49 protein-coding genes (1 of these 49 running past the window's edge) are annotated in these 57002 nt (G+C 73.1%); 23 read left to right on the top strand and 26 right to left on the bottom strand.

Annotation, left to right across the window (positions count from 1 at the left end; translation table 11 throughout):
- From ACFWP2_RS24045 to ACFWP2_RS24025, 5 genes are all read right to left on the bottom strand, one after another.
- A protein-coding gene (locus ACFWP2_RS24045) for a proline hydroxylase (RefSeq protein WP_380454730.1) crosses the window boundary here: on the bottom strand, positions 1-58 show its beginning. It extends 749 nt beyond the left edge of the window; 58 of the gene's 807 nt are visible here — the first part of the coding sequence; it begins with the start codon at positions 56-58; the stop codon falls past the left edge of the window.
- A 130-nt stretch (positions 59-188) separates the two neighbouring features.
- Positions 189-1745, bottom strand: coding sequence for a transglycosylase family protein (locus ACFWP2_RS24040; RefSeq protein ID WP_380454728.1), 1557 nt, complete (start codon positions 1743-1745; stop codon positions 189-191).
- A gap of 32 nt (positions 1746-1777) precedes the next feature.
- Complete coding sequence (locus ACFWP2_RS24035; protein WP_380454726.1) at positions 1778-3595, bottom strand: FG-GAP repeat domain-containing protein; 1818 nt, start codon at positions 3593-3595, stop codon at positions 1778-1780.
- Between the two features lie 164 nt (positions 3596-3759).
- Positions 3760-4416: a hypothetical protein gene (locus tag ACFWP2_RS24030; protein WP_380454724.1), complete on the bottom strand. Its 657-nt coding sequence runs from the start codon at positions 4414-4416 to the stop codon at positions 3760-3762.
- Entirely contained in the window at positions 4413-5288 is an 876-nt protein-coding gene (locus tag ACFWP2_RS24025) for an NAD(P)-dependent oxidoreductase (protein WP_380454722.1), read from the bottom strand. The genes ACFWP2_RS24030 and ACFWP2_RS24025 overlap by 4 nt, the downstream gene beginning before the upstream one ends.
- 191 nt (positions 5289-5479) lie before the next feature.
- On the opposite strand from ACFWP2_RS24025, the gene ACFWP2_RS24020 reads away from it, so the two are divergent.
- Positions 5480-6457 carry a GlxA family transcriptional regulator gene (locus ACFWP2_RS24020; protein ID WP_380454862.1) on the top strand — a complete coding sequence of 326 codons (978 nt, stop codon included), beginning with the start codon at positions 5480-5482 and terminating at the stop codon, positions 6455-6457.
- 39 nt (positions 6458-6496) lie between these two features.
- Here ACFWP2_RS24020 and ACFWP2_RS24015 read toward each other — a convergent pair whose 3' ends face one another.
- From ACFWP2_RS24015 to ACFWP2_RS23980, 8 genes are all read right to left on the bottom strand, one after another.
- Entirely contained in the window at positions 6497-8062 is a 1566-nt protein-coding gene (locus ACFWP2_RS24015) for an IPT/TIG domain-containing protein (RefSeq protein ID WP_380454720.1), read from the bottom strand.
- A 111-nt stretch (positions 8063-8173) separates the two neighbouring features.
- The gene (locus ACFWP2_RS24010) at positions 8174-8971 is read right to left on the bottom strand and encodes a thioesterase II family protein (protein WP_380454718.1); all 798 of its coding nucleotides are present in this window, start codon (positions 8969-8971) and stop codon (positions 8174-8176) included.
- 92 nt (positions 8972-9063) lie between these two features.
- Positions 9064-10299 carry a cytochrome P450 gene (locus tag ACFWP2_RS24005; RefSeq protein WP_380454715.1) on the bottom strand — a complete coding sequence of 412 codons (1236 nt, stop codon included), beginning with the start codon at positions 10297-10299 and terminating at the stop codon, positions 9064-9066.
- Positions 10296-12251 carry an amino acid adenylation domain-containing protein gene (locus ACFWP2_RS24000; protein ID WP_380454713.1) on the bottom strand — a complete coding sequence of 652 codons (1956 nt, stop codon included), beginning with the start codon at positions 12249-12251 and terminating at the stop codon, positions 10296-10298. The genes ACFWP2_RS24005 and ACFWP2_RS24000 overlap by 4 nt, the downstream gene beginning before the upstream one ends.
- Before the next feature lie 100 nt (positions 12252-12351).
- Positions 12352-12798, bottom strand: coding sequence for a nuclear transport factor 2 family protein (locus ACFWP2_RS23995; protein WP_380454711.1), 447 nt, complete (start codon positions 12796-12798; stop codon positions 12352-12354).
- A gap of 39 nt (positions 12799-12837) precedes the next feature.
- Positions 12838-15996 (bottom strand): amino acid adenylation domain-containing protein, encoded by a 3159-nt coding sequence (locus ACFWP2_RS23990; RefSeq protein ID WP_380454709.1) that lies wholly within the window; start codon positions 15994-15996, stop codon positions 12838-12840.
- Positions 15993-20171 (bottom strand): amino acid adenylation domain-containing protein, encoded by a 4179-nt coding sequence (locus ACFWP2_RS23985; RefSeq protein WP_380454707.1) that lies wholly within the window; start codon positions 20169-20171, stop codon positions 15993-15995. Before ACFWP2_RS23985 ends, ACFWP2_RS23990 begins: the two co-directional genes overlap by 4 nt.
- A complete protein-coding gene (locus ACFWP2_RS23980) occupies positions 20168-21913 on the bottom strand; it encodes a condensation domain-containing protein (protein ID WP_380454704.1) in 1746 nt (581 codons plus the stop codon). The genes ACFWP2_RS23985 and ACFWP2_RS23980 overlap by 4 nt, the downstream gene beginning before the upstream one ends.
- A 438-nt stretch (positions 21914-22351) precedes the next feature.
- Between ACFWP2_RS23980 and ACFWP2_RS23975 the strand changes: the two genes are divergently transcribed.
- Genes ACFWP2_RS23975 through ACFWP2_RS23930 form a run of 10 tightly spaced genes read left to right on the top strand, consistent with a single transcriptional unit; the run spans position 22352 to position 30382 of the window.
- Positions 22352-23908, top strand: coding sequence for an AMP-binding protein (locus ACFWP2_RS23975; protein ID WP_380454702.1), 1557 nt, complete (start codon positions 22352-22354; stop codon positions 23906-23908).
- On the top strand, positions 23905-24168 hold the full coding sequence (locus ACFWP2_RS23970) for a phosphopantetheine-binding protein (RefSeq protein WP_380454700.1): 264 nt from the start codon (positions 23905-23907) through the stop codon (positions 24166-24168). The genes ACFWP2_RS23975 and ACFWP2_RS23970 overlap by 4 nt, the downstream gene beginning before the upstream one ends.
- A gap of 2 nt (positions 24169-24170) precedes the next feature.
- Positions 24171-25214, top strand: coding sequence for an anthranilate phosphoribosyltransferase (locus ACFWP2_RS23965; protein WP_380454697.1), 1044 nt, complete (start codon positions 24171-24173; stop codon positions 25212-25214).
- Positions 25211-26014, top strand: coding sequence for a tryptophan synthase subunit alpha (trpA, locus tag ACFWP2_RS23960; RefSeq protein ID WP_380454695.1), 804 nt, complete (start codon positions 25211-25213; stop codon positions 26012-26014). The genes ACFWP2_RS23965 and trpA overlap by 4 nt, the downstream gene beginning before the upstream one ends.
- 12 nt (positions 26015-26026) lie before the next feature.
- Positions 26027-26401: an ectoine synthase gene (locus ACFWP2_RS23955; protein WP_380454693.1), complete on the top strand. Its 375-nt coding sequence runs from the start codon at positions 26027-26029 to the stop codon at positions 26399-26401.
- Positions 26402-26414: 13 nt separating this feature from the next.
- Positions 26415-27554, top strand: a complete 1140-nt coding sequence (locus ACFWP2_RS23950; protein WP_380454690.1) for an acyl-CoA dehydrogenase family protein — start codon at positions 26415-26417, stop codon at positions 27552-27554.
- Positions 27555-27560: 6 nt separating this feature from the next.
- Positions 27561-28244 (top strand): N-(5'-phosphoribosyl)anthranilate isomerase, encoded by a 684-nt coding sequence (locus ACFWP2_RS23945; RefSeq protein ID WP_380454688.1) that lies wholly within the window; start codon positions 27561-27563, stop codon positions 28242-28244.
- The gene (locus ACFWP2_RS23940; protein ID WP_380454686.1) at positions 28241-29032 is read left to right on the top strand and encodes an indole-3-glycerol-phosphate synthase; all 792 of its coding nucleotides are present in this window, start codon (positions 28241-28243) and stop codon (positions 29030-29032) included. Before ACFWP2_RS23945 ends, ACFWP2_RS23940 begins: the two co-directional genes overlap by 4 nt.
- Positions 29033-29036: 4 nt before the next feature.
- Complete coding sequence (locus ACFWP2_RS23935; protein ID WP_380454683.1) at positions 29037-29252, top strand: MbtH family protein; 216 nt, start codon at positions 29037-29039, stop codon at positions 29250-29252.
- Positions 29249-30382, top strand: a complete 1134-nt coding sequence (locus ACFWP2_RS23930) for a Glu/Leu/Phe/Val dehydrogenase dimerization domain-containing protein (RefSeq protein WP_380454681.1) — start codon at positions 29249-29251, stop codon at positions 30380-30382. The genes ACFWP2_RS23935 and ACFWP2_RS23930 overlap by 4 nt, the downstream gene beginning before the upstream one ends.
- A gap of 76 nt (positions 30383-30458) precedes the next feature.
- Here ACFWP2_RS23930 and ACFWP2_RS23925 read toward each other — a convergent pair whose 3' ends face one another.
- Positions 30459-32021, bottom strand: a complete 1563-nt coding sequence (locus ACFWP2_RS23925; RefSeq protein WP_380454678.1) for an alkyl sulfatase dimerization domain-containing protein — start codon at positions 32019-32021, stop codon at positions 30459-30461.
- Positions 32022-32394: 373 nt separating this feature from the next.
- On the opposite strand from ACFWP2_RS23925, the gene ACFWP2_RS23920 reads away from it, so the two are divergent.
- Positions 32395-32838 carry a hypothetical protein gene (locus tag ACFWP2_RS23920; RefSeq protein WP_380454675.1) on the top strand — a complete coding sequence of 148 codons (444 nt, stop codon included), beginning with the start codon at positions 32395-32397 and terminating at the stop codon, positions 32836-32838.
- 90 nt (positions 32839-32928) lie between these two features.
- Here the strand turns inward: ACFWP2_RS23920 and ACFWP2_RS23915 are convergent, their stop codons facing one another.
- Positions 32929-33975, bottom strand: a complete 1047-nt coding sequence (locus ACFWP2_RS23915; protein ID WP_380454672.1) for a DMT family transporter — start codon at positions 33973-33975, stop codon at positions 32929-32931.
- 21 nt (positions 33976-33996) lie between these two features.
- On the opposite strand from ACFWP2_RS23915, the gene ACFWP2_RS23910 reads away from it, so the two are divergent.
- Positions 33997-34560 carry a helix-turn-helix domain-containing protein gene (locus ACFWP2_RS23910; RefSeq protein ID WP_380454669.1) on the top strand — a complete coding sequence of 188 codons (564 nt, stop codon included), beginning with the start codon at positions 33997-33999 and terminating at the stop codon, positions 34558-34560.
- A gap of 51 nt (positions 34561-34611) precedes the next feature.
- Here ACFWP2_RS23910 and ACFWP2_RS23905 read toward each other — a convergent pair whose 3' ends face one another.
- The 4 genes from ACFWP2_RS23905 to ACFWP2_RS23890 all read right to left on the bottom strand — a co-directional run bounded on the left by ACFWP2_RS23905 (position 34612) and on the right by ACFWP2_RS23890 (position 38470).
- Complete coding sequence (locus ACFWP2_RS23905; RefSeq protein ID WP_380454665.1) at positions 34612-35571, bottom strand: ornithine cyclodeaminase family protein; 960 nt, start codon at positions 35569-35571, stop codon at positions 34612-34614.
- Complete coding sequence (locus ACFWP2_RS23900) at positions 35550-36683, bottom strand: aminotransferase class I/II-fold pyridoxal phosphate-dependent enzyme (RefSeq protein ID WP_380454663.1); 1134 nt, start codon at positions 36681-36683, stop codon at positions 35550-35552. Before ACFWP2_RS23900 ends, ACFWP2_RS23905 begins: the two co-directional genes overlap by 22 nt.
- Positions 36680-37333 carry a transcriptional regulator gene (locus tag ACFWP2_RS23895; RefSeq protein WP_380454660.1) on the bottom strand — a complete coding sequence of 218 codons (654 nt, stop codon included), beginning with the start codon at positions 37331-37333 and terminating at the stop codon, positions 36680-36682. Before ACFWP2_RS23895 ends, ACFWP2_RS23900 begins: the two co-directional genes overlap by 4 nt.
- Before the next feature lie 87 nt (positions 37334-37420).
- Complete coding sequence (locus ACFWP2_RS23890) at positions 37421-38470, bottom strand: methyltransferase (protein WP_380454657.1); 1050 nt, start codon at positions 38468-38470, stop codon at positions 37421-37423.
- A gap of 455 nt (positions 38471-38925) precedes the next feature.
- Here ACFWP2_RS23890 and ACFWP2_RS23885 point away from each other — a divergent pair, with 455 nt between their 5' ends.
- Complete coding sequence (locus ACFWP2_RS23885) at positions 38926-39726, top strand: phytanoyl-CoA dioxygenase family protein (RefSeq protein WP_380454654.1); 801 nt, start codon at positions 38926-38928, stop codon at positions 39724-39726.
- Between the two features lie 33 nt (positions 39727-39759).
- On the opposite strand, the gene ACFWP2_RS23880 is transcribed toward ACFWP2_RS23885, so the two are convergent.
- Positions 39760-40509 carry an SDR family oxidoreductase gene (locus ACFWP2_RS23880; RefSeq protein ID WP_380454651.1) on the bottom strand — a complete coding sequence of 250 codons (750 nt, stop codon included), beginning with the start codon at positions 40507-40509 and terminating at the stop codon, positions 39760-39762.
- A gap of 93 nt (positions 40510-40602) precedes the next feature.
- Between ACFWP2_RS23880 and ACFWP2_RS23875 the strand changes: the two genes are divergently transcribed.
- The 4 genes from ACFWP2_RS23875 (at position 40603) to ACFWP2_RS23860 (ending at position 44068) form a co-directional block, all read left to right on the top strand.
- Positions 40603-41946, top strand: a complete 1344-nt coding sequence (locus ACFWP2_RS23875) for an aspartate aminotransferase family protein (RefSeq protein WP_380454648.1) — start codon at positions 40603-40605, stop codon at positions 41944-41946.
- An 87-nt stretch (positions 41947-42033) separates the two neighbouring features.
- Positions 42034-43161 carry an RICIN domain-containing protein gene (locus tag ACFWP2_RS23870; RefSeq protein WP_380454646.1) on the top strand — a complete coding sequence of 376 codons (1128 nt, stop codon included), beginning with the start codon at positions 42034-42036 and terminating at the stop codon, positions 43159-43161.
- Between the two features lie 146 nt (positions 43162-43307).
- Positions 43308-43697: a DUF488 domain-containing protein gene (locus tag ACFWP2_RS23865; RefSeq protein WP_380454643.1), complete on the top strand. Its 390-nt coding sequence runs from the start codon at positions 43308-43310 to the stop codon at positions 43695-43697.
- Between the two features lie 14 nt (positions 43698-43711).
- Entirely contained in the window at positions 43712-44068 is a 357-nt protein-coding gene (locus tag ACFWP2_RS23860; protein WP_380454640.1) for a hypothetical protein, read from the top strand.
- A gap of 93 nt (positions 44069-44161) precedes the next feature.
- Here ACFWP2_RS23860 and ACFWP2_RS23855 read toward each other — a convergent pair whose 3' ends face one another.
- From ACFWP2_RS23855 to ACFWP2_RS23840, 4 genes are all read right to left on the bottom strand, one after another.
- Positions 44162-45856, bottom strand: a complete 1695-nt coding sequence (locus ACFWP2_RS23855) for a DUF885 domain-containing protein (RefSeq protein WP_380454637.1) — start codon at positions 45854-45856, stop codon at positions 44162-44164.
- A 205-nt stretch (positions 45857-46061) separates the two neighbouring features.
- Positions 46062-46910, bottom strand: a complete 849-nt coding sequence (locus ACFWP2_RS23850) for a carbohydrate ABC transporter permease (RefSeq protein ID WP_380454635.1) — start codon at positions 46908-46910, stop codon at positions 46062-46064.
- The gene (locus ACFWP2_RS23845; protein ID WP_380454632.1) at positions 46910-47863 is read right to left on the bottom strand and encodes a carbohydrate ABC transporter permease; all 954 of its coding nucleotides are present in this window, start codon (positions 47861-47863) and stop codon (positions 46910-46912) included. Before ACFWP2_RS23845 ends, ACFWP2_RS23850 begins: the two co-directional genes overlap by 1 nt.
- Before the next feature lie 29 nt (positions 47864-47892).
- On the bottom strand, positions 47893-49152 hold the full coding sequence (locus tag ACFWP2_RS23840) for an extracellular solute-binding protein (RefSeq protein WP_380454629.1): 1260 nt from the start codon (positions 49150-49152) through the stop codon (positions 47893-47895).
- 322 nt (positions 49153-49474) lie between these two features.
- Here ACFWP2_RS23840 and ACFWP2_RS23835 point away from each other — a divergent pair, with 322 nt between their 5' ends.
- Positions 49475-51475: a ricin-type beta-trefoil lectin domain protein gene (locus ACFWP2_RS23835; RefSeq protein WP_380454626.1), complete on the top strand. Its 2001-nt coding sequence runs from the start codon at positions 49475-49477 to the stop codon at positions 51473-51475.
- Positions 51476-51553: 78 nt separating this feature from the next.
- Here ACFWP2_RS23835 and ACFWP2_RS23830 read toward each other — a convergent pair whose 3' ends face one another.
- Complete coding sequence (locus tag ACFWP2_RS23830) at positions 51554-52339, bottom strand: DeoR/GlpR family DNA-binding transcription regulator (RefSeq protein WP_380454623.1); 786 nt, start codon at positions 52337-52339, stop codon at positions 51554-51556.
- Positions 52340-52554: 215 nt separating this feature from the next.
- Here ACFWP2_RS23830 and ACFWP2_RS23825 point away from each other — a divergent pair, with 215 nt between their 5' ends.
- The 4 genes from ACFWP2_RS23825 to ACFWP2_RS23810 are packed head-to-tail and all read left to right on the top strand — an operon-like array spanning position 52555 to position 56133.
- Complete coding sequence (locus ACFWP2_RS23825; protein ID WP_380454620.1) at positions 52555-53427, top strand: SIS domain-containing protein; 873 nt, start codon at positions 52555-52557, stop codon at positions 53425-53427.
- Entirely contained in the window at positions 53424-54338 is a 915-nt protein-coding gene (locus ACFWP2_RS23820) for an ROK family protein (RefSeq protein ID WP_380454617.1), read from the top strand. Before ACFWP2_RS23825 ends, ACFWP2_RS23820 begins: the two co-directional genes overlap by 4 nt.
- Entirely contained in the window at positions 54335-55294 is a 960-nt protein-coding gene (locus tag ACFWP2_RS23815) for a 1-phosphofructokinase family hexose kinase (RefSeq protein WP_380454614.1), read from the top strand. Before ACFWP2_RS23820 ends, ACFWP2_RS23815 begins: the two co-directional genes overlap by 4 nt.
- A complete protein-coding gene (locus ACFWP2_RS23810; protein WP_380454611.1) occupies positions 55285-56133 on the top strand; it encodes a ketose-bisphosphate aldolase in 849 nt (282 codons plus the stop codon). The genes ACFWP2_RS23815 and ACFWP2_RS23810 overlap by 10 nt, the downstream gene beginning before the upstream one ends.
- A 147-nt stretch (positions 56134-56280) precedes the next feature.
- Here ACFWP2_RS23810 and ACFWP2_RS23805 read toward each other — a convergent pair.
- Positions 56281-57002: N-acetylglucosamine-6-phosphate deacetylase (locus tag ACFWP2_RS23805; RefSeq protein WP_380454608.1), on the bottom strand; the 722-nt coding region annotated here is incomplete at its 5' end.

The following is a 57002-nucleotide window of genomic DNA, read 5'->3' as shown; positions in this document are numbered from 1 at the left end:
CCGTCTCCACGGCGAACATCGCCTCGTCGTGGAGCCGGTCCGGCGTCATGTCAGCCATGGGTTCCCCTTGCTGAGAGGTCGGGCGGAGGGGCGGGAGGCCGCCGCACCCTCCGCGACGCGATGCGCTACGCAAGGGAAGCATTCCCTCAGCACAGGTGACGCAGGGGCTCGCCGGACGAGGGGGAACCTCAGCCGATCTTGCTGTTGGTCCAGTTCCAGCTCTTGACGGCGTCGGTGGCGCTGTCCCAGGCCTTCTTGGGGCCGGCGAAGCTGCTGCCGGTGCTGGTGAGGGTCCAGAGCCCGGTACGACTGAGGTCGCCGCTCTGGCCGTAGTCGTAGAGGACGCCGAGGTCGGTCCTGCCGTCGCCGCTGAAGTCACCGGCGACGGGCTTACTGGCGGCCCAGCTCCAGCTCTTGACCAGGTCGGTGGCACTGTCCCAAGCCCTGTTGGGGCCGGCGAACCCGGTGCCGGTGCTGGTGAAGGTCCAGACGGCGGTGCGGTTGACGCTGTCGGTCCGGCCGTAGTCGTAGAAGACACCGACGTCGGTCCTGCCGTCGCCGCTGAAGTCACCGGCGACGGGCTTGCTCGTGGTCCAGTTCCAGCTGTCCGAACCGCTGTCCCACACCTGCCGCGGGGAGTTGAACCCAGTGCCGGTGCTGGTGAGAGTCCACAGACCGGACCGGTTGCGGTCGCCCTCCTTGCCGTAGTCGTAGAGGACACCGATGTCCGTCTTGCCGTCGCCGTCGAAGTCCCCGGCGACGGGCTTGCTCGCCGCCCAGCTCCAGCTCTTGACCGGGTCGGTGCTGCTGTCCCAGGCCTTCCTGGGGCTCGCGAACCCGGTGCCGGTACTGGCGAAGGCCCAGACGGCGGTGCGGTTGACGTCGCCGTTCTTGCCGTAGTCGTAGGCGATGGCGAGGTCGGTCCTGCCGTCGCCGTCGAAGTCCCCGGAGACCGGCTTGCTCGCGGCCCAGTTCCAGCTCTTCACCGGGTCCGTGGCACTGTCCCACACCAGCTTGGGGCTCGTGAACCCCGCGCCGGTGCTGGTGAAGGTGTAGAGCTTGGTGCGGTTGCGGTCACCGTCCTTGCCGTCGTCGTACAGCACGCCGATGTCGGCCTTGCCGTCCCCGTTGAAGTCACCGACCGCCACCTTGCTGGCCGCCCAGTTCCAACTGTCCGAACCGCTGTCCCACACCTGGCGCGGGGAGTTGAACCCGGCCCCGTTGCTGGTGAAGGTCCACAAGCCGCTTCGGTTGCGCTCGCCGTCCTTGCCATAGTCGTACAGCACCGCGAGGTCGTCCCGGCCGTCACCGTCGAAATCACCCCTGGTCCGGTCGGCGCCCTCGTTCTGCTCCGGGGCGGCGGGAACATCGGGAAAGGGCTGTTCGCCGTCGGTGGTCAGGCCTGCCTGCTGCCAGCAGTTCGGCCAGGCGACCACACCCTGAACAGCGAGCACCTTCTCCCCGATCCTGATCTGCTGCTCCTTGGTGGCCTGGTAGGGGAACGGCGCGTACTCCGTCCCGCCGAATTCCTCCCAGGTACTCGGCATGAACTGCAGACCCCCGCCCAGGTTCGTTCCCTGGTGGTAGCTCCAGTCGCCCTCGCTCTCGCACCGCGCGAGCTTCTCCCAGGTGGCGACCGAGGCGGCACCGGCTGGGACGGAAGGCGCGAGGGAGAGTCCGGCTGCGGTCAGCGCCACGGCCGCGGTGCCGATGAGCGTGCGCTTCCTGTTTGTCGTGGAACGCATTGTCCTGAAGACCTCGATCGGTCGATGGGTGGTCAGCTGACGGTGCTGTTGGTCCAGTTCCAGCTCTTGACGGCATCGGTGGCGCTGTCCCAGGCCTTCCTGGGGCTGCTGAAGCCGCTGCCGGTGCTGGCGAAGGTCCAGACGGCGGTGCGGTTGACGGTGTCGGTCCGGCCGTAGTCGTAGAGGACGCCCACGTCGGTCTTGCCGTCACCGTTGAAGTCACCGGCCACGGGCTTGCTCGCCGCCCAGTTCCAGCTCTTGACGGCATCGGTGGCGCTGTCCCAGGCCTTGCTGGGGCCGGTGAACCCCGTGCCGGTGCTGGTGAACGTCCAGACGGCCGTGCGGTAGACGGTGTCGGTCCGGCCGTAGTCGTAGAGGACACCCACATCGGTCTTGCCGTCACCGTTGAAGTCACCGGCCGTCACCTTGCTGCCGGCCCAGTTCCAGCTGTCCGAACCGCTGTCCCACACCTGCTGCGGGGAGTTCAGCCCGGCGCCGGTGCTGGTGAAGGTCCACAGGCCGGTGCGGCTGCGCTCGCCGTCCCTGCCGTAGTCGTAGAGGACGCCCATGTCCGCCTTGCCGTCGCCGTTGAAGTCGCCGGCGACGACCTTGCTGTTGTTCCACTTCCAGCTCTTGACGGCATCGGTGGCGCTGTCCCACACCTGCTTGGGGCCGGTGAACCCGGTGCCGGTGCTGGTGAGGGTCCAGAGCCCGGTACGGCTGACGTCCCCGCTCTGGCCGTAGTCGTAGGCGATGGCGATGTCCGTCCTGCCGTCGCCGTCGAAGTCCCCGGAGACCGGCTTGCTGGCCGCCCAGTTCCAGCTCTTCACCGGGTCCGTGGCACTGTCCCACACCAGCTTCGGGCCCGTGAACCCCGTACCGGTGCTGGTGAAGGTCCACAGCCCGGTGCGGTTGCGCTCCCCGTCCCTGCCGTAGTCGTACAGCACGCCGATGTCGGCCTTGCCGTCACCGTTGAAGTCGCCGACCGTCACCTTGCTGCCGGCCCAGTTCCAGCTGTCCGAACCGCTGTCCCACACCTGCCGCGGGGAGTTGAACCCGGACCCGTTACTGGTGAAGGTCCACAGCCCGCTGTGATTCCGCTCGCCGTCCCTGCCGTAGTCGTACAGCACCGCGAGGTCCTCCCGGCCGTCACCGTCGAAGTCACCCTTGATCCTGCTGGTGTCGTCGGTGGAAGCGGGCGTCACCTCGTCGTCCACGATGGAGTTGAGCCGGATCGGCTGGTACTGCTCCGAAAGGGAGAAGTAGGCGTACGGGATCACCCGGTGGTGAACGCCGGTGCTGCTGAACTCGTAGCCCCAGTAGGACGTCCTGGCGGAGTCGGCCCACTTCTCGAAGAGGACGATGTGCCCGTACCTGCCCGGGTTGTCGTTGTTGAGGGCGTCGCCGGGCTTGAGCTCGTCCTTGGTGATGGCGTGGGCGACGCCGGCGGGGATGAAGGTGGGAGTGGCCTCGCCGGGACCGGGCAGGCCCCATGCCATCGAGACGTAGCCGGAGCAGTCGGTGCGCCAGCCCTGGTACGTCGCCTCCATGCTGTAGTCGAGGCCCTGGTCCACCCAGGTGGCGGCGCGCTTGAGGACCTCGCTGCGGGTGATGGGCCGGGCGTCTTCGTCGGCGGCGAGCGGTGCGGCCAGGCTCTTGGCGCGGAGTTGGGAGGTGGGGGTGCCCTGGCCCGCGTTGGGGTGGTCGTCCGCTGACGGACGCGCCGGATCGGCGGCAGCGGCGCGGGGCTCGGCGGCGACCGCGGGGCCGGCGGCGACCGCGCCGAAGGCGAGGGCGGTCGTCACCAGGGCGGCGACGGACGACGTACGGGCTATGAGGGAGAGTTTCATGGCGGCTTTCTGTTTTCGGGCAGCCTTCGGCGTCCCGAGGTGGGTGGTGAGTTCGGAGGAGTCGTTCGGAGCGATGGCACCGGACGGGCCCGCGTCGGGCGGATGTCCGTCGGACCGGTGTCCGGGGCCCGGAAGCCCGGTTGGCCTCGGCGTCGCGCCCGGTCTCAGCGGACGCGGCCGTCCCAGCTCCAGCCGTCGGCCGGGCGGCGCGGGTGTCCGGGGAGCGCGGTCCGGCCGGTGCACCAGAGCAGGGTGTCGGTGGGGCGGTGGCCGTGCGGCGCGTCCGGGAACAGCCGGGCCAGGGCGGGGGCCGCGAGGTGGTCCGGCGGCTGCCAGGGAAGGTCGTAGGCCTCCGCCAAGTCCCGGCCGTGGACAAGGAGTTCGACGATTCCCATGGCGGCGAAGCCGGGGCCGTCCGAGTGGCCCCAGGGGTGCCAGGCCCGGGCGTCCGCCGGGGTGTCGCGCACGGTGGTGGCGAGCAGGCCGGCGGCGATGCGCAGGCCCTCCAGGCAGTGCGGGATCGGGGCGGCCGGGTCGAGCGAGCCGAAGAGGGTGATGTAGCGGTCGGTGGGGCGGGCGGTGAGCAGGCCCGCGTAGCCGAGCAGGCCGAGGGCGAGGTGGTCCAGGGTGGCGCGGGCGGTCCAGTCGCTACCCGCGGGGACACGGGACCAGTCGGCGGACGCCGCCTGCTCCAGGGCGCCGGTGGTCTCCGCGGCGGCCTCGACGACCAGCTCGGGCCAGTCGGTGGCCGCGGCGGTTTCGGGAGCGGCTGCGGCGATCGAGGCGGAGACGGTCCTGGTGGCCGGGTACAGCGTGGTCACTTGGCGATGACCTCGATCAGCCGCGCGTAGCTGTCGCCGCCGTGCCCGTCGGTGACGGCCCGGCGGACCTGGGCGGCGAGCAGCTCCGGCAGGGCGGTGTCGACGCCCCGCGCCTCGCTCGCGTGCAGCAGGTGGTCCATCGCGGCCAGGTGGACGTTCAGGCTGGCGTCGTCGCCCGGGTAGGTACGGGCGTCGAGCTGCGGGGCGTAGCGGCCGATGAAGCCGGCGACGGCTCCGGACAGCCAGCGGGTGGCCACGGCCGTGAACTCCTCGGCCCGGACGCCGTCCGCGCCGACCAGTGCGGCGCCGTGCAGCCAGCCGCTCAGCGCGGACCACATCAGGCCGAGCAGCGCCGTGTCGTACAGTCCGGCGACGCCGGCGTCCGGGCCGAGGTCGACGGGCTCGCCGAGCGCGGCGAGGGTCGGGCGGTGGCGGGCCAGGACGTCCGAAGCGCCGCTGTAGAGCAGCGTCGCGTCCGGGCCGCCGATCCCGGGCGGGGTGATCATGATCGCGCCGTCCAGGTAGTCCAGGCCGAGCCCGGCGGCCCAGGCGGCCGTCTCCCGGGCCTGCTCGGGCGATCCGGAGGTCAGGTTCACCAGCGTCCGCCCGGCCAGCGCCGCCTCCTGGCCGGCGAGGACGGCGCGCACCGCGTCGTAGTCGAGCAGGCAGGCGACGATGAGCCGGTTCGCCGTGACGGCCGCCCCGGGGAGGTCGGCCGCGACGGCTCCGCGGGCGACCAGTGGCTCGGCCCGGCCCGGCGTACGGTTCCAGACGGTGGTCGGGTGGCCGGCGGTGCGGAAGGCGTGCGCCAGCGCGGTGCCCATCGCGCCCAGGCCGAGGACGGTGACGGATTCGGGCAGGTCGTGGGTCATGGAGGTCTCTCCCGTTGGTGTGCTTCTCCGCCCCGGTGAGTCCCGGGGCTTGATCGACATCACTCACCCTCGCAGCAGTCGGAGACCCCTGACAGTGGCAAGATTGACTGCTCCCGAACGATTCCTGCCAGAAGGGTTTCGCCGCCTTGTCAGCTCCCGTCAGCACCCCCGGCACCGTCGCCGTCGCCGTCATGGACCACACCGAGCTGGCGCTCTGGGACATGTACGAACTCGGCATGGCCTGCGCCGTGTTCGGCATCCCGCAGCCCGAGATCGCCGACCGCTGGTACGAGCTCCGCCTGTGCGCCGAGACGCCGGACGACCCGGCACCGCCGCGCGCGCCCGGAGGCTTCGGCTTCAACCTGCGCGCCGAGTACGGCTGGGAGGCCCTCGCCGAGGCCGACACCGTGATCGTCACCTCCGTCCCGGACGCCTGCGTGACCGGCGAACGCGAGGTGCCGCCCGCCCTGGTGGCCGAGCTGCGGCGGGCCGCCCGGGCCGGGGCGCGGATGGTGTCGCTGTGCACCGGCGCCTTCGCGCTCGCCGCCGCCGGCCTGCTGGACGGGCGCCGGGCCACCGCCCACTGGGCGCACACCGCCGACCTGGCCCGCCGGTACCCCACCGTCGCCGTGGACGACGGCGTGCTCTACGTCGACGACGGCGACGTCCTCACCAGCGCGGGCGTCGCCGCCGGACTGGACCTGTGCCTGCACATCGTCCGCCGCGACCTCGGCGCCCACGTGGCCAACCAGCTGGCCCGCAAGCTCGTCGTCCCCGCCCACCGCCCGGGCGGACAGGCGCAGTTCGTCGACCTCGCGGTGCCCGCCGCCGACGACGACAGCCTCGCCCCGGTCCTCGCCTGGGCCACGGAGAACCTCGAACGCCCGCTCACCACCGACGAGTTGGCCAGTCGCGCCCGGATGAGCCCGCGCACCTTCTTCCGCCGCCTCCAGGCCGCCACCGGCACCACCCCGCTCCAGTGGCTCCTCGCCCAGCGCCTCGCCCGCGCCCAGTCCCTCCTGGAGAAGACCGACCTGCCCGTCGAGCAGATCGGCGAGCGCAGCGGCCTCGGCAGCGCCACCAACCTCCGCCGCCACTTCACCGCCCGCGTCGGCGTCACCCCCACCGACTACCGCCGGGCCTTCCGCTCACCCGCCGCGCCCGCCTGAAGCGGCCGACCACACCGGCCGGCCGATCCCGGCCCCGGCTCAGAGGCCCGTGTAGGTGAACTCGTCGGCCGGGCCGGTGGCGGAGGCGATGTCGCCGACCGTCACGGTGATGTCCACCGTCTGCCTGTCGTCGACCTGCAGGGGCGCGGTGGCCGTGAGCTCGGTGGCCGAGACCCAGGTGACCGTCTTCGACGCCTGGTCCTTGAACTTCACGCCGGCCCCCTTGGGGAAGCCCGTGCCGGTGATGGTGACCGTGGTCTTCGCCGCCGGACCGCTGGTCGGGCTGATGCCGGTGACCACCACGGGTGCCGGTCCGTCATAGGCGAACTGCCCCAGCGGCACGACGGGCGTCGTGCCGAGCACACTGGTGACGCGGACGTCCACGATGCCGACGCCGTCCGGCACCGTGGCGGTGATCGTGTCGCCGCCCGGGCTGACGACGGCGTCGGGGCACGGGATGGGACCGAAGTCGAGGACGCTGCCCGGGAGGAAGCCGCTGCCCTCGATGACGACCGTGGACCCGCTCGCGCCGAAGGCGGGACTGACGCCGGTCACCACCGGGCCGGGAGAGAGCATGGAGGTCCCGAGCAGGCTGAGGTAGACGTTGTTGGAGTGCTGGTAGGCGACCTGCCCCATGAAGTCCGCCACCGTGCTGTTGACCAGGGCCGGATCGTGCGTCGAGTAGTCCCCGTCCGGCGGCAGCTCCTGCTGCGCACCGGGCTGCACGTAGACCTTGCCCTTCGGGAGCCCGTTGAGTACGTCGAACAGGTGGTGCACGGTGAGGTTGCCCGCCGGGCCGGGTGACGGGTACCAGCTGTCCTTGTTCACCGTCTTCAGGTCGTTCCAGGCCAGCGGTACGGCGTCCCAGGCGTTGAAGTGGTGGTTGTTGCCGAGCCACGGCAGCCCGTTGAGATAGGTCGCGAAGCTCTGCAGCCCGGCGGTGGGGGCCGCGAAGGTCTCCAGCGCGAACTGCGGGACGTTGGTCCAGCTCCGCGCCTGGGTGTACAGGTAGGGGGCGAGCATGGTGGCGATGCAGCCGCCCAGGCTGTGACCGGTCACGTACACCGTCGGCCGCGGTGTGGAGGGCGCCGCCTGGACCAGGCCGGCCAGCGCCTCCGCCAGGGTGGCGCCCTGCCGGGCGAACGCGTCCTGCGGCACCGGCACCCCCAGGACGTCCCCCGGCGGCGGCAGGATCGAGACCATCGTGGCGACCTGGGTGAACGCCGTCATCGCTCCCTTGGAGACGGCGACCGGGGTCGGCGAACCGCTCGCGGTGAACGGGACCACGGTGCCGACGTCGAGGTCCTCCAGGATGTCGGTGATGTTGCCGACCGTGCCGCGCACGACCACGGCGAACCGGTTGGAGCCGTCGATACTCCTGGCGATGTACGCCATGTTGGCGTCGTCCGGGCTCAGCGCGAGCCAGGCCAGCCGCCAGCCGGCCTGGGTCGCCAGCCAGAGGTCGGTCAGCTGCTGCGAGATCCCGGCGGCCACGCGCCACGTCTGCTCGTCCCGGGTCTCCCCCGATGGTCGCGGGGTCGCCGCGGTGGCCGCGAGGGCGGACAGCGTCATGCAGACCTGGGACGGGGTTGCCGGCTTGGTCATGCTCACTCCTGGGATGCTCACCGAACCGAGGACGGACCGTCGACCGTATGCGCCGGGCCTGCCGGTCCGGGCACCCGACCGGTCACCGGGCACCCGGATGGCCAGGGGGATTCAGGCGCGCGGACCAGTGCCGGGCTCATCGGGTGCGAGCGGCGGGCGGGCCGGCCGGGTGGGCGTCAGATCCGCGGCCAGGAGCGCCAGCAGGTCCGCCGGCGCCTCGACGAAGCGGTAGTGGCCTCCCTCCAGGAGTTCAAAGGTCGCTTCGCCGCAGGCCGACCAGCCGGTCATCAGCGACGGCGCGATGCCCGTGTCCTCGGTCCAGCCGATGGCGGTGATCGGGCACGGCAGCCGGACGGGCTCGGCCACGTGGTAGCGCCTGTTCATGTCGACGTCGTTGCGCAGGACGCCGAGGTAGAGCGCCAGCAGGCTCGGTTCCAGGGTGCCGCCCAGTTCCGCGACGAGCCCGCGCAGTTCGGCGGCCAGCTCGTCGTCGCCCATGTCGAGGAAGCGGCCGTAGGGGCCGTCCTGCGGCGCGACCTCGGCGGAGACGAACAGCCGGGTCGGGGCGGGGCAGCCCCGCTCGACCAGCCGTACGGCGGTCTCGTACGCCGCCAGCGCGGAGCCGCAGTGCCCGAACAGCGCGTAGGGACGGTCCAGGTAGGGGCGCAGCGCCTCGCAGAGGTCGTCGGCCATCGCCTCGTAGGTGGAGTGGGCGGGCTCGCGCATCCGGTTCTCCCGGCCGGGCAGCTGCACGGGGCAGACCTCGGCGCCGTCGACCGAGGACGGCCACTGGCGGTACATGCTCGCTCCGCACCCGGAGTAGGGCAGGCAGAACAGCCGCGCCGGTGCCACCGGCGACGGCTCGCGAAGGAACCACTTGTTGCGGGTACGGGCCGTCGGAGCGTCCACTGATGTCCTTCCGGGTGGGGCTTCTTCTCGGGTTCGGCCGCGGTGACGTACGCGGCCCGTGGTGCCGGCGGGCGGCGGGGAGGCGGCGGTTCCTACCGAATGCGCGCGGTGATCGGCAGGTGGGTGAAGCCCGCGATGATGTTCGAGCGCATCCGCCGGGGCGCACCGGCGAGTTCGAAGCCGGTGTACCGGCCGAGCAGTTCGGCGAACAGGATCCGCAGGGCCACCCGTGCGACGGTGTGTCCGATGCAGTAGTGCGCGCCGACGCCGAACGCGATGTGCTTGTTGGGCCGCCGCCGGATGTCGAAGGTGTCCGGGTCGGCGAACACGGTCTCGTCGCGGTTGGCCGACCCCAGCCACACGACGACCGCGTCCCCCGCGGGGATCGGCACGCCCCGGATCTCGACGTCGCGGGTGGCGTGGCGCATGAAGTGCTGGGTGGGCGAGGCCCAGCGCAGGGCCTCCTCGACGCCGCTGCCGAGCAGCTCCGGGTGTGCCGCCCAGTCGTCCAGGGCCGTGGTCCCGGCGAGTTCGGCCATCGCCGCGACCGGTGGCTGGGCGGTGGTGACGGTCGCGCCGAGCAGCAGGCTGTAGCAGTTGGACACGATCTCGCCCGGCGACAGTCGGCGTCCGTCCAGTTCCATCGTGAGCAGCACGCTGACCAGGTCGTCGCCCGGTGCGCGCCGACGGGCGGTGACGAGGTCCTGGAAGTAGGCGAACAGTTCCCGGTGGGCGGTCACGAGGGTGGCCTGTGGTCCGGCGGCGAGCTGGAACTCGGGGTCGTCCGCGGCGATGCAGGCGTGGGCGAGCCGGACCAGCCGCGGCCAGTCCTGTTCCGGGAGCGCCATCATGGTGCCGATCACCGCCATCGGCAGGGTGGCCATGGCGGCGGCGAAGTCGCACGGGCCGCCGTCGGCCAGCGGCCTGAGCAGCTCGACGACGACCCGGCGGATGGCCTCCCGGTCGTTCTCCACCGTCTTGATCGACAGCGCCTGCTGGAGCGGGCCGCGCAGGTGCGCGTGCCGGGGCGGGTCGGTCGCGGCCATCTGCCGGCCGCCGGCGGGGTCGCCCTGGCCGAGGAGGTTGAGCAGGGTGCCCTGTTCGGAGGTGAACGTGGCGTGGTCGCGGAGGACCCGGTTGGCCTCGGCGTAGCCGACGACCGACCAGTAGCCGAGGTCTCCGACCGACTGCCGGCTCACCGGGGCCTCGCGGCGCAGCCGTCGCCACACCGCGTGCGCCCCGCCCGAGTGGTAGAGGTCGGGGTCGATCAGGTCGACCGGCTGGGGAGCGAGGGCGGGGCATCGCGTGGTCGGGGGAACCTCCGTCATCGGGACCGCTCCTCCCGGGCCCCGTCGGCCGGGCCCTCCGTCGCGTCGTCCGGGCCTGCGATCGCGCCGTCCGGGCCTGCGATCGGGCCGTCCGGGCCTGCCGTCCGTATCCGCTCGGTGAGGGCCGTCGCCAGCTCGGCGACGGTCGGCGACAGGTACAGGGTCTGCGCGGGGAGGTCCACGTCGAACTCGCGCTGGGTGGCGACCAGGAGGTCGGTGGCCAGCAGGGAGTGTCCGCCGAGGTCGAAGAAGTCGTCGTCGATGCCGACCGGTTCGATGCCGAGGACGTCGCCCCACAGCTCGGTCAGTCGCGTCTGGACCTCGGTGAGCGGCGGGACGAACTCGTTGGCCACGTTGCGCGGCACCCGGGTGGCGGTGGGCAGGGCCCGGCGGTCGATCTTGCCGTTGCGGTTCACCGGCAGCTCGGGACGGACGAGGATCGCCCAGGGGATCAGGTAGCCCGGCAGCCTGTCCCGCAGTTCACGGCGCAGCCGCCGGCCGAGGTCGGCGGTGCCGGCCGGATCGGGTTCCACGGGCACGACGTAGGCCAGGAGCCGGGTGCCGCCCGCCGGATCGGGTTGCGGCAGCACGACCGCGTGCCGCACCTCGGCGAGCCGTTCCAGCTCGACCTCGACGGCGCGCGGTTCGGCGCGGTAACCCTGGACCTTGACCTGGTCGTCCGCCCGGCCGACGAACTCCAGCGTGCCGTCCGGCAGCCATCGCACGAGGTCGCCGGTGCGGTACATCCGGGCGCCCGGCTCCGTCCCGAACGGATCGGGCAGGAACCGTTCGGCCGTCGCGGCCGGGCGGCCCAGGTAGCCGCGGGCCAGGCCCGCGCCGGCCACGTACAGTTCCCCGCACTCGCCGACGGGCACCGGCCGGAGGTCGCCGTCCAGCACCGTGACCCTGGTGCCGCTGATCGGGCGGCCGATCGGCACGCTCCGCAGCTCCGGAAGGGTGCTGCTGGTCCAGCAGGTCGTGTAGGTGGTGTTCTCGGTCGGTCCGTAGCCGTTGGTGAAGAGCAGCTCCGGGTGGCGGGCCAGCAGGTGCTGGACGTGGCCCGGCGAGGCCACGTCGCCCCCGGTGAGGACGTGCCGCACGCCGGCGAACGCCTCCGGGTGGGAGCTCACCATCTGGTGGAGGAGCCCGGTGGTCAGCAGCAGGACCGTCACGCGCTCGGCCCGGACGACGCGCGCCACGTGCTCCAGCGTGATGGCGACCGGGGGGAAGAGGACCAGTCGGCAGCCGTTGACGAGGGGGGCCCAGATCTCGAACGTGGACGCGTCGAACGCGACCGGCGCGAGGTGGAAGAAGACGTCCTCGGCGCGGACGTCCATCCAGTCCGCGCCCCGGACGAGGCGGTCGATCGCCCGGTGGGGCACGCCGACGCCCTTGGGTTCGCCGGTGGAGCCCGAGGTGTAGCTGACGTAGGCGAGCCGGTCCGGGTCGCCGGGACGGACCGGGGCCGCCGGCCCGGCGGCCGGCTCCTGCGCTGGGCGGCCTTCCGTCACCGTGACGACGGTGCCGGGCAGCTGGTCGCGCAGGGCCTCCTCGGTGATCACCATGCCCGCGCCGGCGTCCTCGAGCAGCAGCGCGTGGCGGCCGGCCGGGTCGTCCGGTTCGAGTCCGAGGTACGCCCCGCCCGCGATGAGGACGGCGAGCAGGGCCACGATCAGCTCCGGCGACCGCGGCACCAGCACGCCCACGACGTCCTCCTGCGCCAGTCCGGCCGCTCGCAGCCGCCCGGCGAGCCGGTGGGCGCGGTCGTCGAGCTGCCGGTAGGTCAGGGTCCGTCCGTCGCAGGTGACGGCGGGCGCGTGCGGGGCCCGCCGCGCCTGTTCGGCGACCAGCTCGTGGATGGCCCGGGCGTCGAACGGCGGCCGGCCGCTGCCGACGAACGCCGGGTTGTCGAAGGTGTCGGAGGTGTCGGAGGTGTGGACCGTCGTGGTCAACTGCTTCCCGCTTTCCTGTGCTGGAGTGTCCCCGTCGGGGTTGAACGTGCGCGGCGTGCGGCGGGCGGTGTCGCCGGGGGCGTCCACCGCCTCAGGCGCCTCAGACCGCCGGCACGTGGAAGAAGGTGTCCCGCGCGGCGATGCGGCCCTGCGGTGTCATCCGGAAGAAGTCGGCGAACCGCAGCTCGACCTCGCCGCCGTCGTGCAGCACGCCGCGGAACAGGCCGTGCACCGCGACCTCGTCGCCGGTCGTGACCACGGTGGCCAGGGTGTGCACGCCGGTGCGGATCACCCGCTGGTCGCGGTAGAAGCGTTCCAGTTCGGCGTGCCCGACCATCGGCCGGTAGCCGGGGCGGTGGTAGCGGGCGTCCGGGGTGAACAGGGCGACCAGCGCGGGCACGTCCCCGGCGTCGACGAGCTGGTAGTAGCGGCGGACCTGGGACACCCCCAGGGCCGGGGCCGTCGGGGTCTCCGGTGCGGCCGGTGGAGCGGCCGGTGGTGCGGGTGGTGCGGGCGTTCCGTCGGGAGGGGGAAGGGTGTGGACCATGCCGAGGTGCTTCCTGTCATCGCTGTCAGACGATCGCTGTCAGGGTCGTGGACGGGGTGAGAGGTCCGGGACGGCCGCGGCGTCCGGGGCTTCGTCGAGCGCTTCGAGCAGGCGCGCCGGGGTGGGTGCCTGGAACAGGGCGCCGAGGGTGAGTTCGCGGCCGAACCTCACCCTCACCCGGTTGACCAGCCGGGTCGCGAGCAGGGAATTGCCGCCCAGCGCGAAGAATCCGTCCTCGACGCCCACCGCGGGCCGGCCGAGCACCTCGGCGAACAGGGCGCACATCGTCTGCTCCGCCGGGGTCCGCGGCCCCGGGCCGGACGCTGCCGGTGCCGGGTCCGGGTCCGGGACGGGCAGCGCGGCCCGGTCGATCTTCCCCCTGGGCGTCAGGGGGAAGGCGTCGAGCGTGACGATCACCGCAGGCACCATGTAGTCCGGCAGGACCGCGCGGGCGTGCTCCCGCACCGACGCCGGGTCGAGCCCCGGGTCCCCGGCCGGGACGACGTAGCCGATCAGACGCCGGTCGGACGGGGTGGTACCCGGGGCCGCGACGACGGTCGCCTGGGCGACCGCGGGATGCCCGGCCAGGACCGCCTCGATCTCGCCCGGTTCGATGCGGAAACCGTGGAGCTTGACCTGCTCGTCCGCGCGGCCGAGGAACTCGAGTTCCCCCTCGGCGTTCCAGCGGACCACGTCGCCCGTGCGGTACATCCGCTCCCCCGGTCCGCCGAACGGGCACGGCACGAACTGGCCGGCCGTCCGGCGGGGGTCGTTCAGGTACCCGCGCGCCACGCCCGCGCCGGCGACGTACAGCACGCCGGCCACCCCCGGCGGCACCGGCGACAGCGCCTCGTCCAGGACGTACACCCGCCTGTTGTCCACCGGTCGGCCGAGGGGGACGACGTCGGGCACGGCCTGACCGGGGCGCAGCACCCGGCGCGTGGTGAACGTCGTGGCCTCGGTGGGGCCGTACCCGGCGACCACCACGGAGTCCGGGCAACGCGCCAGGACGCGCCGCACCGCGTCGGCCGGCACGATGTCACCGCCGGTCCACACCTGGCCGACCCGGGCCAGCGTGCCGGGGGACTCCTCGGCGAACACCCGGAACAGCCCGGCCGTCAACCACAGCGAGCCGACCCGGTGATCGACGATGAGCCGGTGGAGGTCCGAGAGCGCCAGCTCTCCGGGCGGGGCCACGATCACCCGGCCGCCGTTGAGCAGCGGCACCCACCACTCGTAGGTCGAGGCGTCGAAGGCGTGCGGGGAGTGCGCGAGGACGCGCGGGCCGTCCTCCTCGCGCCAACAGCGCTGCGCGGTCAGGCTGACGACGTTGCGGTGGCTCAGGGCCACCCCCTTCGGCGTGCCCGTGGACCCGGAGGTGTACAGCACGCACGCCAGGTGGTCCGGGCGCAGCGGCACGACGGGGTCGGTGGCCGGCTCGTCGGCGAGGCCGGGGTCGGCGTCGACGACGACGGCCGGTGTGCGGTGGGACGGCGCGTGGTCCCGGGTGGCCCGGTGGGTGAGCAGCACCGCCGCCCCGGTGTCCGCCAGGACGCGGCGCAGGCGGGCCGTCGGGGCCCGGGTGTCCAGCGGCACGTAGGCGCCGCCGGCCTTGCTGATCGCCAGGACCGACACCACCACGTCGACGGAGCGTTCCATGAGCACGGCCACCGTGCTGTCGCAGCGGACGCCGAGGGCGATGAGCCGGTGCGCCAGCCGGTTGGCCCTCGCGTTCAACTCCGCGTAGGACAGGGTGGTTTCGCCGCACACCACGGCGGGCGCGTCGGGCGCGCGGCGGACCTCGGCGGCGAAGGCCAGCGGCACCGTCGGGTGCGGCAGCGGTTGCGCGGTGCGGTTGGCGGCCACGACGGTCCGGTGCCGTTCCTCGGGGGTGAGGAGGTCGGGCCGGCCGATCGGCCGGTCCGGGTCGGCGTGGGCCACCGCGTCCAGGAACCGCAGGAACCGCCGCTGGTGGGCGGTGAGTTCGGCCTCGGAGTAGAGCGCGGGGTTCGCGTCGACGTCGAGCCGGGGCTCGGTGCCGTCGGAGCGGTCGTAGACGGAGAACGAGAGGTCCTCGACCGGCCCGTTGGACAGGTTGTGCACGGTGGCCCGGACGCCCGCGAAGTCCAGGTGGTAGTAGAAGGACATGATGTTGACGACGGGCCCGAACAGGACCCGCTCCGAGCGTGCCGGATCCAGCTCCCTGCGCAGGTCCTCGCTGCGGTGGCGCTGGTGCGGGCGCAGGGCGGCGACCTCCTCGGCCACCTGTCGCGCGAGTGCGGACAGACCCTGTTCCGGGTGCACGCGCAGCCGCAGCGGCACCACGTTCGCCACCATGCCGGGGACGGCCGGCGCGCGGGTGCCGGTGCGCCCGGTCACCGGCGTGCTGAGCACGATGTCCCGTTCGCCGGTGAGGCGGTGGAGGTAGGCGGCGACCGTCGCGGTGAAGGCGGTGGGCCAGCTCGCCCGGGCGGGTCGCGCGGCCCGCCGCAGCGCGGCCACGGTGGGCGCGTCGAGGGTGGCGGTGCGGCGCAGGAAGGTGTCCGAGGCGGCCGCCGAGCGGCTGGCGAGGCTGACCGGATCCGGCCGGCCGGCCAGCCGGGCCGCCCAGAACTCCCGGTCCTGGGCGGGCTGTTGCGACGCGTGGTGGGCGGCGTCGTGGTCCAGCAGCCGGCGCAGCGACCCGAAGGCCGGTCCTGCCCCGCCCCTGCCCTCGACCAGCGCGGTGTACGTCTTGGCGACGCGGCGCGCGATGAGCGACATGCTGAAGCCGTCGACCACGATGTGGTGGACGCGCTGGTACCAGAGGAAGCGGTCCGGCGCGATGGTGAACAGGGCCTGGCGGAAGAGCGGGTCCCGGGTGAGCCCGACCGGTGTGGCCAGGTCGGCGCGCATCCACCGCTCGGCCGCCCGCAGCGGATCCGGTGCCGACGTCAGGTCGACGTGGTGCATCGTCCAGTCGGGCGAGGCGGTGACGACCTGCCGGGGGCCGTCGGCACCGTCGGTGAGGCGAACGCGCAGTGACTCCGTCTCGCCCACCACGCGCCGCACGGCCGCCTCGAACAGCTCCGGGTCGATCGGCCCGGGGATGTCCACGTACTCGCCGGTGTTGTAGGCGGGACTGCCGGGGCGCAGGTGGTGGGCGAACCAGATGCCGGACTGCGCCGACGACAGCGGAAGCTCGTGTCCGTCGTTCATCCGAGCTCCTCCAGGGCGGCCGACAGCGCGTCGGCGAACGGCGCGACGTGGGGCGGCGACAGCATGTCGTGGTGGTTGCCGGGCACCTCGACCACGGTCAGCGCCCCTCGGGTGCGTTCGCGCCACCGGGCGGGGACCACGACCGGGCCGGCGAGCTCGGGGTGGGCCTCGGCGCTCGTGAACAGGTGGATCGGTGTCCGCAGCTGTGCCGTCGACCGGTAGCGCCGGGCGGCGTCGCCGTTGGTGGTGAGGACCCGCACCATGCGGCGCAGTTGTTCGCTGCGCGCCCGCGGGGGAAGGTGCTCACGGGCGTGCGCGTCGTGGAGCAGCAGGGCGAGGGCGTCGTGCTCCTCGGACCCACCGGCGGGCCCCCGGTCGGCCCCCCGGTCGGGCCCCTGGTCGGGCCCGTCGGTGGATCCACCGGTGGACGCGGGCGCCCCGGCGTCGATGATCCCGAGGAATCCCGGCGGGCTCCCCTGCTCCTCCAGCAGGCGGGCCATCTCGAAGGTGACCAGCCCGCCGAAGGACCAGCCGGCCAGCAGGTACGGGCCGTCGGGCAGGACGGACCGCAGCTCCCGCAGGTAGCGCTGCGCCTGCTCCTCGACGGTGGCCAGTGGCGGCTCCTCGGTGGTGTAGCCGACGGCCTCCAGGCCGTAGACGGGCCGACCGCCGACGGGGCGTTCCGCGGGCCCTTCGGCGACCGGTTCGGCGAGCTGCTCGGTGAACGGCTCGGCGGGCCGTTCGGCAGCCGGTTCGGCGAGGCGGTCGGTGAGCTGTCCGGCCAGGTGGAGGAAGGAGCACACGTCGCCGCTCTGCGGGTGCACCAGGATCAGCGGCGCCCTGCGGCGGTCGCCTTCGGCCAGCGGAACCACGAGCCGGCGCAGGGCCCGCGACGCGTCGGGCAGCTCCGCGCACAGCGCCTCGACGGTGGGATGGCGGAACACCGTGTTCAGCGGCACGGTGATCCCCCACTCCCGCCGGATCGCCTCCACGAGCTCGACCGCCCTGAGGGAGTGCCCGCCCAGCGCGAAGAAGTCGTCCCGGACACCGACCCGCGGGGTGCCCAGCACGCGCTCCCAGATCCTGGTCATCAGGAGTTCCAGCCGGTCGCGCGGCGGCAGCGCGCCCGCCTCGTGCGCGTGGCGGGCGGGCGCGGGCAGGGCCGCGCGGTCCACCTTGCCGTTGGTGGTCAACGGGATCCGGTCGAGTGCGGTCAGCGTGGCGGGCACCATGAACTCGGGCAGCGTCTCGCGCAGGGAGCGCCGCAGGTCCGCCAGGTCACCGGGCCGGTCCTGCCACACCAGGTAGCCGGCCAGTTCGGCGTCCGTCCCACCGCCGCGCACCGTCACCGCGGCCCTGGCGACGCCGGGCTGCGCGCACAGCGCGGCCTCGATCTCGCCCAGCTCGATGCGGTACCCCCGGATCTTCACCTGCTCGTCGGTGCGGCCGAGGAAGACCAGGCTGCCGTCCGGCAGGTACCGGGCCAGGTCGCCGGTCCGGTACAGCCGTCCGCCGGCGGGACCGAACGGGTCGGGCACGAAGCGCTCGGCGGTCAGCCCCGGCCGGTTGGCGTACCCGCGGGTGACGCCGACCCCGCCGATGTGGATCTCACCCGGCACGCCGACGGGCACCGGGGCGCCGGCGGGGTCCAGCAGGTGGATCCGGAGGTTGCCGAGCGGCCGGCCAATCGGCACGGACCCGCCCGGCCGGGCCAGGTCCCGTTCGGCGTCCACGCGCCGGGTAACACAGCCGACGGACGCCTCGGTCGGGCCGTAGCCGTTCCACAGCGTGGTGACCCGGTCGAGGAGCCGCCGGGCCAGGGCGGGCTGGAGCGGTTCGCCCACGCAGATGGCCTGGAACCGGCCGCCCTGCCAGCCGCTGTCCAGCAGCAGGAGCCAGGTGGCCGGCGTGGCCATCAGCGTGGTGACGCCGAACTCGCGCATCATCTCCGTCAGGCGCGGGCCGTCGACCGCGACGTCCGACGGGGCGATCACCACGCCGGCGCCCCAGGCCAGGGGCATCAGCACCTGGGGGACGATGACGTCGAAGGAGATCGAGGCCACCGAGGCGACGACGTCGTCCTCGCCGAGGGCGAGCTGTCGGCCGCGGACCACCAGGTAGTTGACCACGCCCTCGTGCGGGACCAGCACGGCCTTGGGGCGGCCGGTCGAACCGGAGGTGTAGATCGAGTACGCCAGGTCGGCGGGTGTCGCGAGCGGGGGCAGCCGGTCGTCGGGCAGGGCCGCGATGAGCCGGGCCTCGGCGTCCGTCCACACCGTCGCGGCGTCGTGCCGCGGCAGCCGGTCGGCCAGGGAGCGCCGGGTGATCAGCAGCGGGACCTCGGCGTCGGCGAGCATGAACGACAGGCGCTGGGCCGGGAGGTCCGGGTCCAGCGGCAGGTAGGCGGCGCCCGACTTGAGGACGGCCAGCAGGGCCACGACCAGGTCCGCCGAGCGCGGCAGGCAGACGCCGACCAGGCGTTCCGGCCGTGCTCCCCGGGCTCGCAGGTGCCGGGCCAGGCGGTTGGCCCGGCGGTCGAGTTCGCGGTAGGTCAGCCGCTCGGTGCCGCAGCGGACCGCCACCGCGTCGGGGGTGCGCCGGGCCTGCTCCTCGACCAGCTCGTGGACGCAGAGGTCCGAAGGAAAGGGTTCGTCGGTGGCGTTGGCGGCCACCAGCAGCGCTTCGCGCTCGGGCTCGGTGAGCAGGTCCAGGCGCGAGACGGGACGGTCGGGATCGCCGGCCGCGGAATCCAGCAGCCGGAGGTAGTGGCCGACCAGCCGCTCCACGCTCGCGCGGTCGAACAGGTCGGTGTCGAAGGCCACGGTCCCGGTCGTGCCGCTCGACCGCTCGGCGATCACCAGGCTGAGGTCGACCTTGGCCGTGCCGTTGTCCACGTCGACCTGTTCCACCTCCGTCCCCGGCAGGCGGAGGGAGGCACTCGGGCCGGACAGACCGGCGACCATCACCTGGAACAGCGGGTTGCGGTCGAGGCCGCGGGCCGGCCGCAGTTCCTGCACCAGCCGCTCGAAGGGCAGGTCCTGGTGCGCGTAGGCGTCCACGGCGGTCCGGCGGACCCGATCGAGCAGTTCGGCGAAGCTCGGGTCGCCCGAGAGGTCGGTGCGGACGACCACGGTGTTGATGAACGAGCCCACCAGCGGGTCGAGTTCCGGACGGGTCCGGCCCGCGACCGGTGTGCCGACCGCCACGTCGGACTGCCCGCTGTAGCGGGCGAGCAGGGCCTGGAACGCGGCGAGCAGCGTCATGAACATCGTGGCGCCGTGCCGCCGGCCCAGCAGCCGCAGCCGCCCGGCCAGTGCCTCGGGCACCGTGAAGGTGATCCGCTCGCCGCGGCCCGTGCGGACCGGTCCGCGCGGACGGTCGGTGGGCAGGTCCAGGGGCGGCAGTCCGGCCAACTGCGCGGTCCAGTAGTCCAGTTGGCCCTGTAGGCGTTCGTCGGAGAGCCGAGTCCGCTGCCAGTGGGCGAAGTCCGCGTACTGGATCCGCAAGGGGGGCAGCTCGTGCGCGCGCCCCTCCAGCCGGCTCCGGTACAGCTCCGACAGGTCGTCCCACAGCAGCGGCATCGACCAGCCGTCGACGGCGATGTGGTGGACGACCACCACCAGGAGGTGTTCCTCCTCGTCGACCCGCAGCAGTGACGCGCGCAGCAGCGGGGCGGTGGCCAGGTCGAACGGGCGCAGGATCTCGGAGTGGACGAGATCGAGGGCCAGCCGCGTCCGGTGCCGCGCGGGCTCGGTCCGCAGGTCCGTGACGGGCAGGTCGAGCGGCCGGGCCGGTTCGACCGAGGGGCTGGGGCGCCCGTCCCGCTCGGGGAAGGCGGTGCGCAGGACTTCGTGGCGCCGCACCAGCTCGGTGAGGCCGTGGCCGAGGGCGGCCGCGTCCAGCGGGCCGCGCAACCGGAAGACCTCGTGGACGTTGTAGAGCGCGGGGCCGTCGGAGAGCCGCTCGACCAGCCACAGGCGCTCCTGGGTGAACGAGGCCACCTGTGCGCCCTCCGGGCGGGGCGGGACGGCCGCCTCCGGCTCGCTCCCGGCGGCCCTGCTGCGGGCCGCGCGGACGCGCTGGTCGAGCAGGGCCCGGGTGACGGCCGGCGTGGGGGCAGCCGGCGTGGGGGCGGCCGGTCGGCCGGGCTCGGGTCGGATGGGCTGTGCCTTCACGGGTGACGGGCCTCTCCGGCGGGCAGCGATTCCGCTTCGGCGGCACCGAGGTCCGCCAGCAGCGCCGCGTCGATGCCGTCGGCGAGTTCGGCGACGGTCGGGTGGTGGAACAGCAGGGCGACCGGCAGTTCGAGGTCGAGTGCCCGGCCGAGCCGGGACATGACCTTCGACACGAGGAGCGAGTGGCCGCCCAGTTCGAAGAAGTCGCTGTGCACGCCGTCCGGGGTGACACCGAGCACCTCGGCCCAGGTCTCCAGCACGAGGAGCTCGGTCTCGGTCTCGGTCCTGGTCTCGGTCCTGGTGACGGGACTGCCGGCCTGCTCGGCGTCGGGCCGCGGGGCCGCGGGCTGCCCGGTGGCGGTGCCGGGGACCGTCGGAGCGGAGCGGCCCACGGGCAGGCCGTCGGGGGTCTGCCACGCCGAGATCGGCTGTTCGGGGCTGCCGACGAGGTGGCCGAGCAGCGCCCCGAAGCCCTCGGAGAGGCGCCGCACCGTGTCCCGGTCGAAGAGGTCGGCGGCGTAGCGGACGACGCCGGTGAAGCGGTCACCGTGGTCCGTCATGGAGACCTCGATGTCGAACTTCGCCACGTCGTTCGGTATCCGGTGGCCACTCACCTCCAGCCCCGGAAGGCCGGACGGGAGCGCGGGCGGATCCTCCAGCTGGAACATGACGGTGACCAGCGGGTGCTGGCCGAGATCGCGTTCGGGCCGCAGCTCCTGCACCAGCCGTTCGAAGGGGACGTCCTGGTGGGCGTAGGCCTCCACCGCGCCCCGCCGTACCCGGGCGAGCACGTCGGTGAAGCCGGGGTCGCCCGACAGGTCGGTGCGCAGCACGAGGGTGTTGACGAAGAAGCCGACCAGCGGCTCCACCTCGATCCGGGTGCGCCCGGAGATCGGCGTGCCCACCGTCACCTCGGCCTGTCCCGTGCAGCGCGCGAGCAGGACCTGGAAGGCGGCCAGCAGCGCCATGAACGGCGTCACCTCGTGGGCGCGCCCCAGTTCCCGTACGCGGTCGGCGAGTTCCGCGGGGATCTCGATCTCCACCTGGTCGCCCCGGCCCGACCACACGGCGGGGCGGGGTCGGTCCGTCGGGAGCACCGACGGGCTCAAACCCGCCAAGCGTTCGCGCCAGTAGGCGAGTTGGTTCAGCAGGGCCGGTCCGTCCTGGTGGCTCCGCTGCCAGTCGGCGAAGTCGGCGTACTGGACGGGCAGGTCCGCCAGGGCGATCGGCCGGCCGGCGACGGCGGCGCCGTATCCGGCGGAGAACTCCTGCCAGAGCACCGACAGCGACCAGCCGTCGCAGGCGATGTGGTGGATCACCAGGAGCAGCAGGTGGTCGTCGGGGGCGACGCGGATCAGCCGGGCCCGCAGCATCGGAGCGGTCCCGAGGTCGAACGGGGTCGCCAGATCGGCGGCCACCAGCTCCCGGGCCCGCTGCCAGGCCCGCTCCGCCGAGGTGTGCGTCAGATCGGTGACCGTCGGCGCGAAGGTCCCGACCGGCTCCGTGACATGGCGCGGGCCGTCCTCGGAGTCGACGATCCTGCCGCGCAACACCTCGTGGCGCCGCACGACTTCGGTCAGCGCCCGGACGAGCGCCCCCTCGTCCAGTGGGCCGCGCAGGCGGACCGCGGTCGGGACGTTGTGGTCCGGCCGGCCCGGCCGCAGCCGATCGAGGAACCACAGCCGTTGCTGGGCGAAGGACAACAGGGTCGGAGCGTGCGCGCGCCGATCGGGAACAGACATGACGGATCCACCTTTCACGGCGATCGGGAACGCTTCAGCACCCCCGGAAATCCCCTCGCCGATTCGCTGGTTCGCGAACAGTACGGCGGATAGTAGGCAGCTCCCATCTCACTCCGCAAGACAAGGAAGAGGGTTGCGGGCATCAAGACAATCTTTACGCCAGCCGACGGGAATCCTTATGTAGATCGAACACACTCGATGGTTAGCATCGGCGCTTCGGCCCATGGAACCGTCACTGACGTGCCGTCATGAGGTGAATCGGACACGCCACTTCCCCGGACGGGCGGCACGTGATAATTCTTCTTTCGCCACGGGGAGGCCGCTTCGGCCCCCTTTCCTGTCGGGCCTTCATTGTTCCGAATGAGATCGGTGAACCCGTTGCGTGAACTCATCCGTTGTATATGAACTCACCCCCCGTTGCGTGAACTCGGAGAAGTCATGGTGCAACAGCAGAGCCTGGTGGGTTCATTCGTCTCGCACGCCACCGAACACCCCGGTGATCCGGCGTTGGTGTGGCGCGGAGAGGAGACGACCTACCGTGAACTCCACCTGCTGGCGGAGCGGGAGCGCGTCCGGATCGCCCGGCTCGCCCCTGGCGGGGACGAGCCGATCGGCATCCCGGCCGCCAAGTCGCCCGCCACGATCGCCCTGGTGCTCGCCTGCCTCCTGGAAGGACGGCGCTTCCTGCTGCTGCCGGCGCCCACGCCGGACGGGAGAACGTCCGACGCGCTGGTCGAGCAGGCCGGAATCCTGCACGTCCTCTCGCCGGAGGGCCCCCAGGCGCCCGGCCCCGTGCCGGGCACCTCGGAGCGGCAGCGTGCCTCGGACCGGCCGGGGGAACCGAAGGCACCGCGCCGTACGGAGCCCGCCGACGTCTCCTTCATGTTCACCACCTCCGGGTCCACCGGGAGGCCGAAGATCGTGCCCCTGAGCACGGGGGCGGTGGACCGCTTCACCACCTGGGCCGGCGAGCGGTTCGGCATCCGCCGGGGAACGACGGTCCTCAACTACGCCCCGCTCACCTTCGACCTGTGCCTGCTGGACATCTGGACCACGCTCAGGTTCGGCGGCCGGGTCGTCCTGGTCGACCCGGCCCTGGCCACCCACCCGGGCCACCTGCTGGACCTCGTGTCCCGCCACGCGGTCCGACTCGTCCAGGCGGTACCGATGTTCTACCGGCTGCTGCTCGACGCGGCCGCCGGGAGCGGCCGGCGGCTCGACACGGTCGAGCACGTCGTCTTCACCGGTGACAGCATGCCCGCCCACTGCCTGGCCGGACTTCCGCACCTGTTCCCCGGTGCGCGGCTCTACAACGTCTACGGCTGCACCGAGACCAACGACAGCTTCCTGCACGAGGTCGACGGCACCGAGCCGGCGGACGGCCCGGTGCCGATCGGGCGCCCGCTGCCCGGGGTCCACGCGGTGATCGTCGGTGCCGACGGCGGGGTCCTCACCGGGCCGGGAACCGGCGAGCTCCACGTCGCGACGCCGTTCCAGACCGACGGCTACCTGGACCGGGAACAGGACGCGGACCGGTTCGCGCCCCACCACCACGAAGGGCGGACGCGGCGCTACTTCCGCAGCGGCGACCTCGTCCGGCGTGACCGGGACGGCCGCATCACCCTGGAGGGCCGCAACGACCACCAGGTCAAGGTCCGCGGCGTACGGGTCAACACCCACGAGGTCGAGCAGGTGCTGCTCGGCCACCCCGACGTCGTCGAGGCGGCCGTGGTGGCCGTGCCCGACCCGGTGGCCGGCCGCCTGCTGCGGAGCGTGGTCCGCCGCGCCCCGGACAGCCGGCTGAACTCGCTGGCGCTGCGCCGGCACTGCGCCCGACGGCTTCCGCTCACCGCCGTCCCCTCGACCCTGCTGATCGTGGACGACCCGCTGCCCAGGACGTCCACCGGAAAGATCGACCGCACCCCCATCCAGCACGCCTGCTCCCCCGAGCACACCGAATCCCCGTCCCAGCCAACCGAAGGAACGGCCACGTGAAACACGCCGCGACAGTCACGCAGTTCATCATCGAGGAGTTCCTGCCGGACGTCGGCGCTAACGAGCTGGACGCCGACTACGACCTCGTGGACGGCGGGGTCATCGACAGCCTCGGCCTGCTCAAGACGATCGCCTGGCTCGAGGACCGCTTCGACCTGCGCGTCGAGGAGTTCGACCTCGACCCGGACAGCTTCCGCTCCGTCGCCTCGATCAGCGGGTTCATCGAGCGGGCCCGGCGGCAGCGGACGGACTCCCGGTAGTCATGCACGAGGTGCTGCGAGCGCTGATCGCCCGGGACCGCACCGTCGATCAGGAGTTGTGGGGGTCCTTCTGGGACCAGTTGCGGGACGGCGCACTCCGGTCCGGCGAGACGGTGGCACTGCTGTCCTCGCTGTCCACCCGGATGCCCGAGGGCGACACGCTGGTCGGGATGCTCCGTTCACTGGACGAGCGCCGGCCGGCCGTCGCCGCGTGGCCGGCCGGCACGGCCAACATCGTCGGCACCGGAGGCGGGCCGGCCACGTTCAACATCTCCACCGCGGCGGCGCTCCTCGCCGCGGCCCTGGGCGTGCGCGTCGTCAAGACGGGATCCCGCGCCTACACGAGCTCCTGCGGCTCCCACGATCTCCTCGAGCGCCTCGGCATCGCGACGACCACCTCGTACGAGCAGACCGACACCCTGCTGGAACGCTTCGGCATCGCCTTCCCCGGGAATTTCGTCTACCCGCGGGAGGTGGCGCTGCTGGCCCGGAGCATCGTGCCGATGGACCTGCGGACGATCGGCGGATTCGTCAACGCGGTCGGCCCCTTCCTGGCCGCGGTGCCGGTCTCCGCCCAGATCGTCGGTGTCTCGGACCACTCGCTGCTGCCGACTCTGGGCCGGGTCGCCGCCACGGTCGCCGACCGGAGGATCTGGCTCTGCTCCAACGAGCTGGGAATCGACGAGCTCGTCAGCTCCGTCGACAACCTCGTCCTGACCAACGACGGCACCGAGGGGGTCGGGCTGCCGGCCGAGGCACCCGGTCCCGGGCGCGGCACGATCGCCGACCTCCGGCCGGCCGCGGCGGGAGCGGACGTGGTCGGCCACTTCCTCGACGTGCTCTCCGGGGACGGCCCAGCTCTCGCGACGCGCACCGTCTGCCTGAACGCCGCCGCCCTGGCCGTCGCGAGCGGGCTGATCGACGGCTGGCCGGAGGCGATCGGGGCGGCCGACGACGCCCTGCGCGGCGGCGCCGCACGCGAGCTCGTCGACCGCCTGCGGGCGCGGCCGGCGCGCCGCGTGGCGACCACGGCGCGTGCGCGGTGAGCGTGTTCTTCGCGCACCGGCCACCGGACCGGCCCGGCCTGGCGGTGTTCCTCAACGCCGGAGACCCCCCGCTGCCCGTCCTGGCCGACGTCATGCGGATGCTCGACGACTGCCGGGTGGACTGCCTGGAGCTGGCGGTGCCCTTTCCCCACTCGGTCACCGACGGGCCCGTCATCCGCCGATCGGCGCAGCGGGCCCTGGCCGAGGGTGTCGGACTCGACGAGGTGCTCGACTTCCTGGTCGGGATCCTGCCCCGGCTGCGCCACCTGCGGGTGGCACTGCTGGCCGACTGGAGCCACACGGTCAGAGGCCTGACCGTGCCCGGCTTCGTCCGGCGGGTCGCCGACTCGGGCGTCGACGGGCTGCTGGTCCACGGCCTGCCACCGCGGCTGCGGGCCGGCTACCTCGAAGCGGTGCGGGAGGCGGGGCTGCCCGTGGTGGCCACCTGCTACACCGCGTCGGCGGCCGAGGTGAAGGCCGCGGCCGCCGAGTGCGCCACCGCGTACCTGTACCTGGTGGCCCACTACGGCCGCAGCGGCGGCGAGTTGAAGGCCGACCACCGGGAGCTGGCCGCCGCGCTGGCCGCACTGCGCAGGACGGCCGCCGTACCGATCGCCGTCGGATTCGGCGTCCGTTCCAGGGCGGACATCGCCCTACTGCACCGCCTCGGCGCCGACGCCGCGGTCGTGGGCAGCGCCGGGGTCGCCCGGATCGAGCAGGCCCTCGCCGAAGGGGCCGATGTGGTCGAGGAGTTCCACACCTTCGTGCACACCGTTTCGCCGTGTTCAGCAAACCGCTAGGAGGCACACCCGATGATCGTCCGACGCCTTGACAAAGTGACCACCGTGGACTGGGGCAACGGGCTCAGCCGCAGGTTCCTTCTCGAATCCGACGGCCTGGGCTACACGATGACGGACACCACCGTCCGCGCCGGCACCAAGTCGCGGCTGGAGTACCGCCGCCACCTGGAGGCCTGCTACTGCATCGACGGATCGGGCGAGGTGGTGCTCGCCGACGGCACGGCCCACCCGATCGAGCCGGGCACGCTGTACGCGCTCGACCGCAACGAAGCCCACTTCCTGATCGCGGGCCAGGACGAGGACCTCCGCCTGGTGTGCGTGTTCGCCCCCGCGCTGCGCGGCGACGAACGCCACAACCTGGACTCGGCCGAATTCTCCGAGTACTGAGAAGGGCTGACGGATGATCAGGTGGAACGCCGAGCAGATCGCGCTGGGCGAAGGGATCGGCCGGTGGTGCGAGGAGCTCAGCTCGGGCCATCTCGAGCGGGACGCGGCAGGAGCCTTCCCGCGGGACAAGTGGGAGCTGATCCGGCGGTCCGGAATCCTCGGCCTGCCGTTCGACGAGCAGTGGGGCGGGCTGGGACAGGACCTGCTCACCACCATGCACGTGCTCGAACAGCTCGGTGCCGGGTGCCGTGACGGCGGACTGAACTTCTCGGTCGCCACCCACCTGGTCGGCGCCGGGGTCCCGTTGCAACGGTTCGGGTCGCCGGATCTCAAGGCGCGCCACCTGCCCGGGATCTGCTCGGGAGCGACGATCGGGGCGCACGCGATCAGTGAGCCCGGGAGCGGCTCCGACGCGCTGGCGATGCGGACCACGGCCACCCGCGAGGACGACGGCTTCGTGCTGCGGGGCTCCAAGTCCTTCGTCACCAACGGCCCGGTGGCCGACGTGTTCGTGGTCTACGCGCGCACCCACCCGGACGGCGGCCCGCTCGGCGTCACCGCCTTCGTCGTGGAGCGGGACACCCCGGGACTGGTCGTCGGGGCACCCGTCGCCACCATGGGGCTGCGGACCGCGCCGCTGGGCGAACTGCACTTCGACGACTGCAGGATCCCCGCGTCCGCCGTGATCGGCCGGGTCGGATCCGGGTTCCTGGTCCTGGACCACGTGATGAAGTGGGAGATCCTCTGCTCCTTCGTCATCAACGCCGGGCAGATGCGCTACCGGCTCGACCGCTGCGTCGAGTACGCCAGGGAACGCGTCCAGTTCGGCAAGCCGATCGGCTCCTACCAGTCGGTCTCCCACAAGATCGTGGACATGCGGATCGGCCTCGACACCGCGCGGAAGTGGCTCTACGACACGGCGGTCCGGCTGACGGAGGGCGAGAACGTCACGACGGACATCGCCGCCACCAAGCTCCTCGCCGGCGAGGGCAACCTCTCCTCCGCGCTGGCCGCCGTGCAGATCTTCGGCGGCAGCGGGTACCTGGCCGAGTACGGGCTGGAGAAGGACCTGCGCGACGCGGTCGCCGGCCCGATCTACTCGGGCACCTCGGAGATCCAACGCAACCGCATCGCCGCCATGTTGGGGCTGTGACACCTGATGCTGGTCAAGATCTGCGGAGCCGCCACGGCCGAGGACGTGGCGACGCTCGACCGCGCCGGAGTCGACCTCGTCGGCCTGTGGCACGGCGTTCCCGGGGGCCGAACGGACCTGATGTACAGTCAGTTCCTACTGCTCGCCGCCGAAGTGCACCGAACGGCGCGACTGCGTCCGGTCCTCGTGACCTTCCTCGACGACGCCGAGGCACTGCGCGCGGCGACGGCCGCGGCCCGGGTGCGGTGGGTCCAGCTGCACGGCTACCAGCCACCGGGCCTGGTCCGCGCGCTGAAGGCCGCCACGGACCTCACCGTGGTCAAGGTGCTGCACCTCGGTCCGGCCATCCGCGCGGAACGGTCCCTGATCCCGGCGTACGAGCGGGCGGGAACGGACGTCTTCCTGCTGGACGCGGTGGCCGGGGACGGCCGGATCGGCAGTACCGGGCAACCCGCGGCCCCCGGGGCCGTCACCGAGATCGCGGACCGCCTCTCGCGCCCCTTCCTGCTGGCCGGCGGCATCTCGGCCGACAACCGGGAGGACTACCGGGCGGTGCTGGACCACCCCCTGTACCTGGGCATCGACGTGGACACCGCGGCCAGGGACCCCGGCGGACGGCTGAACAGCGACCGGGTCACGGCCCTGCGGCGCGGTTGGCGGGCGACGGACGGCACCGGAGCGCCCGGATGACGGCCGCGTTCATCGAGGCGCTGCTGGACGCCCGCCGACCGGTGATCATGGAGCTCAAGCGGCAGGACGCCGCAGGCCACGACCTGTTCGGTGACAGATCGGCCGCCCGCCTGGTGGCCGACTACCAGGACGTCGGCGCCCCCTGCCTGTCCGTGGTGACCGGGCGGTGGTTCGGCGGCACCCGGGAGCTGCTGCGCGAGGTCGTGGCGGCGACGGACCTGCCCGTGCTGCAGAAGGACTTCATCACCCGCCGGAGCCACCTGCACCAGGCCCGCGAGGACGGCGCGTCCGCGGTCCTGCTCACCGCCGCGCTGCTGCCGCGCGCCACCCTGGGCCGTCTGGTCGACCTCGGCCTGCGCCTGGGCCTGACGCCGTTCGTCGAGGTCACCACCGAGGAGGAGATCAGCCGCGTGCCACGCGCCGAGGAGTGCGTGGTCGCGGTGAACAACAAGGACATCGCCACCCGCGAACGCGGCGCGGGCGACCTCGGGCGGAGCTCGGCACTGCTGCCCGCGGTGCTGCGCGGCGGCACCCGGTGCCCGGTGAGCGCCGGGGCCGTCCGCCGCCCCGACGACGCCGCCCGCCTGCTCGGGGAGGGCTTCGCCGGCGTGCTCGTCGGCACGGGCCTCCTGCGCGCCGCGAGCCTGCCGCAATGGCTGGACGGCCTCGACGCCCGCCTCGGCACCGGCCCCGGCACCCCTCGTCACACCGGCCCCGACGCCGGCCACGAACCGACTCCACCCGTCCGCCGCCCGGCGGACCCCCCGACCACGGACACCCGGAGGTAACGGCATGACCAGCGAAGCACCCGAGCAGTGGAAGGTCGTCGTCAACGACGAGGAGCAGTACTCGATCTGGTCCGCCGACCGCGAGTCCCCGGCGGGCTGGCACGAGGTCGGCGTACGGGGCGCGAAGGACGAATGCCTCGCGCACATCGAACGCGTGTGGACCGACATGCGCCCCCGCAGCCTGCGCCTGCGCTCCGTCCCGGAGGACGGTGCGCAATGAGCCTGACGCACGCACCGCACGGTGCGCCCCCGGCGAGCGGGCCCGTGCTCACCACCGCCCTGAACCTCGCGAGCTGCCAGGCCCGGGGCTGGGTCGTCGTCGACTCCGTGGTCGACGGCCTGGCCATGGGCGGCACCAGGATGACCGGGACGGTCACCGAGCAGGAACTGGCCGGGCTCGCCAGGGCGATGACCCACAAGCTGGCACTGGTCGGGCTGCCCATCGGTGGCGCCAAGGCCGGCATCGCACCCGATCCGGGCGCCACCGTCGAGCGGCAGGAGGTGATGCGCGGGTTCGGCCGCGCCGCGGCCCCGCTGCTGCACGGCGGGGTGTACCTGGGGTGCGACCAGGGCACCACCTACGCCGACCGGCAGCTGGCCTTCGAGGCCGCCGGGTACGACGTCACCCGCCGCCCCGGCACCACCCGCCTCACCGTCGACTGGGCCGAACTGTGGGACCACATGGGCGACATCACCGGGTTCGGCGTGGCCGTCGCGGTGCTCGGCGCCCTGCGGGCCTCCGGTGCGCGGACCCCGCAGCGCATCGCGGTCCAGGGCTTCGGCACGGTCGGGCGCGCGGTGGCCGGTCACCTGGCCGCCCACGGCCACCGGGTGGTGGCCGTGGCCGACGTCAACGGCACCGTCGAGGACCAGCGCGGACTGCCCGTCGCCGAACTCGCCGCGCTCACCGGCAGCGACGGCGCGATCGACCGGAGCCGGCTGCCCGCCCGGGTCACCGTCCACGGGCCCGGGCAGGCATGGCTGCACGTCGACGCCGACGTGCTGGTGCTGGCGGCATCCGCCTCCGCGGTCGACGAGCAGGCGGTGCCGGCCGTCCGGGCCCGCCTGGTGGTCGAGGGCGGGAACCTGAGCTGCACCGCACCGGCCCGCCGGCTGCTGCGCGAGGCCGGCCACACCGTCCTGCCGGACGTGGTCGTCAACGTCGGCGGCGCGGCGGCGACGGGCTGTGTGCTCGCCGGGCTGGCCCCGTCCGACCTGCCGCTCCCGCACCTGTCCGCGTGGCTGCGCGAGTGGGTCGCCGGCAGGATCACCGGGAACTGCGAGCTGGTGCAGGAGCTGAGCGCCTCCGGCAGCGCCGATCCGGTCGCGCAGCTCCTCGGTTCGCGCTGATTTCCACCCGGTGGCGGATCGGGGTGCGCCTCGCGCCGCCCCGATCCGCTCGACGGCGCCCGAAGGCGCGGGTCCGCTACTTGAGCGGGTTGGCGTACGAGGCCAGGTCGGCGACGGCCTGCGTGAAGCGGGTCACCGCCGAGCCCGGGTCGAGGACGTCGCGGGCGGCGGTCAGCAGCGCGTTCCGCAGCCGGGCGTTCGGGGCGAGGTAGCCGAGCTGGGTGAGCGCCTTGGACTGGAGGGCGCGGGCCTGCTTCTCGGTGGCGGCCGGGACGGCCAGCGGGATCGAGGCGGCGGAGATGACCGGGTCGAGCAGCAGCACCGCCTTCGCGTAGTCCGGCACCGCGTCGTCGTAGGCGCGCTGCGCGGCGTCCACCTGCTTGCCCGCGCTGCCCGGCAGCAGCAGCCCCGCCTTGGCGGTCGCGGCCAGCTGCGGGGCGCCCAGGGCGGTGCCGTACAGCTTGGACCACACCTCGCGCACGGTGCGGGCGGGGGTGTCCAGGTAGCCGGGGGTGGCGAGCAGCGGGGCGACGGCGCCCGCGTCGGGTACGGCGGTGGCGGCGGTACGCCGGCCGGCCAGCCACGTGGAGACCTGCTCCTTGCCCCAGACCGGCCACCCGTACGCGCCGAAGCCGATCTCGGCCGTGGTGCCGAAGGCGGCGGTGGTGGCGTTCAGCAGGTCGGCGCGGCCCTTGCCCGGGGCGCCCAGCAGGCCGGCACCGGCGAGGTGGACGGCCTTGAACTCGGGCAGGTAGAGGTTCAGTTCGGCGGGCGAGGCGTGTCCGGTCGCGGGCTGAAGGACCAGCTTCACCCCGGCCACCTCGACCGCGTACAGGCCGTCCCGCCAGGCGACACCGGCCCAGGACGGCCACGTGTCCTTCGGGGTCGAGGGCGACAGCACGCCGCCGACGGTGTCGGTGGGGACGAGGAAGGTCGCCTCGCCGAGGGAGACCGTGCGGCCGAGGTCGGAGTCGACCAGGCCGTGCGGGTTCGGGTGGCCGAGCCGGGTGCCGTAGGCGTAGTCGACCAGCTTGGCATTGCGCGCGCCCTCGGTGACCTGGCGCAGCACCGCGTCGGCGAGGAACCCGTCGGGGGCGTAGACCTTCAGGTCGCCGGGCACGACGTCGCGGACCTCGGCGAACAGTCCGCGCACGCCGCCGAAGTGGTCCACCCCGCTCTGGGTGTGGACGACGGCGCGTACCGGCTTGCTGTTCTCGGTGCCCCTGCGGAACAGTGCCAGCGCGTCGCGGGCCGTCTCGTACGAGCCGAGCGGGTCGATCACCACCAGGCCGTCGCCACCGACGACGATGGTCATGTCGGCGAGGTCGTAGCCGCGCACCTGGTAGAGGCCGTCGGCCACGTAGTACAGCCCGGCGGAGACGGAGTCCAGTTGCCCCTTCCGCCACACCGACGGTGCCACCGCCCCCGGCGCCTCCTCCTGGAGGAAGTCGAAGGCGTCGAACCTCCAGACCACGTCCTCGCCCTTGCGCGAGAAGACGACGCCGGAGTCCGCGGCGGCGACCAGACCGCGCTGGGCGAACTCGAAGTCCCTCCCGGCGTCGGGCAGTTGCTTGGCGCCGGCCTGGTTCTGCTGGGCGACGTAGGCGGTCGGCTCCACGGGCACGAAGGTGTCGGCCACGGGCATGCTCCTCAAGGCAGGGTCGGAGCCGTGCGCTTCCCCACGCACGGCGAGCCCCGACACTAAGTGTGATGTGTCGTACACACAACGGCACGAGTGTTCGGGCTGACCGGAACCCGCGCCACCGGTCCGCCCGGCGCACTGATCACCAGGGACCGGCCGCTTCGGCGGCGGGGCGGAGTTGTCCGAAAACACGTCAAGGCGATTGACGGAGTGTCAGGTCGGCCCGACCGACGTCCACTCCCCCGCCCTGTCGGCCCCAACCCGAAACCCGCGCGACACAACCCGTCCCGGCCTGGCACCATGGCGCCCATGACCACCCGCCGAAAGGCCGATGCCGCGTAACCGCCCGCGCGCCCTGCGCGCCGGAGGAGTGCAAGGAGCTCACGGAGCCCGCGCCCGGGCCTGCGCCCCGCCGCCGCGCATCCACGGGCTCTCCGCCCGCGCCAGCCTCGCCGTCCACCGCATCGAGGCCCGCAGCGACAGCTGGTACCTCACCTCCGGCGCCACCGACCGGGCGCTGCGCCGCTTCCGGGCCTTCCTGCACCCACCGGGCCGGCGCCCGCTCTACCCGCAGGAGTCGATGGTCACCTCCTGTCCCGGTTGCGCCTTCGACGACGTCCGGCACGCCCGCGACGTGCTGCAGGAAGTCCTGGACCGGCTGCCGCCCCGCGCCCGCGCCGAACTCGCCCGCCTCGTCCGGCCCCTGGACACGGCACTGCGCGACCGCACCCTGCCCGACCCCTTCGCCCACCGCCGCCAGTGGCGCACCGAGTTCTGGTGGTACCGCCGCCTGGCCGACCCCTCCTGGGAATGACGGCCCGCGCAAGCCCACCGCGGGTACGGCGGCCCGCGGAGTCGCGTGCGCTCGCGCCCGTGCCGGCACGGCGAGACGACGCGCGACCGCTCAGGCGACCGGAGTGGCCGCGCGGTCCGGTCGGCCGTCGGCGGGCTCGCCACCCTCGGAGGCGCCGGTCGGCAGCTCCGCCGCGCCCAGCCCGGACTTACCCGATCCGCGCACAGCCGCCGACCGGGGCCGCTTCCGCCGCGGGAGTCGCGCCTCACTGACGAGGACGCCGAGGATGATCAGCACCGCGCCGAGGATCGCCGGCCCGGGGAGGCGATCGCCGGCCAGGCGGCCGACGATGCCGCCCCAGACGGGCTCGCCGGAGTAGATCAGCGTCGCCCGTACGGCGGGCACGGACTGCTGCGCCCAGTTCATCGTCAGCTGGATCACGGCGCTCGCGGCGCCCAGCCCCACGGCCGCGGCGAGCCAGACCCAGGAGAACGCGGGGAGCGGCTCGCCGGCCGCGGGCATGGCGAGGAAGGACAGTGCGCTCGCCGTGAGCAGCTGGACGACGGTGATGCGGCGCAGGTCGACCCGTCCGGCGAACCGGCTGATCAGGACGATCTCGCCGGCGCTGGCCACCGCCGAGCCCAGGGTGGCTAGTTCGCCGGCCCCCCAGGCCGCACCGCCCACGGCTCCGGGCCCGGCGAGGAGGATCAGCCCGGTGAGGGCGCAGGCTATGCCGAGCATGGCGGCGGGCTTGGGCGGCCGGCGCAGGATGATCCACTGCAGCAGCGGGACCAGGGGGACGTACAGCGCGGTGATGAAGGCGACGGTGCTGCTGCTGACGGTCTGCAGGCCGAACGTCTGGAGTGCGTAGCCGAGGAAGATCGTCACCCCGACCGAGACTCCGGCCACCAGCTCCCTGCGGTTCAGGCCCCGCAGGGCTTTGCGGAACACGAGTAGGGTGAGCAGCCCGGCGGTGGCGAAGCGGGCGCCGACGAAGAAGAGAGGACCGCTGTGGCGCATGGCGGTGTGCACGATGAGGAAGGTCGTGCCCCAGAACATGGTGATGGTGACCAGGGCCAGGTCGTGATGGCCGAGGCCCAGGACACGGCGATCCCGGCCGGGGAGGCGGACATGGGGGAAGCGGGGGAAGTGCACCATAGTGCACATGCTAAGGGCACTATGGTGCACACACGCGAGGGGCGGTCCGACGTCCTGGCGTTCGTCGGCGAGAACCTGCGCCGCCTGCGCCGCCAGGCGGGGATGAGCCAGGCCGCCCTCGCGGAGGCGTCCGGGATCAGCCGCCGCATGATCGTCAAGCTGGAGGGCGGCGACACCAACGTCAGCCTCGCCAGCCTCGACCGGCTGGCCGAGGCGCTCGGCACCACCATCGTCGACGTCGTCAGCGACCCTGCCGAGCGAAGCCGCCGCCACATCGAGGCGGTGGCCTGGCGCGGCGGCCGGCCCGGCAGCGAGGCGGTCCTACTGGGCAGCGTGCCCGCCCGCAGCGGTGCCCAGCTGTGGCGCTGGACGCTCGGCCCCGGTGACCGGTACGCCGCCGAGCCCGACCCCGAGGGCTGGCACGAGATGGTCACGGTGACCGAGGGCCGGGTGCTGATCGACCTGGCGGAAGGCCCGGTGATCGTCGAGGCCGGCGGCTACACGATCTACAGCACCGCCCAGACGTACGCCTACGCCAACGTCGGCGACGGTGTCGCGCGCTTCATCTGCACAGCGGTGGCGTGATCCCCGTACGGGCACGGCGGCCCCGGAGCGACCCACCGAGTGCCGGGGCGGCTACGGGGCCGGCTCGCGCAGGACGGCCGAGGCGAGTGCCGCGTCGAGCGCGCCGACCCCGGTGAGGTCGGCGACCGTGATCGCACCGTCCGGCCGTTCGATGGGCCGTTCGAGCAGGAGGCCCAGGGGAGTGTCGCTCGTGCCGGTCGTGGCACCGGCGCGTACGGCGTGGCCGAAGTCGCCGTGGTCCAGGCACTGTTGGTGGTCGTCGGTGGCGATCAGCGCCGCGCGGGCGAAGAGCGCCGCCGGCAGTTCGTTCTTGTGGGGCATGTCGGTGCCGATGCCGGTGACGTGCGCGCCCGCGCGGACGTGCTCGGCCCGTAGGACCGGGGCGGCGGCCGGCGTGGTGGTGACGACCATGTCGGCCGCGGCCGCCTCCTCGGCCGCGGCGGGCCGGGCGTGCAGCCCGAGGGCGTCGAACGCCTCGCACAGCGACCTGGCCCTTTCCGGGCTGCGGCCGTGGACGAGCACCGTGTCGACCGGGCGGAGCCGGGCCAGCCATTCGACCTGGAGGCGGGCCTGTTCCCCGGTGCCGAACACGGCGAGGGTGGCGGCGTCGGGCCGGGCCATGGCGTGGGTGGCCAGGGCGCCGGCGGCGGCGGTGCGCCAGGCGGTGAGCAGGCCGCGGTCGTCGAGGATCGCCCGGATCTCGCCGGTTCGGGCGCTGACGACGCAGACCAGGCCGTGGTTGGTGGGCAGGCCGGCGGCGGGGTTGCGGTAGAAGCCGGTGGCGATCTTGACGGTGAAGTCGGGCGCGTCGGTGACCCAGCCGGCCTTGACGTGGCAGTCGCCGTCGGCGTCGGGGAACCGCAGGTGCACCGGTGGCGGCACGGTGGTGCGGCCGTGGGCGTGGGCGATCAGCGCGTCACGAACGGCGGTGAGGACCAGCTCCGGAGTGGCGGCGCGCCTGATCGCGGCGGTGTCGAGGACGGGCGGGGTCACCGGTTCGCGCGCAGCCACTGGGAGAAGGCGGCCAGGCCCGCCTCGGGGTCGGCGCGGCCGACGCCGATGCGGAAGCGGTCGGTCGGGGTGGGGGTGAGCTCGGAGCGGTAGATGCTCGCGGGCAGCAGCAGGACGCCGGCTTCCTCGACCAGTCGGGTGCAGAACTCCTCGACGCCGTCCGGGCCGAGGTAGCGGGGGTAGGCGACGCAGCCGCCGTCCGGGGCCCGCCACTCGAAGAGGTCGGGGTGCTCGGCGAAGAACGCGTCGAAGAGCGGCAGGTTGGCCGCGATGAGGGCCCGGTTGCGGTCCAGGATCGTGGTGCGGGCCTTGAGCGCGATGCGGGCCAGCACCTCACTGGGGGCGGAGTTGCAGATGGTGGTGTAGTGCTTGGCCCGCTCCAGGCGGGACAGCAACTCCCGGTCACGGCAGGTGATCCAGCCGATCCGCAGGCCGGGCAGGCCGAGCGACTTGGAGGTGACGTTCAGCGACAGGGCGCGCTCGGACAGGTCGGCGGCCTGCGGCAGGGTGCGGGCCGTGTCGCGTTCCAGGCCGCGGTAGACCTCGTCGCTGAACAGGTGGATGCCGCGCTCGTCGCACAGCCGCGCCAGCTCGGTGAAGTCGGCGGCACTGATGACCTTGCCGGTGGGGTTGTTCGGGAAGTTCACCGAGACGACCCGGGTGTTCGGGCGGATCGCCGCCCGGATCTCGTCGAGGTCCAGGGCCCAGTCCCGCTCCGGATCCAGGGCGACGCCGGTGACCTCGCACAGGGCGAGCGGCACGGTCTCGGCCGCCTGGTAGTTCGGGGTCACCACCACGGCGTGGTCGCCCGCGCCCAGCAGCACGTTCATCGCCAGGTAGAGGGCCTCCTCGGCGCCGGCGAAGCAGATCACGTCGGCCGCGTCCGCCCGCTCGTACATCCCGGCGATCGTCTCGCGCAGGGCCGGGTCACCGTAGGTCTCGGTGTAGCCCAGCGACAGGTTCTCGAACGCGGCGCGATCCTGGTCGTCGGCCAGCGCGAGCAGCTCCCCGAGGGTCATGGTCTGCACGTCGGAGGCGGTCAGGTGGTGGCGCGCGGTGAACTCCCAGCGGGAGAAGTAGGTTTCGAGGCGGAAGTCGGGCAGCCGGGTCATCGGGGGGTGTCCTTCGTACTGGGGGTGCGGAGTTCGGCCAGCAGGCCGTAGAGGGTGGAGCGGGAGACGCGCAGGGCGGCGGCGACGACGGGGGTGGCGCGGCGCACGGCGAAGACCTTGGCCTCCTCCAGCCGGGCGAGGACGGCGAGGCGGTCGGCGCGGGTGAGCCGTTCGACGGGGCGGCCGCACTCGCGCACGTACGCGCCGACGATGTGCTGGACGCTCTCGTTCCAGTCCTGCTCGAACAGCGGCTCGGGCCGCGGCGTCGTCGGGGCGCCGAACGCGGACAGCACGGCGGCGGCCCGCTCCAGCGGCGTGCGGTCGAGGTTGACGCACAGCACCGCGGCGGCCTTGCCATCCGGGTCGCGCAGGACAGCGCTGACCGAGGACAGCCGGCGGCCGTCCGCGAGCGTCTTCTCGTACGGACCGAACACGTCCCGCGCCGACGGGTCCAGCGCGTCCAGCTCACCCAGCAGCGAAGGGTCCCCGGGGCCGCGGGAGGTCATCGGGTTCCAGATCGCCAGGACCCGGTCGGTGTCCGGGTCGTGCAGGACGACCTCGGCGTACGGGCCCAGCAGCAGCGCGACGGCCCGGCCCACGGGCGCCCACATCCGGACCCGGGGGTCTGTGCTCTCTTCTGCGGTCTCCACTCTCTGGACTATACGTCCATTCTGGACGGACAGTCCAGAAGGAAGTCCGATCGCTTTCAGGACCGCCGCGTGACCGGGCCGGGAGGGTCAGACGCCCGGGGCGCGCCCGACGGTCAGGAGCGAGACGTCCAGCGGCAGCTCGTGGCTCGTGAGGAGCGTCAGCCCGGCCCCGGCGAGGAGGTCCCGGTACTCCGCCCGGGTGCGCTCACGGGCCCCGGGGAGCGTGACCAGCATGTGCAGGTTCCAGGCGAGCGCGAGCCGGTCCTCGTCGCCTTCGGGCATCAGCCGTTCGACGACCAGCAACCGCCCGTGTCCGGGCATCGCCCGCGCGACGGCCCGGAGCAGGGCCAGGCAACGGTCGTCGTCCCAGTCGTGGAGGACCCGGGACAGCAGGTAGACGTCCGCGGTCACCGGCACCTCGGCGAAGAAGTCGCCGGACACCAGCGTGCAGCGGTCCAGGAGGCCCAGCTCACCGAGGTGGCGGCGGGCGTCCTCGATGACGTGCGGTGCCTCGAACAGCACGCCCCGGACGGAGTCGACGGCGCGGAGCACCTCGGCGAGCAGCGAGCCCTTGCCGCCGCCGATGTCCGCGACCACGCGGGCCCGGCCGAAGTCGAAGCACTCCGGGACGGCACCGAAGAACGAGGTGCCGGCGGACATGGAGCACTGGAAGGTCCCGCCCAGTTCCGGATGGGCGGCCAGGTACGCGAACAACGGCGCGCCGAAGACCTCGCCGAAGGCGTCCCGTCCGGTCCGCAGCGAGTACAGCAGGCTTCCCCACGCCCGGTAGAACGGCCCGCCGTACATCAGGGCCAGGCCGCGCATCGAATCGGGGTGGTCGTCCGCCAGCAGCGCGCCCGCCTCGGTGAGGGCGAACCGTCCGTCCTCGGTGCGGCGCAGCAGCCCCAGGCCCACGAGGTAGGACAGCAGCCGGGCCAGCGCGCCGGGGTCGGTCCCGGTCAGTTCGGCCAGCTGTCGCGCGGTGGCGGCGGACCGGGCGAGGTGGTCGGCGATCCGCAGTTCGGCCACGGCGTGGAGCGCCTGGGTGCGCCAGGCGCCCGTCAGCAGGTGCAGGACGGCGCGGTGGACCCGGTCGTCCGCGGTCGAGCCCCCTCCGGGCCCGACGTCATCGGTCATGGCGCAGCTCCCGATCCGGTGACCTCCGGGCCCGCCCCCGCACCTGTCCGGCGGGCGACCGGCCGCGAGCAGACCAGCCTGCCGGGGGTCGTGCCAGCACACTGTCACGGCCGCGCGGGCGGCGGGCTCCCCAGCGTGCCGAAGGAGTGAACACGGACGGAGCCGCGGCCCCGGGCCACTGCCGACGGTGACGCCGGAGCGGGGGGATCCCGCTCGGACCGGGGCCGTCGCCAGCGCCCTGGGAGCGGGACCGCGCCGTCGCGGACAGGCTCGTCGGCACCGGGACGCGGACGGCCGAGGCCTCCGGCACGCTCCTGTCGCCACGAGCGGGCCGGTCCGTTTCGGTCACTTGCCGCCGCGCAGGCATGGCACGGTCCGGCGTCGGATAGACACTCTCGGGCACCAAGGTGTCCCTCGGGCAGCGTCCGGATGAATACAGGGGGGTGTATCCGCCCATGGTGGATGTCACGGCGGTCGACGCGCAGGTGCGGGGGTTCTCCGAGCGGGGCTACCTGGTGCTGCCGGGCTGGCTTCCGCACGGCCTCGTCGAACGCCTCGCGCGTGAGGTGGACTTCTGGGTGGACGCCGGGTGGCGGCAGCGGTCGATCGACGCCTGCCTGCGTCCCGCCGACACCGCGGCGCCCCGGGTCGTCGAACTGGACCTGGACGCGCACGGCGAGTTGGCGGTGCATCCACCGCTGCTGGATCTGCTCGCCCGGGCCGAACTGCTCGGCGACTCCTACGTCTTCCACCATCTGCACAGCGACCGCCGGCCCTGCGCCGGCGGCGGGAAGAGCTGGCACCACGACTACGAGCAGCCGGCCGAAGGCGGCCGTCGGCACCCGATGGTCCACGCCCTGCACTACATCCGCGGCCTGCGCCCCGGCATGGGCGCCCTGGTGGTCCTGCCCGGCTCGCACCGGGAACACCTCGGCAAGGACGCCCACTGCCACCTGGGCACGGACGAGATCCCGGGAGAGACGCTGATCGACGACCTGCCGCCGGGATCGACGGTGCTGCTGCACTCCGCCCTCTTCCACACCCGCCGTGCGCCCGCCGTGCCGGAGGCCGGCCGACGCTACATGATCGACGCCTCCTACTGCCGCACGGGCGTGCTCTGGCCACCGGTCAAGCCGTACTGGCGGCAGGTCCTGGCCGTCGCCCACCGCAGGGGCCTGGCCCGCGACCGCTGGCCGGAACTCTTCGCCGCACGGCACTTCACCGAGTACGTCCCGGCCGTGAGGACAGGGGCATGAGGGTCCTGGAGGCCGTGCCGCTCCATGGCCGGGCTACCCCCGGCCGACGTACGGCATGGAGCTGGGCATGACCAGGACCGACTGGATGTTCACCCCGCGCGGCAGGGCGGCCATGGCCCGCACCATGTCCACCACGTGCCGCACGTCCATGGTGGGCTCGACCCGCAGCGAGCCGTCCGCCTGCCGGACGGCCGGCTGCGGCCGGTCCTCGGGGGTGACGTTGCCGATGTCGATCTGGCCGCAGGAGATGTCGTAGCGCCGCCCGTCCAGGGACAGCGAGCGGGTCATCCCGGCGACGGCGTGCTTGGCCGCGGTGAACGCGATCGAATCCGGCCGCGGGACCTGCGCGGAGGGGGCGCCGTTGTTGATGATCCGCCCGCCCCGCGGATCCTGGTCCTTCATCAGCCGGAAAGCGGCCTGCGAACACAGGAAGGTGCCCGTGGCGATGGACCCCATGACCCGGTGCCAGTCCGCCACGCTCACCTCCTCGACGGGGACGTACGGCATGACGTCGGCGGCGTTGTTGAACAGCACGTCGAGCCGGCCGTACCGGCGCGCCACGGCGTCGAAGAGGGCGTTCACCGCCTCGGGGTCCGTGATGTCGGCGGGCATCGGCACGGCCCGGTCGCGCTGGTCGGCCGGGGCGAGGGCGGCGGTCTCCTCCAGCGGCGCGGTGCGGCGCCCGACGAGCACCACCGTCCACCCGTCGGCCAGCAGGCCCAGCGCGCAGGCCCGCCCGATGCCGCGTCCCGCTCCCGTGACGACCGCTGTGCGAACGACCACCTGACATCTCCCCTTCCCGTCCCACGGCCCCACCCGGGCACGCCGGTCATCCGAGCGTGCCCACCCACCCAACCCTCGAATCGGGAGCAGCACATGATTGGCGACATCCAGGCGCCGGACGGCACTGACGGCAGCCGCCTCTGGTACGAACGGGCACGCAACTCCCTTGCGGGCGGCATCAGTTCCTCCGCCCGGCTGACGTCCACGGGCCCGCACCCGTACCCGCTGTACATGGCCGAAGGCCGTGGGGCGCGCATCCGGGACGTCGACGGCAACGAGTACGTCGACTACCTGGCCGCCTACGGCAGCGCCGTCCTGGGACACGCGCCCGCCGTCCTCACCAAGGCCCTGGAGCCGGTGCTGCACAGTGGCACGATGTTCGGCACCTGCAACACCGTGGAGGTCGAACTCGCCGAGCTCATCCGGGAGATGGTCCCGTGCGCGGACCTCGTGCGGTTCGCCAACTCCGGCAGCGAGGCCGTCCAGGGAGCCGTGCGCGCCGCCCGCGGCCACACCGGGCGGGCGAAGATCCTGAAGTTCGAGGGCCATTACCACGGCTGGACCGACGTGCTGGCGGTCTCCAACCGGCCCGCAGCGGACGAGGCGGGCCCGTACGACCGGCCCCACGCCGTGCCGCACTCCCCCGGCATCCCGGACGGGGTGGTGGACGACGTCGTGGTCTGCCCGTGGAACGACCCCGACGCCCTGCGCGCCGTGCTGGACGCCCACCGGGGCGACCTGGCCGCCGTCATCTGCGAACCGATCGTCGCCAACAACGCCTGCACGATGCCCGCGCCCGGCTTCCTGGAGATGCTGCGGGAGGAGTGCACCCGCCGCGGCATCGTACTGATCTTCGACGAGGTCTGCACCGGCTTCCGCACCGCGCCCGGGGGCGCGCAGGCCCTGTTCGGGGTCGTCCCCGACCTCGCGACCTACGCCAAGGCCCTGGGCGGCGGCCTTCCCATCGCCGCCTTCGCCGGCCGGCGCGAGGTGATGGAGCCCCTCGCCACCGGCCACGTCAAGCACGGCGGCACCTACAACGCGTCTCCGCTGTGCGCGACCGCAGCCCTGGCCACCCTCCGGGAGCTTCGGCGTCCGGAGGTCTCCGCGCACATCGACGCGACCGGCCGCCGGATCGCGGAGACCATCCGCCGGGCCGCCCGCGACCACGGCGTACCCTGCGCCGTCCAAGGCGTCGGCGCCATGTTCCAGGTCGTGTTCACCCCCGGGGGTGCCCCGACCACGCGGTACCGGGACCTCCTCGACGCCGACACCGCCCGCTACGCGGCCTTCCGCCACGAACTGCTCAAGCGGGGCGTCCACGCCAACGCCTACGGCATGGCCTGCTGGTTCGTCTCCGCCGCCGTCACCGCCGACGACCTGACGGCCACCTGCGAGGCCGTCGAGGAGGCCTTCGCCGCCATGGCCGACGGCTGACCGGCGCTCGCCCCGCGCACCCTGGCGCGCCCCCGGCCGATAAAGTGATCATGTTGTGACGACACGTCACATTCCACTGTCGAGAGGGTGTTCAAGATGCTGGTCGACTGGCCCACCGAGACGTTCGTGTTACGCCTGCACCGCATTCCCGGCCTGGTGGCGGGCGCCGCGGCGGGGAGCCCGGAGGGCACCCCCGTGGTGCTCGGGCCCGAGACCGGCGGCGAGGGCGATCGGTGGGTGGCCGAGCGGTTCCGGGTGATCAACCACCGGATCCGGCACGCCGCCACCGGCCTCTACCTGACCGCCGAGGGGACGGGCCGGGGCGCCGCGGTCACCCTGCGGCCCAAGTTCCCCGACACCGGCAGCGATTCCTCGTACTGGCGGCAGGCGTGGCGGGCCTTCGTCCAGCGCGACACCGGTCGGCTGATGGCCCTCCACGACTCCTCCGGCTGCCTCCTCGGCCTGGCCGACCCGGCTGCCGAGCGGCCCGGCGGACCGCTGGTCCTGGAGAAGGGCGCCGGGGCCGAGGACCGGTCCTGCACCGCCTGGGCGCCCGCGCCCGTCCCGGCACCGGAGCCCGCACCCGCTCCGGCACCGAAGGCCACCGACCTCCCGGTGGGGACGGGACGGGTCCGGGTGCCGGCCCGCCGCTACGAGAAGCACGTGCGGACCATCGAGCAGATCTTCGACGAGACGAGCTTCCGGGAGGTCCCCGGCGAGCTCCTCACGCCGGGCACCCGCATCGAGACCTTCGCCTTCGACCAGTACTCCCAGGGCGACTGGTACAAGGAGGGGCGGGAGGGCAGCCTCGTGACCTTCACGGACAGCTACGACACGGCGGGCGCCGTGCGCAGGGCCTTCCACCGGCTGACGGGGGAACCCGCCCGCTACGTGGACTCCGCGGAGGTCGACGTCCACTACGTCCCGCCGAAGCTCGTCGCCCGCACCAACTTCCCCGCCGCCCTCTGGGACGACTACAGCGGCGCCCTCGTCCGGACGCCGTACCGGCTGGCCAACGGGCACGGCTTCTACCACCAGCCCGAACGCCGCGAGGGCCTCTACTTCCCCAAGCGCGACGGCGCCGGCACCGTCGTGCAGTGGAACAAGACCTGGATCGCGGACAACGACACCACGTCCAAGGTCTTCCTCCGCTTCGACGGCCGCTACTTCATCGACCAGATGGACATCACCTGGGCCGACGACGAGAAGCACTGACCCCGGGACCGGAGGTACGGTGTCAAGGCCGATCGGGCCCGCCGCGAGTTCCCGCGCCACCTCGCGAGAGCGGCCGCGAAAGGAAGCCGCCGCGGGGTGCGGATTCCCCGATCCGGGCAGCCGCTCGACCTGGGAGGAGGCCGCTCATGGCCGCACGGATCGCCTACCGGCGGATCTACGAGGAAGCCTCACCGCAGGACGGCCGGCGGGTGCTCGTCGACCGGGTCTGGCCGCGCGGGATGAAGAAGGAGGACGCCCACCTGGACGAGTGGCTGCGGGACGTCGCCCCGTCGACCGGACTGCGCCGCTGGTACGGCCACGAGCCGAGCCGGTTCCCCGAGTTCCGCCGCCGCTACCTGGCCGAACTGCGCGACGCCGGACACCGTGAGGCGGCCGGTCACCTGCGTGACCTCGCCGCCCACGACAAGGTCACGCTGCTGACCGCCACCAAGGACGCGGACCACAGCCAGGCCGCCGTGCTCGCCGCATGGCTGGCCGGCGCCGGCCGGTCCGCGGCCGACGCTCCAGGAGAATGAGGAGGCACCGGACGATGGCCGAACTGACCGTCGAGGACGGCGACTTGGTACTCCGACTCTCCTGGTGGGAACGGCTGGTGACCGGCGCCGCGCCGGTTCGGGCGCCGCTGACGGCCGTCGAGGGCGTGACGGTCCAGCGCGAGCCGTGGCGGGCGTTCCGCGGCTTCAAGGAGCGGGGGCTGCTGATTCCCGACCGGCGGTGCCTGGGCGTCTGGCGGCATCCCGGCGGGCGGGACTTCCTCGCCCTGCGCCGCCCGCGCGCCGGCGAGGCCGTCGTCCAGGTCGACCTGCGCCGGCCCTCCCCCTTCGCCCGGATCGCCGTCCAGTCCTCGCACGCGCCGCAGACGGCGGCCGAGCTGCGCCGCCCCTGAGCGACCGGCGGTGCCCCCGGGCCGGCCGGACGGACGTCGGCGCCGTGGATCATCGACGAGCCGACCCCTTCCGCCCGCGCGTACGGTCCGGGGTCACAGCGCCGCCAGGGCCTCCTCCAGGTCGTCCAGGCCCAGGGAGCCCTGCCGCAGGGCCTTCATGTGCCAGCGCTTGAGGTCGAAGTCGGCGCCCAGTCTGCGCCGCGCCGCCTCGCGGCCGGCCAGCCAGGCGCGCTCGCCGAGCTTGTAGCCGATGGCCTGGCCGGGGCAGCCGAGGTAGCGGACGATCTCGCTGTCCAGGTGGGCGGGCGTCAGGCCGGCGTACTCGCCCATGAAGGCGGTGGCCGGCTCCGGGGTCCAGCGCTCGCCCGGACGGAACGGGGAGTGCGCCGGGATGGCGCTCTCCAGGTGCATGCCGATGTCGATGATGACGCGGACGACGCGCATCATCTGCTTGCCGAGGTAGCCGAGTCGGCGTGCGGGGTCGGTGAGGAAGCCGAGCTCGTCCATCAGGCGCTCCGCGTACAGCGCCCAGCCCTCCAGGTTGGCGCTGATCCTGCCGAGGGTGACCTGGTAGCGGGAGAGCTGGTCCGCCGCCGCGGTCCAGGAGGCGAGTTGCAGGTGGTGGCCGGGAACGCCCTCGTGGTACCAGGTGCTGACCAGGCGCCAGGTGCGGAACCGCTCCTGGGCGTCGCCGTTGGCCAACGGCAGGTAGGTGCGGCCCGGGCGGCCGAAGTCGAGGCTCGGGCCGATGTAGTGGGGAGCGGCGGCGCTGCCCGCGGGGGCGATCCGGGTCTCGACCCGGCGCAGCGGGCCGGTGATGTCGAAGTGGCTCCCGTCCAGCGCCCCGATCGCCTCCTCGATGACCTGCTGCAGCCAGGCGCGCATCCGCTCGGCGCCCCGCACGGTGTGTCCGTGCTCGTCCAGGTGGGCCCGGGCCTGCCGGACGGTGGCGCCGGGCAGGACGCGCCCGGCCTCGGTGCGCAGTTCGGCCCGGACCCGGTGGAACTCCTCCCAGGCCCAGTCGTAGGCGTCGTCCGGGTCCAGGTCGGCGCCGGTGTACTGGCGGGCCGTGATCAGGTAGCGCTCGCGACCGACGGCGTCGGGAGTGCCGTCGGCGGCGGGCCGGTAGGTGTCACGGAGCCAGTCGCGGAACGCGGCCACGGCGGCGGTCGCCTCCCCCGCGGCCGCGTCCAGTTCGGGGCGCAGGCGCTGCGGCGCCGGGGCCACGAAGTCGGCGAACCAGCCGGGACCGCCGGACGCCTCGCCGGTCCACGCGGTCAACTGCTCGGCGAGCACGTCGGCCTGACGGGGAGCGGCGAGCAGCTTGCGGGCGATGCCCTCGGCCAGGGTGGCGCGGTAGCCGTCCAGTGCGGCGGGCAGGTTTCGCAGCCGGCCGAGCACCGGCGCCCAGTCCTCGTCGGCTTCGGTGGGCATCATCGTGAAGATGCTCCGGAGCCGGTGCACCGGTGCGTGCAGGTTGCGCACGGCCCGGAAGTCCTCGCCGGCCTCGTGCATCCGCACCCTGGCCGTCAGCCGTTCGCGCAGCAGTCGGGCGCAGGTGAACTCGGCGGGGTCCCCGTCGGGCCCGACCTCGGGGAGGGCGTCGAGCCGCGCCAGCGCCTCCCGTACGAGCCTGTCCTCCTCCTGGACCCCGTCCGGTGACAGGTCGGGCATCCGGTCGTCGCTCGGTTCCAGACCGAGGGACGTGGCGGTGACGGGATCGTGTGCGGCGACCCGGGCCACGTGGCCGTCGGCGATCCGCCGTGGGGTCATCACGTGCTCTCGCATGGTGTCCTTCTCGCTCGTCCGGCCTCGGACGGTGAGACCGCGTCCCTTCGACGGAGACCGGTGCCGGGGGTTCGGGAACTCGATGCGGCAGCGGCGCGGCCGCGGTGGCCGTACCAGGCTCGCACGGGACCGGGCGTCTGTCGTCGTACCGGGCCACGCGATCGCGCTCGGCGAGCGCTACCGCGTGGCCCGGTGGGGGCGCGGCCTACTTGACCGAGCCTGCGGTGAGTCCGGAGACCACGTGCCGTTCGATCACGGCGAAGAGGACGACCACCGGCACGATGGCCACCAGCGAGGCGGCGAACACGTAGTTCCACTGCACGCTGTAGGCGCCGATCATGTTGTTGATGCCGACGGTGAGCGGTTGCCGGTCGGGCGAGTTGGTGAGGGTCAGGCCCATGATGAACTCGTTCCAGGCCGAGATGAACGTGAAGATCACGGCGGTGACGACGCCGGGCAGCGCGAGCGGCAGGGTGACGCGGAACAGCGCGCCGAGGCGGCCGTTGCCGTCGATCATCGCGGCCTCCTCCAGCTCCATCGGGATCGAGCCGATGTAGGCGCTGAGGATCCAGATCGCGAAGGCCAGGTTGAAGGCGGCGTTCGCGAGCACCAGGACGATCGGGGTGTCCAGCAGGTCCAGCGCGAAGAACTCGCGGTAGAGGCCGACCTGGAGGGCGGTGGGCTGGAACATCTGGGTGACCAGCACCAGCAGCAGGAAGGCCTTGCGGCCGCGGAACCGCACCCGGGCGGTGTAGTACGCGGCGGGCAGGGCGACCAGCAGGACGAGCAGGGTCGAGCCGCCGGCCACCAGCAGGGTGGTCTGGAGGTTCTGGCCGAGGGTGGTCTCGCTCCAGACCTCGGTGAAGGAGGAGAAGTCGAACTGCGTCGGCAGGTAGGCGTTGTCCCGCAGCTGGCCGGCCGGGCGGGCGCCGGTGATCAGCATCTCGACGTACGGGAGCACGAAGAGCGCGGCGAGGGCCCAGGCCAGCGCGGTGAGCAGGACGGTCCGCGCGCGCGGGCGGCGCGTCAGCGGTGGCGGTTGAAGGGTGGCCATCAGCTCTCCTCCCCGTTCCAGCGGCTGACCTTGAGGAAGACGATCACCATGAGGATCACGACGACGAAGTTGACGACGGACATGGCGGCGGACTCGGCGACGTCGTAGCCGCGCAGCATGTACATGAACACGGTGGTGGTGGCGGTGTCGGCGTTCGGGCCGCCCTGGGTCATGCCCCAGATGACCGGGAACGAGTTGAAGACGTTGATCAGGTTGATCACCAGACCGACCAGGAAGGCGGGGCGCAGCAGCGGCAGGGTGACCTTGCGGTAGGTCTGCCAGGGCGTGGCGCCGTCGACCCTGGCCGCCTCGTAGACCTCGGCGGGGATGGTCTGGAGGCCGGCCAGCAGGGTGTAGGTGGTGAACGGCAGGGAGACGAAGACGGCGACGAGGACCAGCCACGGCTTGGCGTGGGCGGCGTCACCGAGCCAGGCCTGCGGGTGGTCGATCAGGCCGAGGTCGAGCAGCAGCCGGTTGAACACGCCGGCGACCTGGTCGAGCATCCAGCGGAAGCCGATCGCGGTCATCAGCACGGAGGCGGCCCAGGGGGCGATGAGCGCCCAGCGGGTGACGCGGCGGCCGGGGAAGTTCTGGTTGAACAACTGGGCCAGTGCGAGCGAGATCAGCATGGTCAGGCCGACGACGGCGACCGTCCAGACGGCGGTCCAGGTGAGCACCGCGGGCAGGCGGGGGTCGCTGAAGAGCTTGTGGTACTTGACCAGGCCGGCCGGGCCGTGGTCGGTGCCGGTGGTGTCGATCCTGCGCAGTGAGGTGGTGACCATCTCGATGACCGGCCACACGACCACGCCGAGGATGAGCAGGACGGCCGGGGCCAGCCAGGGCAGGGGCCCGAGCCGTTCGAACAGGGGGCGGCGCCTGGGCTTCGGGCCTGCGGGCGGGGCCGGCCGGGCGGAGGCACCGGGCCGGGCGTCGGTCGTGCTGGGAAAGGACACGGTGGGGATCCCTTGTGCGCTCGTCCGGGTCACTCGCCGGCCTGCTGGGCGACCTTCTGGAGCGCGTCGAGGGTCTTCTTCGGGTCGCTGACCGCGGTGCCGATCTGGGTCTTGACCTGCGCGGAGACGGCCGGCCAGGTCGGGTCGCTGAGCGGGTAGAAGGTGGCGGTGGGCAGGATCTGAAGGAACGGCGCCAGGGCCTTCTCCTCCGGGTCGGCCTGGAGGGCGGTGAGCGCGGACTGGGTGACCGGCAGCAGGCTGTACTCCTTGTCGAACCTCACCGCGTTGTCCTTGCCGTAGGCGAAGTCGAGGAAGGCCTTGATCTGGTCCTTGTGGCCGCCCTTCTTGAAGGCCATCATCCAGTCGGCGACGCCGAGGGTGGCCTTGCCGGTGCCGTCCTTGCTGGGCATCGCGGTCCAGGTGACGTCCATGTCCTTGACGTCGTTCAGCTGGGTGGGGATGCCGTTGAGCATGCCGACCTTGCCGGAGGCGAAGTCCTTGGCCAGGTCGGTGCGGTTGACGGCGGCCGGGCTCTGCTCGGTCAGTCCGGCGTCCACCCAGCTCTTGAGCTGGCCGAAGGTGTCGATGTTGGCCTGCGAGTTGATGGTGTACTTGCCCTTGGCGTCCTGGTAGCCGCCGTTGTTCTCCAGCATCCAGATGAACGACTCGCCCTGCGCCTCCTCCTTGCCCAGCGGCACGCCGAGCGGGATCTCCACCCCGGCGTTCTTCATGGCGGTGGCGGCGGCGGTGAGGTCGGCCCAGGTCTTCGGCGGGTTGGCCGGGTCGAGGCCGGCCTTCTTGAAGAGGGCGTTGTTGATCAGGAACATCCGGGCGCTGGAGATGAACGGGATGCCGTACTGGGTGCCGTCCTGGACGCCGGCGTGTGCCATCGCGGGGAGGAAGTCCGCCGTGGTGCTGCCGGAGAGGACGTCCTGGGCCGGGTAGAGCTGGCCGTTCTTGGCGAAGTCGGCGTAGCCGCCGGTCTGCAGGATGTCCGGCTGGTTGCCGTTCTGCACCATGGTCTTGACCTGGGTGTCGATGTCGTTCCAGTTGATGACCTGGAGGTCGACCTTGATCGTGGGGTTCTGCTGCTCGAAGGCGGAGATCACGCCCTGCCAGTACGCCTGGGTCGGGTTCTGGCCGTTGGAGCCGTAGTCGGCGGCGACGAACTTGATCGTCGTCACGCCGTCGGCAGAGGTCGAACCGGAGGCCGAGCCCTTGCTGCATCCCGACAGCGCGAGTGTTCCGGCCACGATGGCCGCCGACAGGGCGAGAAGACGCTGCTTCATCTCTGATACCGCCTTTGCAGCTGGGGCCGGCCCAGCGGCGGCCCGAGTGGGGGATGGTGCAACTTGCGCGAAGGTGCGCTATGCCATCGACATTTGCTCAACATCGAGCAGCAGCGCGAGTCAGAGTTTGCCTCGCCGTCATCCCGGCAAGCCAGCCGCGTTACCGAAGCGTTGCAGTCGCGCTTCGGCGGAGCGATGGCGCGAACCAGAGTCTTGACGGAAGACGGCGGACCGCCCGAAGCTGCTCCGCGAGTGAGTGAAGCTGCATCATTCGCCGATCTACGAATCAACTTCGATCAAGCTGGAAGGGATCCCTCACACCTTGACCAGACGACTCCTGTCACGCCGGGCCACGTCGCTCGCCGCGACGACCGCCCTTCTCACCGGGGCCGCGCTCGGCGCCACCCCCGCCGCGGCCAACGACGGCGTCAGCGCGCCGGCCGCCAACTACACCGCCTCGGCCGCCCCCCACGGCCCGGTCGGCGCGCTCCCCCCGATGGGCTTCAACAACTGGGCGCGCGCGCAGTGCACTCCCCAGGCGCCGCTCGACGGTTCGAACCCGCTCGACTACTCCTTCCAGCAGTACATGCAGGACAACGCGAAGGCGCTGTCCGACACCGGTCTGATCGCGGCCGGCTACCGGACCGTCACCGTCGACGACTGCTGGATGTACCGCAACAGCGCCGGCTACCTGCACGGCGCGCTGAACTGGGGCGGCGCCACCGACGTCCGCGACGCGACCAGGCAGCCCGGCTTCGACCACGAGCTCACCGGGTACGGCGACTACCTGCACAAGCTCGGTGCCGAGTTCGGCATCTACGAGACCTCGGGCACCCACACCTGCTCCACCGCCACACCGACCGCCCCCAACCAGTCCAACGGCAGCGAGTACCACGAGCAGGACGACGCCGACTCCTTTGTCTCCTGGGGGGTGGACGAGCTCAAGTACGACAACTGCGGCGACCAGGAACCGGTGCGGACGCTGGACACCCGGATGTCAGGCGCCCTGCGGACGGCGGTCGACGCCGCGAACAAGGCCGGCAAGCCCACCCCCAATGTGATGTTCAACATCTCGGCCCCGGCCGGCTACGGCAACGGAGCGGCCAAGTTCGCCGCGATGCAGTGGGTGCGTCCGCTCGGACAGCTCTGGCGCGTGGGCCCGGACATCTACAACGACTACGACAACGGCGCCTCCGACCCGTGGAACCAGCCGCTGGGCCGGCAGTCCGGGTACAACTTCGGTGCCTACCAGAGCTTCGACAACTCCCTCGAACTCAGCCGCTACCAGGGCCCGGGGAACTGGAACGACGCCGACATGCTGCTGATCGGCGACAACGGCATGACCACGGCCGAGGAGCGCAGCCAGATGTCGCTGTTCTCCGCCCTGGCCGCGCCGCTCGTCATCTCCACCGACGCCCGCAAGTTCGAGCCCGCCTACCTCGCCGCCCACCCGGCCGAGGCCCCGCACCTGAAGGCGTCGATCGGCATCCTCTCCAACTCCGAGGTCATCGCCGTCGACCAGGACCGGCTGGGCGCCGGTGGCTACCGGGTCGTAGGCGGCGGGGCCGGTGCCGACGGCACGCCGGCCGCGGACCAGGGCATCGACGTGGTCGTCAAGCCGCTCGCCGACGGCAGCCGCGCCGTCGTGGTCACCAACAAGGGGGCCGCGAGCGCGAACTACACCCTGGACCTGGGCGCCATCGGCTTCAACGCCACCGGCGGCAAGTACACCGTCCGCGACCTGTGGGCGCACAAGACCGGCACCTCGACCGGCACCGTCGCGCTCACCGTCGGCTCGCACGACAGCGCCATGCTGAAGGTCACCCCGCCGAAGGGCTCCACCGCCACCCCGCGGGGACAGATCACCGTGTCGCGTGACGACTGGGGCAAGGCCTCGCTCTGCCTGGACAACTACCGCTCCGGCACCGCCGCCGGCAACCCGGTCGACGTCTACCCCTGCACCGGCGGCGGCAACCAGCAGTGGCAGCTGAACGCCGACGGATCCGTCCGGCTCCTCCAGGCCGGTGCGGCCGGCCTCTGCCTGACCGCGCAGGACGGCACCACCACCGGGGCGCTCAACGGGCAGCAGGGCCAGTGGGTCGGCGTCGCGGCCTGCGGCTCCTCCCCCGGCCACCAGACCTGGAGCTACAACCGCGACGGCAACCTGAAGCTCGCGGGCACCGGTTCCTGCCTGGACGTCTACGGCGGCACCACGACCACCGCCGGTACGCCCGTCGACCTGTACCCGTGCGGGGCCGCACCGGACGCGATCCAGACCAACCAGACCTGGGCCGCGCCGTTCGACACCCCGCCGGCGGGCTGACCGGACGTCGACCGCCTGCCGCGCGGGCGGGTCCGGCGGAACCCGCCCGCGCAGCAGGCCCCGGTTCACGTGCGGGCACTACACGCGGTGGACCTCTACCCCGCGGGCCGTGAACCGTTCGACCAGCTCGTCGGGGGCGTCGGCGTCGGTGACGAGCGCGTCGATCGTGCCGGTGTCGCAGACCTGCGCGAACGCCCGCTTGCCGAGCTTGGTGGAGTCGGCCACCACGACGACCCGCTCCGCCCGTTCGGCCATCGCCCGGTTGGCGCTGGCCTCGCCCTCGTCGTGGGTGGCCGCGCCGAACCGCGGGTCGACGGCGTTGACGCCGAGGATCGCGCAGTCCAGCGAGATCGCCTGCAGCACCATGGTCGCCAGCGGGCCGGTCAACTCGTAGGACTGGGGCCGGGCCACGCCGCCGGTGACCACGGTCTTCACGTACGGACGCACCGCCAGCTCGTTGGCGATGTTGATCGCGTTGGTGACCACGGTCAGCGTCGGCGGGCTGCCGTGCCCGGCCAGGTCGGTACGGGTGGCGAGCTCGCGGGCCACCTCGGAGGTGGTGGTGCCGCCGTTGAGCCCGACCACCGCGCCCGCCGGGACGAGTGCGGCGGCGGCCTTCGCGATGCGCTGCTTCTCGCCGGCCTGGCGCGCGGTCTTGTAGCGGAGGGGCAGGTCGTACGCGACTTCGCTCAGCACCGCGCCGCCACGGGTGCGGGTCAGCAGCTGCTGGCGGGCGAGCTCGTCCATGTCCCGGCGCACGGTGGCCGCGGAGACGCCCAGCAGTTCGGCCGCCGTCACGACGTCGACCCGGCCCCGATCGCCGAGGATCTCCAGCAGCCGCGACCATCGCTCATCCGGGCTCATCATCACTCCTCGACTCGGCCGTCCCTGGTCACGAGCCTATCCGCCGGTCATCGCCGACCGGGTGCCGCGATCTTCTCGATGAGATCAGTATTGCTCAGAGATGACGCGTTGAGCTATGAATAGAGCAGTTTCAAGCAGATGCTTGCAGCGTGAAGCAAGTGCTCGATGCGGACCGATCCCCGAGCACCACCCGTTCCCCCAGCGAGGAGAGCCTGATGAGTCACGTCGAGCGGGAGATCGCCAGCCAGCCGGAGTGCTGGCGCAAGGCCCTGGAACTGGAACCCGGCGGGCTGCCGGAGCGCGGCGAGCGGGTGGCCGTGATCGGCTGCGGCACCTCGCTCTACATCGCGCAGGCCTACGCGGGCCTTCGCGAGGGCGCCGACCTCGGCGAGACCGACGCCTTCGCCGCCTCCGAGTTCCCCGCCGCCCGCGGCTACGACCGCGTCGTCGCCATCACCCGCTCGGGCACCACGACCGAGGTGCTGGCCGCCCTGGAGCGCTGCGGTGCGACGCCGACCGTCGCGCTCACCGGCGACCTCGCCACCCCGATCAGCACGGCCGCGAACACCGTGGTCGACCTGGAGTTCGCCGACGAGAAGTCGGTGGTGCAGACCCGCTTCGCCACCACCGCGCTGGCGCTGCTGCGCGGCCACCTCGGCCTCGCCCCCGCCGACCTGGCCGCGCACGCCGAGCGGGCACTGGCCGCCCCGCTTCCCGAAGGGGCCACCGAGGCAAGCCAGTTCACCTTCCTCGGGACCGGCTGGACGGTCGGCCTGGCGAACGAGGCGGCGCTCAAGCTGCGCGAGGCCTCCGGGTCGTGGACCGAGTCCTACCCGGCGATGGAGTACCGGCACGGCCCGATCAGCGTCACCGGCCCGAACAGCGTGGTGTGGTTCTTCGGCGAGCCGCCGACCGGACTGGTGGACCAGGTCCGCCCGACCGGCGCCGCGGTGTCGGTGAGCACGCTGGACCCGATGGCCGACCTGATCCGCGCCCAGCGGCTCGCCGTCGAACTGGCCAAGGGCCGCGGCCTGGACCCCGACCAGCCGCAGAACCTCACCCGCTCCATCGTGCTCACCCGGCCGTGAGCGCCACGGCGATCGCCCTCGACGTCGGCGGCACCTACATCAAGGGCGCGGCGGTGGCCCGGGACGGCGGACTCCGCCACACCGCACGCTGGTTCACCCGGGCCGAGCGCGGCCCCGAAGCCGTGCTGGAGACCGTCCTCGACTGCGCCGCCGAACTCGCCGGGCGGTTCCGTCCGGCCGCCGCGGGGATCGCCGTGCCCGGCATCGTCGACGAGGCGGCCGGCACCGCGGTGCTGGCCGCCAACCTCGGCTGGCGTGACCTGCCCGTCCGCCACTGGCTGTCCGAACACCTGGGCATCCCGGTCGCGTTCGGGCACGACGTACGGGCCGGCGGCGTCGCCGAGGCCAGGGCCGGCGCGGGCCGCGGCAGCCGCAACTTCCTCTTCGTCCCCATCGGCACCGGAATCGCGGCCGCGCTGATGGTCGACGGACGGCCGCTCACCGGCAGCCACACCCGCGCCGGGGAGCTCGGTCACCTGGTGGTCCGCCCCGGCGGGGAGCCCTGCGCGTGCGGTGCCCGCGGCTGCGTGGAGACCCTCGCCTCGGCGGCCGCCGTCGCCCGCCGCTACACCGCCGCCACCGGGGAACCGGGCGTCACCGCCAAGCAGGTCGGCGAGCGCGCCGCCACCGGGGACCGCGCGGCCGCCACCGTCTGGCAGGAGGCCGTCGACGCGCTCGCCGACGGCCTGGCGAGCGCGGTCACCCTGCTCGACCCCGAGCGGATCGTGATCGGCGGCGGCCTCGCCCGAGCGGGCGAGCCGTACTTCGGGCCGCTGCGGGCGGCGCTGGCGGCGCGGCTCACCTTCCAGACGATGCCGGAGCTCGTCCCCGCCGAACTCGGCCACGAGGCGGGCTGCTTCGGTGCCGGCCTGCTCGCGCAGGACCTCCTGGACGAGAGGGCGGCGGCGTGATCCTCACCGTCACGCTCAACGCCGCGCTGGACATCACCCACCACCTGCACCGGATGCGCCCGCACGGCAGCAACCGGGTCCGGGCGGTGGCCGAGCGCGCGGGCGGCAAGGGCGTCAACGTCGCCAGGATCCTGCACGCCCTCGGCCACCCGACCGTGGTCACCGGCCTGGCCGGCGGGCTCACCGGCCGGGCGGTCCGCGCCGAACTGGCCTCCGCCGGCCTGGCCGACCGCATGCTGCCGATCGCCGGCGAGTCCCGGCGGACGGTGGCCGTGGTCGAGGAGAGCGTCGGGGACACCACCATCCTGCTCGAACCCGGCCCGGTGGTGAGCGCCGAGGAATGGGCGCGCTTCCTCGGCCACGTGGACACGCTGCTGCCGGACGCCACGGCGGTGGTCCTCTCCGGCAGCCTGCCGCGCGGCCTGCCCGAGGACGCCTACGCCCACCTGCTCCGGCTCGCGCACACCCGCGGCGTCCCGGCGGTGCTCGACGCCGACGGTGCCGCGCTGAGCACGGCACTGTCGGCCGGACCGGCCCTGGTCAAGCCGAACGCGGACGAACTCACCGCGGCCACCGGCCTGAGCGACCCGGTGGCCGCCGCCCGCGCGCTGCACGCCGCGGGCGCCGAAGCGGTGGTCGCCTCGCTCGGCGCCGACGGCCTCCTCGCCGTCACCGCGCAGGGCGCCTGGCGCGCCCGCTCGCCCGAGCGGCTGGCCGGCAACCCCACCGGCGCCGGTGACGCCGCGGTCGCCGCGCTCACCCTCGGCCTGGTCACCGGCGAGCCCTGGCCCGACCGGCTGGCCGAGGCCGTGGCCCTGTCCGCGGCCGCCGTCGCCGCACCGCTGGCCGGCGACTTCGACCCCGACGTCCACCGGGCCCTGCGTTCCCTGGTGGAGGTCCGCCCCTTCCGTCCCTCTCCCCCCTTCGCTACCGAGGAGTCCGTCCCATGCCCCTGAGCGGAACCGGCGTGATCGCCGCCACCGCGGCCGGTGCCGCGCGCGGCGTCGGCGCGTTCAACGTCATCCAGCTCGAGCACGCCCAGGCGATCGTGGCCGGCGCCGAGGCCGCCGGCGCCCCGGTCGTCCTGCAGATCAGCGAGAACGCCGTCCGCTACCACGGCGCCCTCGACCCGATCGGCGCCGCCACCCTCGCCGTCGCCCGCGCCGCCGGGGTACCGGTCGCGGTCCACCTCGACCACGCCACCTCCGTGGAACTCGTCCACCAGGCCGTCGAGTCGGGCTTCACCTCGGTGATGTTCGACGCCTCCGTGCTCGCCTACGAGGAGAACGTGGCGGCCACCGCCGAGGTGGTCGCGCACTGCCACGCCGCCGGCGTCTGGGTCGAGGCCGAACTCGGCGAGGTCGGCGGCAAGGACGGCGTCCACGCACCCGGCGTGCGCACCGATCCCGCCGAGGCCGCGGCCTTCGTCGCCGCCACCGGCGTGGACGCGCTCGCGGTGGCCGTCGGCACCTCCCACGCCATGCTCACCCGCGACGCGGCGCTCGACTTCGAGCTCATCGCACGACTGCGCGACGCCGTCCCCGTCCCGCTGGTGCTGCACGGCTCCTCGGGTGTCGCGGACGAGGACCTCAGCGCCGCCGTGGACGCCGGGATGACCAAGATCAACATCGCCACCCACCTCAACCAGGTGTTCAGCACCGCCGTCCGCCGGGCCCTGGCCGACGACGCCCGACTGGTCGACACCCGCCGCTACCTCGGCCCGGCCCGGGACGCCGTCGCCGCCGAGGTCACCCGCCTGCTCGGCGTGCTCAAGGCGACGGCACCGGCGGCCTGAGCCACGACCGCCGGCCGCAGCTCGCCCTGGGCCGACCTGGCGCAGGCTGTGGAGCCCGAACGGCCGCCCTCCCCGCTGCGGGGAGGGCGGCCGTCGGTGTTGTTCAGGCGGGCTTGACGCGTTGTTCAGGCGGGCTTGATGCGTCGTTCAGGCGGGCTTGACGGTGGAGAACCGCTCGCCGCCGAGCACCCAGCGGCCGCGGCGCATCACGGCGACCAGGTCGTAGGTCCGGGAGTCGACCACGACGAGGTCGGCGAGCTTGCCGGTCTCCAGCGAGCCGATCGAGTCGCTCAGGCCGAGCAGCCGGGCCGGGGTGGCGGACAGCGACTCCACGGTCTGGTTCAGGCTCAGCCCGTTGACGGTGACCGAGCGCTTGAACGCCACGTCCAGGGTGAGGGTGGAGCCGGCGATCGCACCGCCCTCGACCAGCCGGGCCACGCCCGCCTTGACCTCGACCTGGAGCGGGCCGAGCGGGTAGAGGCCGTCGCCCATGCCGGCGGCGCCCATGGCGTCGGTGATCAGGGCGACCCGGCCGGCGCCGGCGGTGCCGTAGGCGAGGTCGAGCACGGAGGGGTGCAGGTGCACGCCGTCGTTGATCAGTTCGACGGTGACCCGCTCGTCCTCCAGCAGCGCGACGATCGGGCCGGGGGCGCGGTGGGCGATGCCGGGCATGGCGTTGAACAGGTGGGTGGCGACGGTGGCGCCGGCCTCGATCGCCTCCAGGGTGGTGGCGTAGTCGGAGTCGGTGTGGCCGACGGCGGCGATCACGCCGAGGTCGGCGAGCATCCGTACGGAGTCCAGGCCGCCGGGCAGTTCGGGGGCGAGGGTGACCATCCTGGCGTGGCCGCGGGCGGCGTCGACCAGTTTGC

Origin of the sequence: Kitasatospora sp. NPDC058444 (genome assembly GCF_042721415.1) — a bacterium.
GTDB lineage: Bacteria > Actinomycetota > Actinomycetes > Streptomycetales > Streptomycetaceae > Kitasatospora.
This window is presented reverse-complemented; position numbering and strand designations above follow the sequence as displayed.

Excerpts from the sequence above, each read along its gene's own strand:
- ACFWP2_RS24040 (WP_380454728.1), bottom strand. The coding sequence starts at position 1,745 with ATGCGTTCCACGACAAACAGGAAGCGCACGCTCATCGGCACCGCGGCC.
- ACFWP2_RS24035 (WP_380454726.1), bottom strand. The coding sequence starts at position 3,595 with ATGAAACTCTCCCTCATAGCCCGTACGTCGTCCGTCGCCGCCCTGGTG.
- ACFWP2_RS24025 (WP_380454722.1), bottom strand. The coding sequence starts at position 5,288 with ATGACCCACGACCTGCCCGAATCCGTCACCGTCCTCGGCCTGGGCGCG.
- ACFWP2_RS24020 (WP_380454862.1), top strand. The coding sequence starts at position 5,480 with ATGGACCACACCGAGCTGGCGCTCTGGGACATGTACGAACTCGGCATG.
- ACFWP2_RS24015 (WP_380454720.1), bottom strand. The coding sequence starts at position 8,062 with ATGACCAAGCCGGCAACCCCGTCCCAGGTCTGCATGACGCTGTCCGCC.
- ACFWP2_RS24005 (WP_380454715.1), bottom strand. The coding sequence starts at position 10,299 with ATGACGGAGGTTCCCCCGACCACGCGATGCCCCGCCCTCGCTCCCCAG.
- ACFWP2_RS23995 (WP_380454711.1), bottom strand. The coding sequence starts at position 12,798 with ATGGTCCACACCCTTCCCCCTCCCGACGGAACGCCCGCACCACCCGCA.
- ACFWP2_RS23990 (WP_380454709.1), bottom strand. The coding sequence starts at position 15,996 with ATGAACGACGGACACGAGCTTCCGCTGTCGTCGGCGCAGTCCGGCATC.
- ACFWP2_RS23980 (WP_380454704.1), bottom strand. The coding sequence starts at position 21,913 with ATGTCTGTTCCCGATCGGCGCGCGCACGCTCCGACCCTGTTGTCCTTC.
- ACFWP2_RS23975 (WP_380454702.1), top strand. The coding sequence starts at position 22,352 with ATGGTGCAACAGCAGAGCCTGGTGGGTTCATTCGTCTCGCACGCCACC.
- ACFWP2_RS23965 (WP_380454697.1), top strand. The coding sequence starts at position 24,171 with ATGCACGAGGTGCTGCGAGCGCTGATCGCCCGGGACCGCACCGTCGAT.
- ACFWP2_RS23955 (WP_380454693.1), top strand. The coding sequence starts at position 26,027 with ATGATCGTCCGACGCCTTGACAAAGTGACCACCGTGGACTGGGGCAAC.
- ACFWP2_RS23950 (WP_380454690.1), top strand. The coding sequence starts at position 26,415 with ATGATCAGGTGGAACGCCGAGCAGATCGCGCTGGGCGAAGGGATCGGC.
- ACFWP2_RS23945 (WP_380454688.1), top strand. The coding sequence starts at position 27,561 with ATGCTGGTCAAGATCTGCGGAGCCGCCACGGCCGAGGACGTGGCGACG.
- ACFWP2_RS23940 (WP_380454686.1), top strand. The coding sequence starts at position 28,241 with ATGACGGCCGCGTTCATCGAGGCGCTGCTGGACGCCCGCCGACCGGTG.
- ACFWP2_RS23935 (WP_380454683.1), top strand. The coding sequence starts at position 29,037 with ATGACCAGCGAAGCACCCGAGCAGTGGAAGGTCGTCGTCAACGACGAG.
- ACFWP2_RS23930 (WP_380454681.1), top strand. The coding sequence starts at position 29,249 with ATGAGCCTGACGCACGCACCGCACGGTGCGCCCCCGGCGAGCGGGCCC.
- ACFWP2_RS23915 (WP_380454672.1), bottom strand. The coding sequence starts at position 33,975 with ATGGTGCACTTCCCCCGCTTCCCCCATGTCCGCCTCCCCGGCCGGGAT.
- ACFWP2_RS23910 (WP_380454669.1), top strand. The coding sequence starts at position 33,997 with ATGGTGCACACACGCGAGGGGCGGTCCGACGTCCTGGCGTTCGTCGGC.
- ACFWP2_RS23900 (WP_380454663.1), bottom strand. The coding sequence starts at position 36,683 with ATGACCCGGCTGCCCGACTTCCGCCTCGAAACCTACTTCTCCCGCTGG.
- ACFWP2_RS23890 (WP_380454657.1), bottom strand. The coding sequence starts at position 38,470 with ATGACCGATGACGTCGGGCCCGGAGGGGGCTCGACCGCGGACGACCGG.
- ACFWP2_RS23885 (WP_380454654.1), top strand. The coding sequence starts at position 38,926 with ATGGTGGATGTCACGGCGGTCGACGCGCAGGTGCGGGGGTTCTCCGAG.
- ACFWP2_RS23875 (WP_380454648.1), top strand. The coding sequence starts at position 40,603 with ATGATTGGCGACATCCAGGCGCCGGACGGCACTGACGGCAGCCGCCTC.
- ACFWP2_RS23865 (WP_380454643.1), top strand. The coding sequence starts at position 43,308 with ATGGCCGCACGGATCGCCTACCGGCGGATCTACGAGGAAGCCTCACCG.
- ACFWP2_RS23860 (WP_380454640.1), top strand. The coding sequence starts at position 43,712 with ATGGCCGAACTGACCGTCGAGGACGGCGACTTGGTACTCCGACTCTCC.
- ACFWP2_RS23855 (WP_380454637.1), bottom strand. The coding sequence starts at position 45,856 with ATGCGAGAGCACGTGATGACCCCACGGCGGATCGCCGACGGCCACGTG.
- ACFWP2_RS23850 (WP_380454635.1), bottom strand. The coding sequence starts at position 46,910 with ATGGCCACCCTTCAACCGCCACCGCTGACGCGCCGCCCGCGCGCGCGG.
- ACFWP2_RS23840 (WP_380454629.1), bottom strand. The coding sequence starts at position 49,152 with ATGAAGCAGCGTCTTCTCGCCCTGTCGGCGGCCATCGTGGCCGGAACA.
- ACFWP2_RS23830 (WP_380454623.1), bottom strand. The coding sequence starts at position 52,339 with ATGAGCCCGGATGAGCGATGGTCGCGGCTGCTGGAGATCCTCGGCGAT.
- ACFWP2_RS23825 (WP_380454620.1), top strand. The coding sequence starts at position 52,555 with ATGAGTCACGTCGAGCGGGAGATCGCCAGCCAGCCGGAGTGCTGGCGC.
- ACFWP2_RS23810 (WP_380454611.1), top strand. The coding sequence starts at position 55,285 with ATGCCCCTGAGCGGAACCGGCGTGATCGCCGCCACCGCGGCCGGTGCC.